General features: G+C 39.4%; 53 protein-coding genes, 10 tRNA genes and 1 pseudogene (1 of these 64 running past the window's edge). 9 read left to right on the plus strand and 55 right to left on the minus strand.

The features are described 5' to 3' along the window. Positions 1-102 precede the first annotated feature (102 nt). From LQ50_RS16120 to LQ50_RS16170, 11 genes are all read right to left on the minus strand, one after another. Positions 103-179, minus strand: a tRNA-Ile gene (locus tag LQ50_RS16120). 44 nt (positions 180-223) lie between these two features. Next, positions 224-297 (minus strand) — tRNA-Gly (locus LQ50_RS16125). Positions 298-304: 7 nt separating this feature from the next. Beyond that, a tRNA-Pro gene (locus LQ50_RS16130) sits at positions 305-381 on the minus strand. A 25-nt stretch (positions 382-406) separates the two neighbouring features. Then, positions 407-493 (minus strand) — tRNA-Leu (locus LQ50_RS16135). 28 nt (positions 494-521) lie between these two features. After that, positions 522-603: transfer RNA gene (locus LQ50_RS16140), tRNA-Leu, on the minus strand. Positions 604-612: 9 nt separating this feature from the next. Further along, positions 613-689 (minus strand) — tRNA-Asp (locus tag LQ50_RS16145). A gap of 4 nt (positions 690-693) precedes the next feature. Continuing rightward, positions 694-769: transfer RNA gene (locus tag LQ50_RS16150), tRNA-Val, on the minus strand. Positions 770-800: 31 nt separating this feature from the next. Continuing rightward, a tRNA-Glu gene (locus LQ50_RS16155) sits at positions 801-875 on the minus strand. 13 nt (positions 876-888) lie between these two features. Next, positions 889-979 (minus strand) — tRNA-Ser (locus LQ50_RS16160). Position 980: 1 nt separating this feature from the next. Continuing rightward, positions 981-1,055 (minus strand) — tRNA-Asn (locus LQ50_RS16165). A gap of 117 nt (positions 1,056-1,172) precedes the next feature. Continuing rightward, complete coding sequence (locus LQ50_RS16170; protein ID WP_034631403.1) at positions 1,173-1,628, minus strand: SprT family protein; 456 nt, start codon at positions 1,626-1,628, stop codon at positions 1,173-1,175. A gap of 105 nt (positions 1,629-1,733) precedes the next feature. On the opposite strand from LQ50_RS16170, the gene cmpA reads away from it, so the two are divergent. Next, positions 1,734-1,850: a cortex morphogenetic protein CmpA gene (gene cmpA / locus LQ50_RS25230; RefSeq protein WP_152608240.1), complete on the plus strand. Its 117-nt coding sequence runs from the start codon at positions 1,734-1,736 to the stop codon at positions 1,848-1,850. 67 nt (positions 1,851-1,917) lie between these two features. Here cmpA and LQ50_RS16175 read toward each other — a convergent pair whose 3' ends face one another. The 13 genes from LQ50_RS16175 to LQ50_RS16235 form a co-directional block, all read right to left on the minus strand. Beyond that, a complete protein-coding gene (locus tag LQ50_RS16175; RefSeq protein WP_034631292.1) occupies positions 1,918-4,101 on the minus strand; it encodes a Tex family protein in 2,184 nt (727 codons plus the stop codon). 378 nt (positions 4,102-4,479) lie between these two features. Further along, positions 4,480-5,079, minus strand: coding sequence for a SpoIIE family protein phosphatase (locus tag LQ50_RS16180; protein ID WP_034631295.1), 600 nt, complete (start codon positions 5,077-5,079; stop codon positions 4,480-4,482). Continuing rightward, a complete protein-coding gene (gene sigB / locus LQ50_RS16185; protein ID WP_034631297.1) occupies positions 5,079-5,864 on the minus strand; it encodes an RNA polymerase sigma factor SigB in 786 nt (261 codons plus the stop codon). The genes LQ50_RS16180 and sigB overlap by 1 nt, the downstream gene beginning before the upstream one ends. Beyond that, the gene (gene rsbW / locus LQ50_RS16190; RefSeq protein ID WP_034631300.1) at positions 5,827-6,312 is read right to left on the minus strand and encodes an anti-sigma B factor RsbW; all 486 of its coding nucleotides are present in this window, start codon (positions 6,310-6,312) and stop codon (positions 5,827-5,829) included. The genes sigB and rsbW overlap by 38 nt, the downstream gene beginning before the upstream one ends. Then, positions 6,309-6,632 carry an STAS domain-containing protein gene (locus LQ50_RS16195; protein ID WP_034631302.1) on the minus strand — a complete coding sequence of 108 codons (324 nt, stop codon included), beginning with the start codon at positions 6,630-6,632 and terminating at the stop codon, positions 6,309-6,311. The genes rsbW and LQ50_RS16195 overlap by 4 nt, the downstream gene beginning before the upstream one ends. 59 nt (positions 6,633-6,691) lie before the next feature. Continuing rightward, complete coding sequence (locus LQ50_RS16200) at positions 6,692-7,705, minus strand: PP2C family protein-serine/threonine phosphatase (protein WP_034631303.1); 1,014 nt, start codon at positions 7,703-7,705, stop codon at positions 6,692-6,694. 47 nt (positions 7,706-7,752) lie between these two features. Then, a complete protein-coding gene (locus LQ50_RS16205; protein WP_034631305.1) occupies positions 7,753-8,166 on the minus strand; it encodes an anti-sigma regulatory factor in 414 nt (137 codons plus the stop codon). Positions 8,167-8,168: 2 nt separating this feature from the next. After that, positions 8,169-8,525 carry an STAS domain-containing protein gene (locus tag LQ50_RS16210; RefSeq protein WP_034631307.1) on the minus strand — a complete coding sequence of 119 codons (357 nt, stop codon included), beginning with the start codon at positions 8,523-8,525 and terminating at the stop codon, positions 8,169-8,171. Positions 8,526-8,541: 16 nt separating this feature from the next. Then, complete coding sequence (gene rsbRA / locus LQ50_RS16215; RefSeq protein ID WP_034631310.1) at positions 8,542-9,360, minus strand: RsbT co-antagonist protein RsbRA; 819 nt, start codon at positions 9,358-9,360, stop codon at positions 8,542-8,544. Between the two features lie 166 nt (positions 9,361-9,526). Next, the gene (locus tag LQ50_RS16220; protein ID WP_034631315.1) at positions 9,527-9,877 is read right to left on the minus strand and encodes a type II toxin-antitoxin system PemK/MazF family toxin; all 351 of its coding nucleotides are present in this window, start codon (positions 9,875-9,877) and stop codon (positions 9,527-9,529) included. 3 nt (positions 9,878-9,880) lie between these two features. Continuing rightward, complete coding sequence (locus tag LQ50_RS16225; protein WP_034631317.1) at positions 9,881-10,165, minus strand: CopG family ribbon-helix-helix protein; 285 nt, start codon at positions 10,163-10,165, stop codon at positions 9,881-9,883. 168 nt (positions 10,166-10,333) lie between these two features. Further along, positions 10,334-11,467: an alanine racemase gene (alr, locus tag LQ50_RS16230; RefSeq protein WP_034631319.1), complete on the minus strand. Its 1,134-nt coding sequence runs from the start codon at positions 11,465-11,467 to the stop codon at positions 10,334-10,336. 128 nt (positions 11,468-11,595) lie between these two features. Then, the gene (locus tag LQ50_RS16235) at positions 11,596-12,606 is read right to left on the minus strand and encodes a LolA family protein (RefSeq protein WP_034631322.1); all 1,011 of its coding nucleotides are present in this window, start codon (positions 12,604-12,606) and stop codon (positions 11,596-11,598) included. A 38-nt stretch (positions 12,607-12,644) separates the two neighbouring features. Between LQ50_RS16235 and LQ50_RS26305 the strand changes: the two genes are divergently transcribed. Next, positions 12,645-12,767, plus strand: a complete 123-nt coding sequence (locus LQ50_RS26305) for a hypothetical protein (RefSeq protein ID WP_272913731.1) — start codon at positions 12,645-12,647, stop codon at positions 12,765-12,767. Between the two features lie 59 nt (positions 12,768-12,826). Here the strand turns inward: LQ50_RS26305 and acpS are convergent, their stop codons facing one another. Next, a complete protein-coding gene (gene acpS, locus LQ50_RS16240; protein WP_034631324.1) occupies positions 12,827-13,189 on the minus strand; it encodes a holo-ACP synthase in 363 nt (120 codons plus the stop codon). A gap of 141 nt (positions 13,190-13,330) precedes the next feature. On the opposite strand from acpS, the gene LQ50_RS16245 reads away from it, so the two are divergent. Beyond that, a complete protein-coding gene (locus LQ50_RS16245; RefSeq protein ID WP_034631326.1) occupies positions 13,331-14,080 on the plus strand; it encodes a rhomboid family intramembrane serine protease in 750 nt (249 codons plus the stop codon). Between the two features lie 67 nt (positions 14,081-14,147). Here the strand turns inward: LQ50_RS16245 and LQ50_RS16250 are convergent, their stop codons facing one another. The 6 genes from LQ50_RS16250 to LQ50_RS16275 form a co-directional block, all read right to left on the minus strand. Continuing rightward, positions 14,148-15,038, minus strand: a complete 891-nt coding sequence (locus tag LQ50_RS16250) for a metal ABC transporter substrate-binding protein (protein WP_034631328.1) — start codon at positions 15,036-15,038, stop codon at positions 14,148-14,150. A gap of 196 nt (positions 15,039-15,234) precedes the next feature. Then, entirely contained in the window at positions 15,235-15,846 is a 612-nt protein-coding gene (locus tag LQ50_RS16255) for a hypothetical protein (protein WP_152608242.1), read from the minus strand. Positions 15,847-15,855: 9 nt separating this feature from the next. Then, on the minus strand, positions 15,856-16,179 hold the full coding sequence (locus tag LQ50_RS16260) for a DUF2325 domain-containing protein (protein WP_034631333.1): 324 nt from the start codon (positions 16,177-16,179) through the stop codon (positions 15,856-15,858). A gap of 546 nt (positions 16,180-16,725) precedes the next feature. Further along, positions 16,726-18,411 carry an ABC transporter permease gene (locus LQ50_RS16265; protein WP_034631336.1) on the minus strand — a complete coding sequence of 562 codons (1,686 nt, stop codon included), beginning with the start codon at positions 18,409-18,411 and terminating at the stop codon, positions 16,726-16,728. Between the two features lie 31 nt (positions 18,412-18,442). Further along, a complete protein-coding gene (locus LQ50_RS16270; RefSeq protein WP_034631340.1) occupies positions 18,443-19,561 on the minus strand; it encodes an extracellular solute-binding protein in 1,119 nt (372 codons plus the stop codon). A gap of 189 nt (positions 19,562-19,750) precedes the next feature. Further along, the gene (locus LQ50_RS16275; protein WP_034631343.1) at positions 19,751-20,809 is read right to left on the minus strand and encodes an ABC transporter ATP-binding protein; all 1,059 of its coding nucleotides are present in this window, start codon (positions 20,807-20,809) and stop codon (positions 19,751-19,753) included. Positions 20,810-21,061: 252 nt separating this feature from the next. Here LQ50_RS16275 and mgtE point away from each other — a divergent pair, with 252 nt between their 5' ends. After that, on the plus strand, positions 21,062-22,426 hold the full coding sequence (gene mgtE, locus LQ50_RS16280) for a magnesium transporter (RefSeq protein WP_034631346.1): 1,365 nt from the start codon (positions 21,062-21,064) through the stop codon (positions 22,424-22,426). 277 nt (positions 22,427-22,703) lie between these two features. Here mgtE and LQ50_RS16285 read toward each other — a convergent pair whose 3' ends face one another. Both LQ50_RS16285 and LQ50_RS16290 read right to left on the minus strand, forming a co-directional pair. Continuing rightward, complete coding sequence (locus LQ50_RS16285; RefSeq protein WP_034631348.1) at positions 22,704-22,844, minus strand: BH0509 family protein; 141 nt, start codon at positions 22,842-22,844, stop codon at positions 22,704-22,706. Between the two features lie 173 nt (positions 22,845-23,017). Further along, positions 23,018-23,434: a universal stress protein gene (locus LQ50_RS16290; RefSeq protein ID WP_034631351.1), complete on the minus strand. Its 417-nt coding sequence runs from the start codon at positions 23,432-23,434 to the stop codon at positions 23,018-23,020. Positions 23,435-23,599: 165 nt separating this feature from the next. Between LQ50_RS16290 and LQ50_RS16295 the strand changes: the two genes are divergently transcribed. Continuing rightward, the gene (locus LQ50_RS16295; RefSeq protein WP_034631354.1) at positions 23,600-23,908 is read left to right on the plus strand and encodes a winged helix-turn-helix transcriptional regulator; all 309 of its coding nucleotides are present in this window, start codon (positions 23,600-23,602) and stop codon (positions 23,906-23,908) included. Positions 23,909-24,016: 108 nt separating this feature from the next. Here LQ50_RS16295 and LQ50_RS16300 read toward each other — a convergent pair whose 3' ends face one another. From LQ50_RS16300 to LQ50_RS16325, 6 genes are all read right to left on the minus strand, one after another. Beyond that, a complete protein-coding gene (locus LQ50_RS16300) occupies positions 24,017-24,505 on the minus strand; it encodes an RDD family protein (RefSeq protein WP_034631355.1) in 489 nt (162 codons plus the stop codon). A gap of 164 nt (positions 24,506-24,669) precedes the next feature. Continuing rightward, a complete protein-coding gene (locus LQ50_RS16305) occupies positions 24,670-26,082 on the minus strand; it encodes an alanine/glycine:cation symporter family protein (RefSeq protein WP_237563732.1) in 1,413 nt (470 codons plus the stop codon). 303 nt (positions 26,083-26,385) lie between these two features. Then, a complete protein-coding gene (locus LQ50_RS16310; protein ID WP_084138881.1) occupies positions 26,386-26,955 on the minus strand; it encodes a GNAT family N-acetyltransferase in 570 nt (189 codons plus the stop codon). A gap of 154 nt (positions 26,956-27,109) precedes the next feature. Next, positions 27,110-27,721, minus strand: a complete 612-nt coding sequence (locus tag LQ50_RS16315) for a YitT family protein (RefSeq protein ID WP_034631359.1) — start codon at positions 27,719-27,721, stop codon at positions 27,110-27,112. Positions 27,722-28,042: 321 nt separating this feature from the next. Continuing rightward, positions 28,043-28,801, minus strand: coding sequence for a 5-oxoprolinase subunit PxpA (locus LQ50_RS16320; protein ID WP_034631360.1), 759 nt, complete (start codon positions 28,799-28,801; stop codon positions 28,043-28,045). A 12-nt stretch (positions 28,802-28,813) separates the two neighbouring features. Beyond that, the gene (locus tag LQ50_RS16325; protein ID WP_034631406.1) at positions 28,814-30,001 is read right to left on the minus strand and encodes an NRAMP family divalent metal transporter; all 1,188 of its coding nucleotides are present in this window, start codon (positions 29,999-30,001) and stop codon (positions 28,814-28,816) included. A gap of 153 nt (positions 30,002-30,154) precedes the next feature. Between LQ50_RS16325 and LQ50_RS16330 the strand changes: the two genes are divergently transcribed. Beyond that, positions 30,155-30,919 (plus strand): IclR family transcriptional regulator, encoded by a 765-nt coding sequence (locus LQ50_RS16330; RefSeq protein WP_034631362.1) that lies wholly within the window; start codon positions 30,155-30,157, stop codon positions 30,917-30,919. On the opposite strand, the gene LQ50_RS16335 is transcribed toward LQ50_RS16330, so the two are convergent. The 10 genes from LQ50_RS16335 to cobA form a co-directional block, all read right to left on the minus strand. Continuing rightward, a complete protein-coding gene (locus tag LQ50_RS16335; RefSeq protein WP_034631363.1) occupies positions 30,912-31,907 on the minus strand; it encodes a 5-oxoprolinase subunit C family protein in 996 nt (331 codons plus the stop codon). The genes LQ50_RS16330 and LQ50_RS16335 overlap by 8 nt on opposite strands. Further along, complete coding sequence (gene pxpB / locus LQ50_RS16340; RefSeq protein WP_034631365.1) at positions 31,907-32,641, minus strand: 5-oxoprolinase subunit PxpB; 735 nt, start codon at positions 32,639-32,641, stop codon at positions 31,907-31,909. The genes LQ50_RS16335 and pxpB overlap by 1 nt, the downstream gene beginning before the upstream one ends. 362 nt (positions 32,642-33,003) lie before the next feature. Next, complete coding sequence (locus LQ50_RS16345) at positions 33,004-33,813, minus strand: uroporphyrinogen-III synthase (RefSeq protein WP_034631409.1); 810 nt, start codon at positions 33,811-33,813, stop codon at positions 33,004-33,006. 108 nt (positions 33,814-33,921) lie between these two features. Continuing rightward, entirely contained in the window at positions 33,922-35,082 is a 1,161-nt protein-coding gene (locus LQ50_RS16350; protein ID WP_034631367.1) for a mannitol-1-phosphate 5-dehydrogenase, read from the minus strand. Between the two features lies 1 nt (position 35,083). After that, the gene (locus LQ50_RS16355; protein WP_034631368.1) at positions 35,084-35,521 is read right to left on the minus strand and encodes a PTS mannitol transporter subunit IIA; all 438 of its coding nucleotides are present in this window, start codon (positions 35,519-35,521) and stop codon (positions 35,084-35,086) included. 15 nt (positions 35,522-35,536) lie between these two features. After that, positions 35,537-37,651 carry a BglG family transcription antiterminator gene (locus LQ50_RS16360; RefSeq protein WP_237563733.1) on the minus strand — a complete coding sequence of 705 codons (2,115 nt, stop codon included), beginning with the start codon at positions 37,649-37,651 and terminating at the stop codon, positions 35,537-35,539. A 169-nt stretch (positions 37,652-37,820) separates the two neighbouring features. After that, complete coding sequence (locus LQ50_RS16365; protein ID WP_034631370.1) at positions 37,821-39,263, minus strand: PTS mannitol transporter subunit IIBC; 1,443 nt, start codon at positions 39,261-39,263, stop codon at positions 37,821-37,823. Between the two features lie 464 nt (positions 39,264-39,727). Further along, positions 39,728-40,054 carry a nitrite reductase small subunit NirD gene (gene nirD / locus LQ50_RS16370; protein ID WP_034631374.1) on the minus strand — a complete coding sequence of 109 codons (327 nt, stop codon included), beginning with the start codon at positions 40,052-40,054 and terminating at the stop codon, positions 39,728-39,730. A gap of 17 nt (positions 40,055-40,071) precedes the next feature. Next, positions 40,072-42,498, minus strand: a complete 2,427-nt coding sequence (gene nirB / locus LQ50_RS16375) for a nitrite reductase large subunit NirB (protein WP_034631377.1) — start codon at positions 42,496-42,498, stop codon at positions 40,072-40,074. 34 nt (positions 42,499-42,532) lie between these two features. After that, positions 42,533-44,005 carry a uroporphyrinogen-III C-methyltransferase gene (gene cobA, locus LQ50_RS16380; RefSeq protein ID WP_034631380.1) on the minus strand — a complete coding sequence of 491 codons (1,473 nt, stop codon included), beginning with the start codon at positions 44,003-44,005 and terminating at the stop codon, positions 42,533-42,535. Positions 44,006-44,411: 406 nt separating this feature from the next. Here cobA and LQ50_RS16385 point away from each other — a divergent pair, with 406 nt between their 5' ends. Next, positions 44,412-45,920, plus strand: coding sequence for an MFS transporter (locus LQ50_RS16385; RefSeq protein WP_034631383.1), 1,509 nt, complete (start codon positions 44,412-44,414; stop codon positions 45,918-45,920). Between the two features lie 154 nt (positions 45,921-46,074). Here the strand turns inward: LQ50_RS16385 and nasC are convergent. From nasC to xylB, 3 genes and pseudogenes are all read right to left on the minus strand, one after another. Beyond that, positions 46,075-48,217, minus strand: a pseudogene (gene nasC / locus LQ50_RS16390) (assimilatory nitrate reductase catalytic subunit NasC). A 48-nt stretch (positions 48,218-48,265) separates the two neighbouring features. Next, positions 48,266-50,620, minus strand: coding sequence for a nitrite reductase large subunit NirB (nirB, locus tag LQ50_RS16395; RefSeq protein ID WP_034631384.1), 2,355 nt, complete (start codon positions 50,618-50,620; stop codon positions 48,266-48,268). A 763-nt stretch (positions 50,621-51,383) separates the two neighbouring features. Continuing rightward, the gene (xylB, locus tag LQ50_RS16400) at positions 51,384-52,883 is read right to left on the minus strand and encodes a xylulokinase (RefSeq protein WP_034631386.1); all 1,500 of its coding nucleotides are present in this window, start codon (positions 52,881-52,883) and stop codon (positions 51,384-51,386) included. 129 nt (positions 52,884-53,012) lie between these two features. Here xylB and LQ50_RS16405 point away from each other — a divergent pair, with 129 nt between their 5' ends. Beyond that, positions 53,013-53,621 carry a YesL family protein gene (locus LQ50_RS16405; protein ID WP_034631387.1) on the plus strand — a complete coding sequence of 203 codons (609 nt, stop codon included), beginning with the start codon at positions 53,013-53,015 and terminating at the stop codon, positions 53,619-53,621. A 41-nt stretch (positions 53,622-53,662) separates the two neighbouring features. Here the strand turns inward: LQ50_RS16405 and LQ50_RS16410 are convergent, their stop codons facing one another. The 3 genes from LQ50_RS16410 to LQ50_RS16420 all read right to left on the minus strand — a co-directional run bounded on the left by LQ50_RS16410 (position 53,663) and on the right by LQ50_RS16420 (position 56,813). Then, on the minus strand, positions 53,663-54,484 hold the full coding sequence (locus tag LQ50_RS16410) for a carbohydrate ABC transporter permease (protein ID WP_034631388.1): 822 nt from the start codon (positions 54,482-54,484) through the stop codon (positions 53,663-53,665). A 15-nt stretch (positions 54,485-54,499) separates the two neighbouring features. After that, positions 54,500-55,378 carry a carbohydrate ABC transporter permease gene (locus LQ50_RS16415; RefSeq protein WP_034631389.1) on the minus strand — a complete coding sequence of 293 codons (879 nt, stop codon included), beginning with the start codon at positions 55,376-55,378 and terminating at the stop codon, positions 54,500-54,502. 112 nt (positions 55,379-55,490) lie between these two features. Next, on the minus strand, positions 55,491-56,813 hold the full coding sequence (locus LQ50_RS16420; RefSeq protein ID WP_034631391.1) for an extracellular solute-binding protein: 1,323 nt from the start codon (positions 56,811-56,813) through the stop codon (positions 55,491-55,493). A gap of 240 nt (positions 56,814-57,053) precedes the next feature. Between LQ50_RS16420 and LQ50_RS16425 the strand changes: the two genes are divergently transcribed. Beyond that, on the plus strand, positions 57,054-57,671 hold the 5' portion of the coding sequence (locus LQ50_RS16425; RefSeq protein ID WP_034631394.1) for an ROK family protein. 570 nt of this gene lie beyond the right edge of the window; the window shows 618 of its 1,188 coding nt (coding positions 1-618); it begins with the start codon at positions 57,054-57,056; its stop codon lies off the right edge, out of view.

A 57,671-nucleotide genomic window follows, 5' to 3' on the forward strand; every position in this document is an offset into this window, starting at 1 on the left:
GTTTCGCTTGGCTTTTGTTCAGTTTTCAAAGAACTCTTTTGCCGCTCGTTAGCGACCTAACCTATATTACTAGGTGTACATTCTAAAGTCAAGAACTTTTTTTGGTGGGCCTGAGTGGACTCGAACCACCGACCTCACGCTTATCAGGCGTGCGCTCTAACCAGCTGAGCTACAGGCCCTAAAAAAGGCATAAAAAAAGCACTTAAGCATTTTTTATTTAAATTGGAGCGGGTGATGAGAATCGAACTCACGACATCAGCTTGGAAGGCTGAGGTTTTACCACTAAACTACACCCGCAAAACAATGGTCGGGAAGACAGGATTTGAACCTGCGACCCCCTGGTCCCAAACCAGGTGCTCTACCAAGCTGAGCCACTTCCCGTTAACTGCTAGTTTCATATATTCATTGGTGCGGTTGAGAGGACTCGAACCTCCACGGGGTCAACCCCCACTAGGCCCTCAACCTAGCGCGTCTGCCATTCCGCCACAACCGCGTTCACACCAGATGTATTTAATTAAAAGTGCGGGTGAAGGGAGTCGAACCCCCACGTCATAAGACACTAGATCCTAAGTCTAGCGCGTCTGCCAATTCCGCCACACCCGCAAAGGTAAATGGCGGTCCGGACGGGACTCGAACCCGCGACCTCCTGCGTGACAGGCAGGCATTCTAACCAACTGAACTACCGGACCAATATGGTGGAGGATGACGGGATCGAACCGCCGACCCCCTGCTTGTAAGGCAGGTGCTCTCCCAGCTGAGCTAATCCTCCATTTTATAACACAAACTCTCGAACTTAATTATGGTGACCCGTACGGGATTCGAACCCGTGTTACCGCCGTGAAAGGGCGGTGTCTTAACCGCTTGACCAACGGGCCAACAAATATATAGTGGCGGAGAAGGAGGGATTTGAACCCTCGCGCCGCGTAAACGACCTACACCCTTAGCAGGGGCGCCCCTTCAGCCACTTGGGTACTTCTCCGTGGCTCCACAGGTAGGACTCGAACCTACGACCGATCGGTTAACAGCCGATAGCTCTACCACTGAGCTACTGTGGAATATCGTTGTCGACTTTAGATATTTTAATACAATATCTTTTTAATGTCAACTTTGTTTTTCATCGCCTCGTTCAGCGACTTCTATAATATAGCACAGGACTAGAATAATTTGCAATACTATATTTTATATTTTTTTAGTTTTCCCTTACACTTCCCGCATACATATTTTCGGATATCAAGTTTTCTCTTTCTCTTATAAACAAGACTACAACTTTCACATTGATAATGATGAATAGCATTCGATGTTCTGATGGTTCCTGGTACTACATCACAAAACCTTGGCGCCCCGACTTTTTCCATTAACCATTTAAAGTCTTGATCACGATGCTGATAACCTCTTCCTTGTAAATGCAGATGGTAATGACATAATTCATGCTTAATAATCCCAATAAGCGCCTCTTCTCCAAAATGAACAAGCTGCTTTGGGTTAATTTCAATGTTATGACTTCTTAATAGATATCTCCCACCTGTCGTCCTTAATCGATTATTAAACAACGCCCTATGCTTAAACGGCCATCCAAAATCCTCTACAGAAATACGTTCAACCAGTTTCTGTAACTCTTCATCTGTCATAACTATTTGTCTTTTATTCATAAATCTTCACCAATCCCTCAACTTTGACAAACCCTCCTTCATATAATAATCCAAACAGAGTAAGTTGTTAAGGAGTTGGTTCTTATGCCCGAATGGCTAAGACAACGATTAAAACGTGCATACCTAGAAAAAGACCGTTATCAAATTAAAGTGCTCAACCAATGTTGGTTCTATTACAAAGAGAAAGAAGCTGAATTTTAATTCATATTTTTTAGCCAAGAAAAAGGTGACACAAGACAAAATCATTCATCATGTGTCACCTCTTTTATTATGATACGTGCTGCACTTCCGGTTGCTTCATCGTTAATGATACTCTTCCTTTTTGAACATCAACTTGTTCTACCCAAACAGTGACAATCTCCCCAACCGCAACCACCTCTAATGGATGCTTAATAAAACGATTGGTCATCTTAGAGATATGAACAAGCCCATCCTGTTTCACTCCGATATCTACAAATGCACCAAAGTCCACTACATTACGCACTGTACCTTGTAATTCCATACCAGCTTGTAAGTCCTCCATCTTCAAGACATCTTGCTTCAATAATGGCTTGGCTACTTCATCACGAGGATCTCTTGACGGCCTGATCAAGCTATCAACAATATCTTTTAACGTCGGAACCCCAACTTCAAGTTCCGATGCTAATCCGTCTAAATCGATCGCTTGCAATTGCTCTTTAACCTTTTCTGTTCCGATCTCGTCTGCTATTGCCTCAATATGTTTCAATAATTTTTCTGCCTCTTTATAGCTTTCTGGGTGAATGGCCGTAGAATCTAAAGGCTGATCGCCATCTTGTATCCTCAAGAAACCAATCGCTTGTTCATACGTCTTCGCTCCAAGGCGCGGGATTTTCTTCAATTGTTTCCGATTTGTAAATCGACCTTCTTCATCTCTTCGCTTCACAATATTTGTCGCAACCGCTTTTGACAATCCGGCGACATACTGCAACAACGAAACCGATGCTGTATTCACATTTACACCTACTTGGTTAACAACCGTCTCAACCACAAATGTTAACGATTCGTTCAGACGCTTTTGTGATACATCGTGCTGATATTGACCAACACCTACTGATTTCGGGTCAATTTTCACTAGTTCTGCTAACGGATCTTGAAGCCTGCGGGCAATCGACGCCGCACTTCTCTCTTCTACTTGAAGGTCCGGAAACTCTTCTCTACCTAATTCAGACGCTGAATACACACTAGCCCCAGCTTCATTTACGATTAAGTAATAAACAGGCTTCGTTAATTCCTTCATAACATCAGCTATAAATTGTTCTGTCTCACGAGACGCCGTCCCATTTCCAATCGCAATCATTTCAACATCATATGTTTCAATAAATCTTTTCACAACTTCCATCGCTTTCACTGTTTCGTTGCGAGGGGGAGTTGGATAGATAACAGAAATGTCGAGTACTTTCCCCGTTGCATCAACAACCGCTAACTTACATCCAGTCCGGTAAGCAGGATCGACACCTAACACAGTTTTATCCTTCATCGGTGGCTGGAGCAATAAATGGCGCAAGTTCTCTGCAAAAATATGAATGGCCTGTTCCTCCGCTTTTTCCGTTAACTCATTGCGAATATCCCTTTCTATTGATGGCTCAATTAAGCGTTTATAGCCGTCCTCAATTGCTTCTCCCACTACAGTAGCCGTAGGAGAGTTAGGGTATCTAATCCATTTGCGCTTCGTTTCATTGATAATTCGATCAGCCGGGAATACTAATGAAACACGTAGAATCCCTTCTTTTTCTCCACGGTTCATCGCTAAAACACGGTGAGGAACAATGGATTTAATGGCTTCCTCGTACTCATAATACATTTCAAATACTTGCTTTTCATCGGCTTCTTTATCTTTCAGTGCCGTTTTCATTTTCCCTTCTTTAAATCCGACCAACCGAATCGCTTTACGAATTTCTGCGTCATCAGATACCGACTCAGCAATGATATCCTTCGCTCCCGAAATTACATCTTCCACAGACGTTAAATCGTGTTCATCCGATAAATACGTAGCTGCCTCTTCTTCTACTGAACCCGTTTTCGGCAGCGATTGTAACCAAAGCGCAAATGGCTCAAGCCCTTTTTCCTTTGCTACGGTCGCTCTCGTTCTCCGCTTTTGTTTATAAGGACGATATAGATCTTCTACTTCTTGCAACTTTTTCGACGCTTGAATTTTAACTCTTAATTCGTCTGTTAACTTCCCTTGTTCATCAATTAAGCGGATTACTTCTTCTTGGCGGTTCGCTAATTGGTTCGCATACTCCCACTTTTCTACAATCGTTCTTATTTGAACTTCATCTAGCCCACCAGTCATTTCTTTTCGGTATCGCGCGATAAAAGGGACCGTATTGCCCTCTTCAACTAATTTAATTAATTGTTCTATGTATGATGATTTTACATTTAGTTCTTTAGCCATTATTTGAATTGTTTCATTCTGCTTCGTCTCATTCATTCGAACACCTCATCAAAATAGAATATGTTAATTTATGATAGCATAAGTTTGTTCCATCCTTCTAGGAACATACCTAAAGCCGACTTAATGCTCAAGTTTTTGGCCTAAACCCAAATAAAGAGAGACCCCTTACCAACGAGGCCACTGAAAAAGTCTTTTTAGAAGATTCGAGGAAGCAGCAATGGCTCCACACGTTGCGCACCCGCTACGAGAAACCCACTCATAGCAGGCTTAAAACAAAGCAACGGTTCCGCTCATTGCTTAAAGGCCACTGAAAAAGGTACGATTTTTACCTTTTTCAGTGGCCTTTTACCAACCTGCCGCCATTTCTTTCTATGATTCTTACATAGTGGACGGATTGATATTGAATCTCTCTTTTTAATGAAGTTTTCCTATAAGCATCGTCACATCATCCGAAGCAAAATAATCACTTGAAAAGTACGTATCTGTTATAGCATCAAAAGAAGGAAGTTTCATCAGTTTCTCTTTGGTCGGTTTTTTTTTCACACCATCAGAATAAAGCAAAAAAGAACTACCACTTACATACGGAAAGCTACTCATTCGTAGTTGTTGTTTTTTCCCAGAAAGATAGCCTCTGCTTGGAATCGGCTGAATCATCCTTCCATCTGGCATGTACATGATAAAACCGACATTTCCAAAGTTACAATATCGAACTTCTCCCTTAGAATAGTCAATCTTAATCACCGTTAAAACAGCACCCCGCTTATTACTTAGTGCACCGTTACACAATTCTACCATTTGATCTACAGACTTATGATGGTGAGCTTCGATTACTCCTAAGGCCGCTGTAGCCGATTTTCTAGCCCCTTCCCCACTACCTAAGCCATCAATAACCGCACACACGGCGTAGTCTGTTTGGTGGATGACTGTATGCATATCACCACTACATGCATTTCCTTGTTTTGCTTGTTCAAATGCTGCTACTTCAACCTTTTCATCTCGATAAATCGTCACCATTACAAAATCTCCGAAGGTTCAATTTGAATAGATCCACGTAATTTTTCAAGCGCTCTTCTTTGCAAACGAGAAACATGCATTTGCGACATGCCAAGCTTATCCCCTGTTTCTTTTTGACTTAAATTTTCAAAATACGTGCATATTAAGATTTGCTTTTCTCTTTCTTCGAGTACATGAAATGCCTTTTCAATGACTAATTTTTGGTCAGCTTCTTCATAACCAGAATCGATATTTCCAACTAAATCCAGCAACGTAACCTCGCCACCCTCTTGATCAGCCTCTAAAGAGCGATCAACAGATAACGCTTGGTAACTCTTGCTCATCTCCATCGTTTCTAACACTTCTTCTTCTGTGACACCTAAGTAATCAGCTAACTCTTGCACTAATGGCGACCTTTGTAGTTCAGCCGTAAGTGTTTCCACTGCATTTCTTATTTTTGGCCCTAATTCTTTAATCCTTCTAGGAACATGAACACTCCATGTTTTATCACGAATAAACCGTTTGATTTCTCCTACGATTGTCGGAATCGCAAACGATTCGAAGCTTTTACCAACTTGTAAGTCATATCTTTTTAGCGCGGCTAGCAATCCAACCATCCCAACTTGAAACATGTCTTCCTCATATTCGCGTCCTTTTGAAAATTTACGTGACAGCGAACGGACAAGAGCTTCATAATGTCGCACTAGTTTTAACTGAGATTCTTCATCTTCAAACTGTTGATAATGCTCGATCCACTCATAGACCTGTTCATTGTTCTGGTTGTGTCTGCTGGATTTCACTGACATCCTGTTCCACCTCATCTCCATGAAGGAACTTTGTCATAACAAGCACGATACCTGATTCATCGTTGATTTCTACTTTGTCCATGAGCGTACTAATCAAAAACAACCCAAGTCCACCTTCTTTTAAATCTCCAACTGGACGACTAGCGTCTACTGGACCTAGGTGATCTTTCACTTTGGCTACATCAAAACTCTGCCCACTATCTGCAACAATAATCTCCATGCGATTCTCATACAACAAATAAGAGACATTCATCATACCGCTTTCTTCATAAGCGTGGTTAACAACGTTGGTACATGCTTCTGCAACCGCAATCTTCATATCTTCTATATCGTCATAGGTAAAGCCAGCTCGATTAGCAATTCCAGAAACAGTCAAACGGATGACTCCTACATATTCCGGCTTGGCAGGTACGCTCATAAGGATGTGGTCTGCCTCATGTTGTTTCATTTTGAACCCTCCTCTTCTTCAATAGCCATTACTTCATCCAAGCCTGTAATGGTAAACAAGCGTTGCACCCTGGCAGACATTCCGACAAGAGTTAATTTTGCATTGTTGGCATCCGAGGCTTTTAGCGCCCCTATAAAAACCCCTAGGCCTGTACTATCAATATATTGGACGTCTGATAGATCCACCTTCACGTTCGTTCCCTTTTCCGCTAAAGGAATCAGTGCTTCGCGCAACTTCGGAGCGGTATATGCATCAATTTCTCCTGCTACATATAAAACGATGATATCAGCTTTATTTTCCGAACGAATAGATAAATTCATAATTAAATCCCCTTCCCATAAAAATATGTTATAGAGTGTATACCACGAATTCATAATCCTTAAACGTCTCTTCGTATAATCATCAATGTAAAATCATCTTTCAACTGAAAATCTTGCATTTTTGCCAATTCGTAATACACACTCTCGACTACTTCCTGAGCAGATAAATGCATATAGTTACGAATTAAGCCAATGATCTCTTCTCGGTCAATAAAGCGTTCACCAATGCGACTCTCAGTCACTCCATCAGATAGGAAGACGATAAAATCTCCAACTTCAACCTTCCTGCTATACTCTCTAAACTTAGCTTCTTTTGACACACCGAGAGCAATCCCTTTGGCAAAAAGTTCTTCAAATTGATCACTCTTTGCAAAATAAAAAAATCCAGGTTCATGCCCAGCACCAGCATAATGAAATTCATGCGTACGAGGATCATAAGACCCATACATCATCGTAATAAACATATTATCATCTATATTTTGCTCAACAACACGATTCAAGTTTTCTAAAAGCGCAGCGGGTTGTAGACGTTGCTCAGGTAAACTGTCCATCGCATACTTGATCATAGACATACAAAGCGCAGCCGGGACACCTTTTCCAATAATATCGGCAATCGCCACCCCAACACATTGATGATCATCCATTATATAGTGATAATAGTCTCCACTCATCTGTGCGGCCGGAACACTAACAACTCCAATATCAAGTGAACCTACACTCGGTATCTCCTTTGGCAGCAATGTTTGCTGCATATTTGCCGCAACTTCTATTTCAGATTCTAGTTCTCGCTGCCGATCCCGTAAACTTTGGTGTTCACGATAAGCCATCCCATACCCCATCATCACTTCAAGCAACAAATCAAGAGAATCAACCACTTCATCTGCTAACGTCGGGAACAATTCCTCTAGCACTTCGCGATGAACACTAATTAACTCTTCTGGAGAGACTTGATGCTCAAGAAGCACCTTGCTAAATTGTTGAGCTTCGTATAACCCTTGCTCACTCTTTTGATGTAAAAACATTTTCAGTATACGTTTATACGTTTCCTCTAGATTTTGAATAGTCTCTTTCACAAAAGCCCCCCCTATTAAGCATCAGAAAAGTCCCCCAAAAAAATCATTTACCTTAACCACTTGACCGCTTTGATCACTGTACCTTCCCCAGCTTCAGAATCAATCGTAAATTCATCCATTAATCGTTTCACCCCTGGTAAACCCGCACCCATTCCTCCAGATGTCGTAAATCCATCAACCATTACTTGCCTAATATCAGGAATCCCTGGCCCTTGATCTCGAGCGATAATTCTCATCCCTTTTTTCAAACCTACTTTTGAAGGTATCTCCACAACCTCTAAGCAAATTTCTCCACGTTTAGCATAAAGGTAGATATTACGAGAAAGCTCCGAAATAGCCGTCGTTATTCGAGCTTGGTCTACACTACCGAAGCCAATCTCCTTTGATAGGGAACGCCCCGCTTGTCTAGCCGCTACAATTCCCCACTCGTTTTTCACTTCAACACAGGACTGGGTTTTCATCCTCACCCCTCCAATTCTTGCTGCAACTTCGTTAAACCTTGTTCTAAATCCAGTGCAGTTTGAACATCATCAAGCTTAATGCCCATGTCGATAAGTGTAATCGCAACAGCAGGCTGTATTCCTGTTAACACAACTTTCGCTCCCATCAAACTAGACATATCTACAACATCTCCAAGCACTTTTGCAATAAATGAATCAATCATGTCAACTGACGTTAAATCAATCACCACTCCAAGCGAACCTTCTGCATGGATTTTATTAAGAAGGTCCTCTTGAAATTGCAACGCCGTTTGGTCATCAAGTTCTACTTGGATACTAATTAACAAATACTGATGCAACTTCAAAATAGGAATTCTCATTCTTATTTCCCCCAACTTACAAATCAATCATTTTTTTATTCGTCAATTCCAACGCAGTCTCAATTCCCTTTTTCAATGTACTCTTCGTTGGAAATTTACTTAAATCGATCCCTAAATTAACAATTGTCTGCGCAATTTCCGGCCTAATCCCAACTAAAATACACGTTGCTCCAACTAATCTCACAGCTTCAGAAGCCTGTATGATATGGTGGGCAACCATTGTATCCACAACCGGTACACCGGTGATATCAATTAAGACTACTTGACTACGGTGTTCAATGACCCCCTCTAATAAATTTTCCATAATCAGTTTTGCCCGCGCTGTGTCTATGGTCCCGATGAGAGGCATTACCGTTACTGAATCTAGTACAGGAATTAATGGGGCAGATAGCTCTAATAAGGAGAGTTTCTGCATTTCAATAATATCTTCCCAGTTCCCTGTGTAATCATGGACAAGTTGATTGACAATTCCGTCAATCCATTCTTCAAGATCACTAAACGTCGCTAACAAAGCTTGTACATCTGATTCATTCTCAGAAAGGAAAGCTAGCAGAACTCGGCGAAAAGCTTGGAGGCCTTGTGTAAAGTAAGATAGCGGCCAGCCTGCTTGAATATATTTTTCGGCGAAAGAACTAAGATGTCCCTTAGCCTCCTCTTGATCTGTCGTTACCTGACTGATGATGAAGCGCATGAATTCTTGATTCATATTTTCATAGACATCATCGGTTATCGTCGTTAAGTAATTATTTGACCTGACGAGTTCCAATTCTTTTTCCCAGTGCTCTAACACTGCATCTCTTTTATTATTCAGCAAAGAAATAATATATGGTTGCATATCGTAGCCTCCTGTAACATCCTTATCCTTTTATTATTCCATGAGAAAAAACGAGTTGCAAAGATAATTGTTTAGAAATCATTACATATTTGTTCATATTTCGTTCAACTTAAATACAAGGCCCACCTAAACAAAAAAAACCTCGTACGTATACGAGGCCTTCCTTTTAAAAATCAATAAGTCCTAAACTAATGAACAATGCATCGTTCACACGATTCATCATATCATCATCTAGATGTGTAATCTTATCCGTTAATCTTTGCTTGTCAATCGTTCGTACTTGCTCTAATAAAATGACGGAATCTCGATCAAAACCATAACGCTTGGCGTTGATTTCAACATGGGTCGGTAATTTAGCCTTCTGAATTTGCGCTGTAATAGCTGCAACAATTACGGTCGGGCTGAAACGGTTGCCAATATCATTTTGTATGACGAGTACAGGACGAACTCCTCCTTGTTCTGAACCAACAACAGGTGAAAGATCCGCAAAGTATACGTCGCCTCGTTTTACAATCAAAGGCTACACCCCACTCACTAAGCGATCGAGGGTATTCTCTGCTTCCTCCTCGGCAAGAAAAGATTCTGATGCAATATTTAGGTTGATTTTCGCCATTTCCATGTAACCTTGTTGCATCGTCTCACGAATTTGACGCTTCTTACGTTCGCGAAGATACATCTTTGTAGCTTGTGAAATAAATTCACTACGATTGACGTTCTCTTTTTTGATCACACCGTCCACCTCGTTCAACAAATGTTGTGGCAAATTGATTACAATGCGCTTTGTGTTTTGCTCTGACACAAACATCCACCCCCAGCATCCACCATTAACCTTTTATATTAAACATAAAAAAACAGATACTTCTCTAATTTATCTCTAACATTAATCATAGCACTTGCTAGATCAAATTGCAAAGACCCTGTAGTCTTTCTTTTTTGTTTTTAAATCCAACTTTGCTTATCATTCAATGGAACACTATTTGACATATACCCTTGGAACTCGTGGTCCAATAACGCAAGGGATTTCATAGTTAATCGTTCCAAGCCTAGCGGCAACTTCATCCATTGTTATTTTATCATTTCCATCTTGCCCAATCAATGTTACAATCGTTCCCGTTTCCACTTTTTTTGATAACTTGACCATACATTGGTCCATACAAATGCGACCAACAAAGGGAACTCTTTCTCCATTAACTAATACTTCCCCACCTGCTGTACTATGATACCTTAACCAACCATCGGCATACCCTATAGGAATCGTTCCAATCCATTCATGATTTTTAGTTGTATAGGTCGCTCCGTAACTAATCGACTCCCCGGGCGGTAATTCTTTCACCTGCACTAGGCGGCTTTTTAACGCGAAAGCAGGCTTTAGCTTAATAGGAAGCTCATCTGTTATCTCTGGAGAAGGAGTCAAGCCATACATCGAAATCCCTAATCGAACTAAGGTGAACATTTTATCTGGGAACCGCATACTCGCTGCACTGTTGCCACTATGAATAAGTGGTACATAAATGCCCAATTCTTCTGCCCACTCGAGCATTTTCTTAAAACGCTCATGTTGTTCATTTACATAAGTGTCATCTAATTCATCAGCCGTTGCAAAATGAGTATAAATCCCGACTAATTCAAACTGTTTATGCTCTGACAACAATTGTAAAAGCGGGGCTACTTCTTCTTTTGTTCGAAGGCCGACCCTTCCCATACCTGTATCAAACTTTATATGTATTTGGACACGTTCACCCTCTGAAAGAAAGGACAATGCACGTTGTATCCATTCCATTTGAAATACGGTAACCATAACATTAAGCCTTGCTGCTACATGAACATCCTCTGGTCTAATTCGGCCTAATACTAGAATCGGAGCTTCTATTCCAGCCTCTCTAAGGACAACGGCTTCATCTAATAAAGCTACAGCTAAATAAGTAGCTCCTGACTGTAAGGCTGTCTTGGCCACCTCAACTGCTCCATGACCATACCCATTTGCCTTCACAACAGCCATCACTTGAACGCCCTTTTCCCTATAAAGCTCCTTAACCGAAGATACATTATGAGCGATCGCACTTAGGTCAATCTCTGCCCAAGTATCTCGATAATACGTATGACTCATCCTTCTCCTCCTACCTCTACTGTAAACTCTCTAATATTCGTTTCATTTTACCACAAAGCAAATAGCAAAAGAAAAGGGGCTACCCCAAAAAGGTCTGCTATTGACCTTATGGGATAACCCCTTGAACATTATTTCTCTTCGGTTCCATACACAGAACTTGCAATCGACATCATTTCTTCCTGACTTAAGTTTTCAGATGCGAGGAAGAAATCGACCCCATTGTAAGACCACTGCAATGACTCACTTGTCATAACCCCAATTGTAAATCCAAGATCGACTGGCTCACCTTGACTTACATTCATTGGTGTTGAAGCAGGAACGACTTGGCTTTGCTCTTGAATCAACGTAAATGGCTGCTCACCACTATATTGAAGAACAACGCGCTCACCGTTTTCTGATTCAATATTTTGAGAAGCATTGAAACTAGTGCCGTCCGGTGTATACATTGGATAATAAACCGTCATTGGCTCTAATGGCTCTGCCATCGCTGGTTCCTCCGTCATTTGAGCACCTGTCATATTGCGCTCCATGTCGAAGTCACCTTCATTGAAGCTAGCATTCCATTCAAAGCTTGTGAAATCAAGTTGAACAAGAACTTCAAGATCTGCGTTCATAATTTTCACCTGAGCAGGTGATAGATCTTTTTTATTTAACTTAATTTCTTGAGTATTTAAATTCTTATTTTGATAGTTAGTATTCGTTTGAAACACATAGTAATCCTCATCAGCTTGGAAAGAACGCTCTGGATCCATCAAAATATCTTGAATAAGGGATTCATATAGATACACTTGACTGCTGTTTGTCGGCCAATCGCTTTGAAAACGGAAACTTTTGTTTAAAGCGGGTGTCAACACGAAAACCCCATCATCGTTACGGAGAATAATTTGACTTTGGTCTCTATTTTGATTTTCTAAAGCTACGCGATAATAGCTTTTTGATTGATGCCAAACCTCCACCTCATACGTTTGTTGATCTTGCCCTGTTTCCAATGTCATCGTTGAATTAGCTTTGTACCCAGTCATTTCCTCTAGCTTCTCGTCTAAATCTGTCATAATGTCTTCTTGTGTTTTTTCGCCGCAACCTACGAGTATCATAGATAGTAGTAACCCTAGTGTAGCGAACCAGATTGCTTTTTTCATGCTTTCACCCCTTTGTCTCATTTGAAAGAAGAGAGCGAATGCATTCAAGAGACGGCTTACTTCATGGTGTGCGCCCTGTTTCGTTGCTCCTAAATACGACTGGTATACTTAGCGAGCTAGCAGAAAACGAGGAACTTCGTGTGGACATTGACCTAACTTGAATGTTTACCTCTTCTATTCGCACTACAACTATATGAGACAACCTTGAGCAATATGCAGACTAGCTTGACAAGCTTTCAATAATTACCTCAGCAACAGCATAATTTCTACTATGTGAAATAGAAAGGTGAGTATGACCCAAAAGCCCTGGCACAACTAAGTTCGGCTTACCACTATCCTCTTTAATAATTTCGATATCGTGCCAACTATAATTTTTTGAAATTCCTGTTCCAGTTGCTTTTACAAAAGCCTCTTTCGCTGCAAATCTCCCTGCTAAAAATTCAATTTTTCGTTTTTTCGAGTATGTTTCAAATGTCTTTCTTTCGTTAACCGTTAAAACCCTCTCCACAAAACGCGGTTGACGGTTCATGACTTCTTCAATTCTCTCTAACTCCACAATATCAATTCCTATTCCAATGATCATAATTAACCCCATCCTTATTTAAGCATTTCCGTTGTCCACTTTACATAGGCTAGCAATATGTTCGTTTAGCCACTAAACCCTTTCATTTAAGCTATTTTTGCTATTTCTGTTATAATAGCAAATATCAAAGGAGGACGTATGATGTTTATCCGGAACGAAAGCTTCTATTCTTTTAGACGACAATATCCCATTATTACCATTCTTGTAGCCATTCACCTGATTTTATTTGTTTGGATGAACTTTCTACCTTTTGGAAACTACATCCGTGCCTTAGGGATTGGTTATAACCTTGCTGTTGCAAATGGTGAATACTGGCGACTGATCACTCCAATTTTCATGCATATTGGAGCCGGTCATGTTCTTTTTAATTCTTTTTCGCTCGTTATCTTCGGACCTGCCCTTGAAAGAATGCTAGGAAAATTTAAATTTATCCTTGTCTATCTCATAACGGGTATTATAGCCAATATAGCCACGTTTTACCTTGGAGGTCTGGCTTACCCACCGCATCTAGGCGCTTCTGGTGCTATATTCGGCTTACTTGGGATGTATGTATATTTAGTCATTAATCGTAAAGACTTAATTGATCGAATGAACTCACAACTCGTTATGACCATTATCATTATTGGTTTAGTAATGACATTTGTAAATCCTAATATTAATATACTTGCTCATTTGTTTGGTCTTATTGCTGGAGCAGCTCTTGCCCCGCTCTTTCTCATTGGTGCAAAGCCTTATTATGCGGAGCAACGGGTCTTCGTTGATCATGGTGAGCCTGTATTCGACCCAAACAGGTGGCAGAAAAAAAGACGAAACAACAAACGCCTCAAACAAGCATTTTGGATCGGCCTTGGTATCCTTGTCCTTTTCGGATTGCTTAGTCGAGTGTTATAAACTATCTATAAACTTTTGGGGTGTTTCCAAGGTCTACTTCTAACCTTTGGTCACACCCCTAATTTCTTTATCTCTTTAACCCTTCAACAAATGTATTTACATTATGTTCGATCATTTTAATATAGCTCTCTGCTCCGCTTCCTTCTAGTCCAACCGCATCTGTATACACTTCTCCTGCAATGTCTACCCCCGCGTCTCGCGCTACCGTTTCCATATAGCGAGAATCAACAGTCGTTTCTACAAATACCGCTGGAAGGTTACGTTCCTTTACGATTTCAACAAGAGTAGCAATTTGACCCGGTGTTCCTTCTTCATGAGAATTTAATTCCCAAATTCCATATGTCTCAAAGCCATACTGCTCACCGAAATATTGAAAAGCGTTTTCGCTGACTGCGATCACACGTTCATCGACTCCTTCTACCTCTGTTTGAATCCAGGTATGGAGTTCCTCTAGCTCCTCGATATAGGCTAAAGCATTGGCTTTGTATTCATCGGCTCCTTCTGGGTCGCGTTCTATTAAATCATCTCGAATATTCTCTACATATTTAATCGCATTGGTTACATCTAACCAAGCATGTGGATCTTCTCCTTCCTCACCAGCTATAGGCAAAGGACTCACTCCAGCTGAAACAGGAACAATTGGAACATCACCTGTATTTTGAACAAGACGCTCCAACCACTCTTCTAATCCCAATCCATTTACATAAAAGACATCCGCATCACTTACCTTCTGAAAATCACTCGGGACTGCTTCATACTCATGCGGTTCTTCACCAATTGGTACTAAGTATTCAACATCAGCACGGTCTCCAGCCACTTGCTCTGCTAAATCACCCAAAATCGAAAAACTCGTTACAACCTGTAATTTGTCATTTGCTTGTTCTTCAGAGCCCCCACAAGCAGCTAACAGCACCGTCATCATGATGGTTCCAAAAAATAAAATCCATGTCTTTTTCACGTTGGTTCCTCCCCTATACATTTGGTTCCTTACCAAAGATATGCACAAGGGCAACTTATTGTTCCTAAACGGGCTAATTTCTTCAGCGTTATTTGATTATTTCTATATAAAAAAAGAAGTTACCGAGTTACCGAAAAAGTTATTTCTCTTTTTCAGTGCTTCAAATAACTTCTCTACTCCCTTTTAACAACCTAAATCATGTTGTTGTTAAAAAATGCTGTTGTTCCTCTTCTAAGTTTGAGAAATGCACGTATCTTTTCGCATTGAGTAAATCAATGACTTCAATTTGATGGGGCAAAGAACCATTTTTCTCATAATAATAGCGCTTGGCGACATCGTAATAAGTTTGCAATAATGGCTCATCTACCTCTAGCAACAATTTTTCTAACACAATGGCTTCATGTCGATCCTTTCCCTTTAAGGTTGTAACAATGCCTGAAGCACCATCCTCCAAAAAACCATGGTTCGAATCAAACGATTGTTTATTCATGCTTAAGAAGCTGAGTAAATGATCAATCACAATGGCCGATATCGAGAGAAATTGTTGAACCGAGTAGAAGAGATTCCGATCTATCTTAGTCCAATGCTTGCTAATTAGTTGTAGCGTGTCTACATTTGATCTCATTAATAAAGGTGTTTCAACATAGGCTCTAACAATGTTATTAACGGTACTTTGCACCACCTGTTTCCAATTAAAGTCAACAGCTACTCTACGAAATTCATGGTCGTAATATTCATAAGGGCAATTTAGGAAAGCTTCATTTAACTGATTGTTCTCAAACAAATATGTCTCAATACTCATAGTCATTTACGAGAATCAATTGCTTCGAAACTGGCATGAGCTCTCATTTCCACAGCCATAGTCACACTTTCCAATCGCCTGATAAATAGAGCACCATGAACGTTTCGCATAACAGATCGGAATATCTTGTTCTGTCGCCTTCTTTTTTAGAACACCAGTTAAATTGTGGTTAATGAAATCTGTTAACACAAGAACCAAATCAACATGCGACGGGATCTCTCTTTTAACCATTTGTACTTTCCGACCACTTACATGAATAATTTCACTAAATCCTATCTCTTCTAGTTTCTTTGGAATCGACCCTAACCGATCCGCTCCTACGATTAACAAAGATGACATCACACACACCCCTTATAATGAGAATTGTTATCATTATAATAATTGAAATTGATTCTCATTGTCAATATTTTTTGGTAAAAAGATGCAGTTAAATTAAACAAGGCTAGCTCACAAAACGAAAGAACCTACCTTCTAAAGTTCAAATTAAGGGAGGGCGCTACTCAATGAGAGCAGTAGGGTTTTAAAGGGGGATGTATGTAGACAAAGTGGATCCTGATTACGCTAAAGCGGGAAAAAACGGTGCTAACAAGGGGGAATAGGATCCTAGTTCCGCTAAAGTCACAAAACCTAGGAACTTTAAGGTCAAAACAGGAAAATAACAGAACCAGGTTCCGAAACCACACTCAAAGTAAGACTTTTAAAGAGAATAGCGGAATGAGGATCCGCTAGAACAGTAAAGCATAGCTATTGCCTAAAGTCAGCAGTTTAATTTTAAAAAACGCTCTGAGTTTTCCACTCAGAGCGTGTTTCTCTTGTTAATTATTATGTGTTTAACTTTAATTTTGCAGCTAAAACCAACCCATTACTCCTAGAGTTGCCGTTTAATTAATACTTTTTCAACAAATATCGTAAAGGGAGAATCGAAACAAGAATTATCAATAATGCAGCAGGTGCCGCCAGATGATAGATCGCTTCCGTTGCCTCAAAGTATACTCGCACAGCTAATGTATCAAACCCAGGTGGCCTGAGCATTAGAGTTGCCGGAAGTTCTTTAATGGAACTTACAAATACGAGGGCACCTCCCGCTAAAACCCCAGGCATGATCGATGGGAGAATCACTTTAAACATCACTTTCCACGGAGGATAACCTAAACTACGGGCCGCCTCATCAATTCTTGGAGAAACAAGGCTTAATGAAGCCTCGCCAGCCTGCATCGCTTGTGGTAAGAAGCGAACTACAAAAGCAAGTGCAATCATGTAAAATGTATTGTACAAAGCCGGAATGTGATTATTAAAAATAAAGATCATCCCTAGCCCGACAATGACACCTGGAAGTGCATACCCCGCATAACTTAATTTATCAATCCCACTTGATATAAAAGATGGATAGCGTGATTTCAAATAAATAATTGGCATGGCAAGCAGCATACATAAAATGGCGGCAAACCCAGACACTTTAATGCTATTCCACGCAAAACCAAAGAAACGTTCATCTAAGGCGCCCATGCCAATTCCAATCATAGACCAATACACAAGAACAGCAACCGGCAGGACTATGGACAAAACAAAAACTACTCCAACATAAAAGACTGCAAGTGATTTCCACTTACCTAGAGAAAGGATATCAGGTTCTCTATATGTGTTTGTTGTTTGATAATATTTGTTCTTCTTTCGCGTTCTTGCTTCAATCCATAGAATAACAACCGTAAGTAGAATTAATACTAGACTTAATACCGAAGCTGAAGCCGTATCAAAACTAGCTCGTTGAAAGTAGATCGCCGCTGTAAACGTTACGTAACGAAGCATCGCAATCGCTCCGAAATCCGAGAGCACATACAAGGAAATTAAAATAGCTCCTGCACCGATTGCAGGGCGTAAAAAAGGTAAATTCACTTTCCAGAATATTCTCGCTGTACTCATTCCTTGTGAACGGGCTACTTCTTCAAAATTTCGATTCATTTTACGTAAAGAAGCACTAGCTATTAAAAAGACATATGGATACGTAAACATCGTTAAAACGAAGAACACGCCCCAAAAGGAATAGATATTCAATGGGTAATCGCCAAACGTATTCACTAACCAAGGAGTATCCCTCCAGATGTTTCTCGCCCACCCACTTGGACCAAATACTATAATATAGGTGACCGCCCCCACATATGGCGGAATCACAAGAGGCAAAGCAAGCACCCACTGCCACATTTTCCTACCGGGTAAATCGGTACGTATGACAATCCACGCTAAGGACACTCCAATAGCAATCGCACAAACAGTAACAGCGGCCGTCAATGAAAATGTATTCCATAATAACTGCGGAATTCTTCCATCCAATAAACGCATCCACCGGTCCACTCCTGCAAAAAGCGAGCGCCAAATGACATAAATAATCGGCACCGACATAATCAGCGCTACGACAAGACCAAACAGTAATAGGATTGGTCCTGGTGGATTTCCTTGCCAAATGTTAAACCATATTTTCCGAAAGAAACGGAGAAGGGTTGGGGTATATTTAGCCCCAACCTTAGCACTAGAATCATTATTCAATTGTTTATCCTGTTCACGATTGTTATCCATGCTGTCCTCTCCCAAAAGAATAGCGCTTTTTTTATTTAAGCTCCAAATCCAATCCTGAATCTTCAATAAGAGCCTTTGTATCTTCAAAATAATTTCCTAATTCCTTTAAAGGCATATCTTGAATCTTTAACTCACTAAAGCTAATCGCAGCCTCATAAGGTGGATCTAATTCTGGGTTAATTGGTAGTTCTAGTGACTCACCTACAAAAGCAAGCTGATTTTCTGTCTGTAATACCCACTCAATAAAAGCTTTTGCATTTTCTTCATTTGGACCACCACTCACTAGACCTACACCAGCAGCGTTTGCAATGGCACCCATTTGATCTTCCCCTTGATCAGCGTAAATAAAACCTACATTGTTATCCGTTGGCTCTTCAAGTTGTTGGTGATAATAATAGTTGTTTACTAGGCCAAATGCATGCTCCCCTGCACCTACTGCACGACGAATATCACCATGACCTTCAAAGATACCTTGAGCATTTTCTTTAATCGCTTCAATCCATTCAGCTGTTTTTTCATCGCCCCACTCATAACGTAGCGCGGATACGTTTCCAATCATCCCACCGTTACCACCACGAGTGATGGCATATCCATTTTCAACATCTGCCCATTTTGCATCAAATAAATCTTCCATGCTTTTTGGCATTTCTTCTTCTGTGATCATATCTTTATTATAAATGAAACCACGCGCTCTGGCAGATAATGCAATCCAAGCATTATCATCAGCACGATATTGCTCATCAATTGATTCAACACCTTCAGGATCAAATCCTTGAAGTAAACCTTGTTGATTTAAGAACTCCAAAGCTCCAAGGTCATTTGAAATGAATACATCTGCTTGAACATTTCCTGCTTCCTCTTGTAATTGAAGAGGATCCGCCCCATGTAATGCTAATACTTCAATCCCAGTTTCTTCAGAAAACTTATCTAGTAAAGGCTGCACAAAGTTTTCATTACGTGCAGAGTATACTACAAGTTGTCCATCTAGTTCCACTGCTTCTTCTGTTTCATCTGCTGGCTGCTCTTCTGCTTCTTCAGTATCACTTCCTGCTGGTTCTTCTGAAGCATCATCCGTTCCACCGCAAGCTGCCACAACAAAAAGTGACAGAGCTAGAATACCAAACAAGAACATCTTTAAAGCTTTGCTCATCTTTTCTCCCCCTGAATATATGTATTTTTCGGTTAGCATGTATTAATTCTAACCCACATTTCGTAGTATAATGATAATGATAATCATTGTCAACTATGTTTTGGAAATAAACTCTTTAAAAAAGCCTTGAACGGAGTGCCTTTCTCCGCTCAAGGCGAGTATCAAACAGATTTAGTTAATCAGCCCTTACTACGCTTCAACTAATGCTACTAATTCTGCCTTAATATCAAAAGAGATAACTGAGCCAATCTCGATATCTTGTTCAATTGGTGCATAAATAACCATTGGCTGAGGTGCATCATGTTGTTCACCTAAACGAACTTCAACCTCTTGGTACTCACCGCTATACGTAACACGCTCTACCATCCCTGAAAAATGCCCATCTTCTGCTAATCGACAGCCTTCAGGACGAATGGATACACGTACATCCTCTAATAGTTTCTCACTTTGTGTCGGAAGGGACACACGACCGATATACGTATCGACATGTTTTAAATCTGCACATAGGGTCCCTTCTAATAGATTCGTTTTCCCTACGAATTGAGCAACGAAACAATTTTTCGGACAACGATACATTTCACGAGGTGAGGCAACCTGCTGAATGACCCCTTGATTCATAACAACGACACGATCTGACACTGCAAACGCGTCCTTTTGGTCATGAGTAACGATAATAGCTGTCGTATTGGCCTTGCGTAAAATGACCGTCACGTCATAACGCATACGCTCACGTAAACCGGCATCTAAATTGCTAAATGGTTCATCCATTAGAACAACATGCGGCCTTGGAGCAAGTGCCCTAGCTAGCGCTACACGTTGTTGCTGTCCACCGGATAACTCATTTGGATAACGCTTGCCATACTCAGCTAATCCAACCAATTCAAGAACCTCTAGCGCTCTATCTTTCTTTGCGCGACCGCTCCATTTACTTAACCCAAACGTAACATTTTTCTCTATAGTTAAGTGAGGAAATAATGCATAGTCTTGAAACACCATACCAATGCCTCTTTTTTCAGGAGGAAGATACGTTTTTTCACTATATACCTCTTTATTATCAATAATTATTGCACCATTTGTTGGTTGCTCAAAGCCAGCAATCATTCGAAGTGTGGTTGTCTTCCCACATCCACTTGGACCTAGGAGTGTAATGATCTCGCCTTTTTCAATGTCTAAATCAATCGTATTAACAGCTGGTGTTTCCGTTTTCTTATACAACTTTGTCAGTTGTTTTAATTGAATAAAGCTCATGTGTACCCTCCCACCATCGTCCAACCTGAGAATGAATATCATTTATAATTAAGTGTAGCACAGATTTTTTGAAAGCGTCAACGGTTATTCCCACTATATTAGTATGAACAAGGTGGTTGTTAAAAGTTTAAAAATCGTAAAAATTGTAAATCAGGAAAGAATGAATGAAAAGTGAACTTTTTTTCAGGAAGGAGTTGTACTTGCTTCTACTTTTTTTGTAAAGTTAATTAGTATACTTAGTGAGGTGAAATGATGATTGCAAATATGACAGAAGATCAATTGTTAGTACTCGTAATTAAATATATGAAAGAAGCAAAGCGAAACGCACTACAGGAACTGCTTGATGAGTTGCATCCGTATGATTTTGCCCAACTTTATAAAGGGTTACCTGAAAAGCACCATCATAAGTTTCTTACCTTTTTAACACCCTCTCAAATTGCTGCATTAATTCAAGAACTCGAGTACGAGATGCAAATTGAGATTTTACATAAACTTGGTATTGAACGTTCCTCTAAAGTAATGGATTACATGGATAATGATGATCTAGCTGACCTTTTAAATGAACTATCTGTGGATAAAATTCAAGAGTTTCTAGATATCATGAAAAATGAGGATTCAAAGACCATTCAATCATTAATGAGCTATCCAGCTGATACGGCCGGCGGGATTATGACCAACCAGTTCGTTTGGATACATGCGGATCAAACCGTAAGACAAGCTGTTGATAAACTGAAAGAATATGCTAGCTTTTCAGAGAACATTTATTATCTTTATGTGATTAATGATGAAGACAAACTTGTTGGCGTTGTCTCCTATCGTGATTTATTAATTGCTGATATTAACGAAATTATTGAAGATTTAATGTTTACTCGTGTCGTATCCGTTCATGTTAACGATGACCAAGAAGAAGTCGCCCAAATGATTGAACGGTACGATTTCATTGCTGTACCTGTTGTCGACGATCACAATGTTTTGAAAGGCATTATTACTGTCGATGACGCCATTGATGTTGTCATCCAGGAGGCTAATGAAGACATTGAAAAATTATCCGCAACCGGGAAGGCGATCGACTTTAATACGAAAGCAGTAACCGCTTCGGTTCGCCGCTTGCCTTGGTTAGTTTTATTATTATTTATTGGGCTTGTTTCCGGAAGTATTATTAGTGGTTTCGAGGAGACACTTGAACAAGTGGTAGCCTTAATCTTTTTTATGCCGATGATTGCTGGTATGACCGGTAATACAGGTACACAGTCTTTAGCTGTTGTCGTTCGAGGTATCATTACAAATGACACAGACAGAAAGACCGTGATTAAATTAATCTTCCGAGAATTACGTGTTGGTATCATTATTGGTTTGACATGTGGAGTACTTATTTTCTTAATTGCATACTTCTGGATAGGTAGTTTAACTTTAGGCTTTGTAGTAGGAACGTCACTTTTAATAACATTAATTGTTGGAACATTAGCAGGAACGATCATTCCATTAACGTTAAATCGTTTTGGAGTCGACCCAGCTGTTGCTTCTGGCCCGCTTATTACAACATTAAATGATATCTTTTCGTTAATCATTTATTTCGGTATAGCGACAGCATTTTTAACACAATTATCAGGGTTATAGCTTTGCCATGTAAAAAGAGGGGTGCCCAAAGGTCAAAACCGACCTACGGGCACCCCTTTTTCATCATTATCTTGTTAACATATCGCCAATTACCCAATAACCAAGTCCATATAGTACAACAATAATTGAAATCAGTAGAAACAGTTTCTTATTGGACATCTTCATAACCCGACCACCTTTTAGCCACTCTTGCTAGTTAGTATACTACATTTTGATCAAGTTAAGCTCGAGGTGATCATGAACAAAAAATGAAAGATTAAGACTGAAATTATATTACTTACATTTTTTCATGAAGAATATAGGCTCTTGTATATAAATGTTCAACATCCTCATCTGTCATCATCATTAATTTCCCTTCCGATAACCCTTGAACCTTTGTTAAAAATTGGATCATATTTTCCCGTTCCTGTCTACTCATTTCAATCGCCTCCTGTAGTAATACAATTTTATTTTTCTTATTTGTATTATATAACAGAGGAGAAAAAAACGTCAACGAAAATTTCAGAAAAAAAGCCCAATTATTTTAGGAGTCACAAAAAAGGGTGCCCCTAAGGTTTTCAAACCTAATTTGGGCATTCCCTCTACTTGTTTCTACTTAATAATCAACACTGCACACGCTGCCCTCTTTACGACTTTATGACTCACACTACCAAGGATCATTTGTTGGAACTGATTCAGTCCTCTGCTCCCAATGACAATTAAGTCTGCATCCACCTCCATTGAGAAGGAGATTATTTTCGCAGCTGGATCCCCACGCAGAATCTTTACTTCATACGGAATGCCTTCCTTCTTAGCATTTGATTCGACCTGTGTAAATTTCTTTACACGATTACTTGCAATTCCTAAGGAGTTCCATGTTTGTAATACATCCGCTTTTGAAGTGGTCCCATCGACAACATAGACAACATACGTATAAGCACCACTCATCTTAGCCAAACCAATTGCTTTTTCCGCTGCTCTAATCGATTGTTCAGACCCATCTAATGCTACAATCATTTTAGTAAACATGAACCCCCTCCTCCATATAACTCTTTTATTTATCCATACACAAAAATAGGTTGCTTCATTACTACAACCGTAAGAAGCAACCCATTTATCATACCGAGATTCTATTTACTATATTTCATTTCTACCACTTTGTTGTGGTAAACTAATCGTATCGAGGTGATTAATATGGATTACAGCCAAATGTGTCCTAAATACGAGCACGCCATCGAATTATTAGGAAAAAGATGGACTGGGCTTATCATTCGAGTTCTATTAGATGGACCAAAACGTTTTAAAGATATAAAAGCACAAATACCTGATATGAGTGATCGGATCTTGACGGAACGAATGAAAGAGTTAGAGCAGCAAGCAATTGTCGCAAGGAGTGTCTTTCCAGAGAAACCTGTTCGAATTGAATACTCCCTAACAGAAAAAGGACTTGCACTTGAACCAGTCATTGAATCCATACAATCTTGGAGCGAGAATTGGACTTAGAAAAGGATGTCGCAAAAAGGCCACAGAAAAAAGTACGATTTTCCCCTTTTTCTGTGGCCTCGTTGAACAGTCAATTTCACCGTTTCGATATCCTTTCATCTAGGCGTTTCACTTTACTAAATACGTTTTTGTCCATCTATCATATAACGTTCGCCTATTTCGGCCAAATGACATAAGAAAAAACGGAAACAATACATACTTTAACATCTCACGTCCAAAAAATTGCATACCGCTTGGTTTTTCAGCTTCCTCATTATACACATAAAGATCAACCATCTTCATTCCAATCGTTCGTTTTCCTCTGAAAGCATAAAGAACATGAATAGATAAGAAAACAAGGAAGATTACTATCCAATTAATCACATACAAATGAAATTCATTTTCCCACATATACTGACGAATAAATAAAATATTGTCTGAAGGCGCCTCTGATTGTACAACCATCCAGAATGTTGTCATTGCACTAATTAAAATAAGAATAAGAGATAAGAAAATAAAGTCAAAAAAACCAGCAACTAAACGTATCCACCCACCTGCTCGTTGTTCTTCATTTAGTAGACGGTTAACCCACTGATTCTCCTTCTGTTCAGCGTTCATGCATTCCTCTCCTCTAAAATTAATCGAGACCCAAATCAATTTTACCATGTTTTATTCAAAATTTGTAATATTTTAACAATTATTCTCCTATTGGTTGTTGAATGAGACAATCGTAACAAAAAGATAGCTCACCACTTTAATAGCAGTGAGCTATCTTTTTCTAGTTATCCAACCATTTTGTCAGATTTACCTTCATCGTCCCATGCTTCCGTATTTTTAATCCCTAGTTTCTTAGGATTGAAAGTTGGGTCAATCCCTTGTGCTCGCTGTTCTTCATAGTCTTTAAGAACTTTGAAAGCAATCTTTCCTAACAATAGAATACCTATGACGTTAATCACCGTCATTAGAGCCATAAACAAATCTGCTAGATCCCATACAAGTCCAAGACTTGCTACTGAACCGAATAGAACAAAGCCCATCGTCGCCAAACGGTATACGTTAACAGCTGTCTTGCTGTTCTTGATAAATTCAATATTCGTCTCACCATAATAGTAACTACCAATGATGGAACTGAATGCAAACATAAAGATTGCAGCAGCGATAAAGTAACTAGCCCACCCACCAATTTGTAGACTAAGCGAGTTTTGAAGTAATTGAATTCCTTCAGCTTCACTTAAATGATAATCTGTATTTAATAATATGATAAACGCTGTTGCAGAACAAACAACAAGTGTATCAACATAGACTCCTAACGTTTGAACAAAACCTTGTTTAGCCGGATGTGACACATTTGCAGTTGCCGCTGCGTTGGGAGCACTACCCATACCTGCTTCGTTTGAGAAAAGACCTCGACGAACCCCCATCATAATAGCAGCACCAATACCGCCACCAAGCGCTTGTTCAAAACCAAAGGCACTTCGAACAATTAACCCTAATACTGCTGGGATTTCAGTTACATTCATGACTACCACAACAAGAGCAATAATGATATATAACACAGCCATAATCGGTACAATCACGCTAGAGAAGTTCGCAATCCGGTGTACCCCACCAAAAATAATTGCCCCAGCTAATACCGTCATAACAGCACCCATCACCCATGGACTGATCCCAAAAGCATTATCAAACGCTCCAGCAATTGTGTTACTTTGAACAGAGTTAAAAATAAGACCAAAAGTAATAGCAATTAATATAGCAAACACAATTCCTAGCCAGCGTTGTCCCAACCCTTTTTCAATGTAGTAAGCTGGTCCTCCCCGGTACGATTCTTTATCTTTAATCTTATATACTTGAGCTAAAGTACTCTCGATAAAGCTAGTGGCACCACCAAGTAATGCTACAATCCACATCCAAAAAACAGCCCCTGGTCCCCCTAATGCAATGGCCACTGTAACCCCTGCTAAGTTACCCGTCCCTATACGAGTTGCTGCACCAATCGCAAATGATTTAAAAGGACTAATGCTCTTCATTCCCTCAACTTCAGTTGACTTTTGAGTAACGACACGGAACATCTCACCTATACTTCTAAACTGCATAAAACGAATTTTAAATGTGAAATACAAACCTGCACCTAACAACCCACCAATAACAACATACGTCCACAAAAAGTTATTAAGAAAATCAATAATTGCTTGCAATGGTTGGACACCTCTCTTTATTAGAATTATCTAAATTATTTTTCTAATATACACTAGGCCCAATACCTTGTAAATAATAACTGTCAGAAAATTTAACAAACTTATTATTCCAGCTATGCCTTTTTGTATCCAATTTCAAAAATCTTACGTATTTTAGGCATATTTTGTGACTTCTCCAGATAAAACAACAAAAAAACAGTTAAAGATCTGTAAATTTATTAAATAAAAAAAGAGGAGTCAGCTCCCCTTGAAGAATTATCCATTATTCAAATATAAAGTAATATTAGGCTACAAAAGCTTTAGTTATACATTCCTCCAACTATAGAAATGAAAATCAAACGTTTCGTCCTCTAGTTTCGCTCCACCCACTTCAACTTCATCCAACACAAACCCATTCTTCTCTAAAATTTTTTTCGATCCATAATTGTGACTTGTAGTCTTCGCACTAATATTCAATTGATTGTACTTAGCCTTTAATTTCCTCATCAGCATCTCAACACTTTTAGAAGCAATCCCGCTTCTTAGGTACTTTTGACCGATGCGGTATCCAATGTCAGCTGAGAAATACGGATTCTCTTTGACGTTGAAGAGATTGATTCGACCGAGTATTGTTTTATCTTTTGATAAAATTAGGTAGTATTGTCCCTCTCCCCTATCTTGCTCACCCAGTAATTCACTTAAAAAAGTCAAAAATGTATCCTTTTTATAATATTGATCGCCTCGTCCAGGTACCATCTTCTCAAAGAATATTCTATTTTCCACCTCAAATTCTAGTAATTGCTCGGCATACTCTAATGATAAACGCTGCAAAAATACATCCATACCTTTTGCCACCACTTTCTCACAAATAAAATCAATTGTATAAATCATCATACTTTGCAACACGCTTAGTATGATGACTATTTTGAATCAAGATAGAGTATATACTAACTATTTATTCCCTCTCCTTCTCCCATTTCCTTTTCATTTCACTTATAACGAACAAAAAACCTTAGCCGATTTTCTGCTAAGGTTTTTTTGTTTACTTTTAAGATACGCTTGGCTGCGCGCTTCTGATTTCAGGTGCTTTCGTTGTGTTTTTAGCTGCAATACGTCCTTTAAAGTAACTGATAATATAGGAAATCATAATAATTGATAAGATGGAATAGAACCCTCTTAACAACCCAATAGAGAATAGACCTATGAAAATAACAATAAAATCAAAGACAAATGTAGTCAAACCAGGATTTAAATTGAATCGCTTTTGAAGATACAATGTTAAAATATTGGCTCCACCTAATGAAGATCCATTTAAAAACAAGATGGACAAACCAAAACCAGCAATGATTCCTCCTAAAATAGCACCTACCCAAGGCGACATTGAAAAGCTAGGTACAACTTGAATGATTTCGGTTAACACAGACAATGTTGTAACGGCAAACATCGTTGATAATGTAAATTTCCAACCCATCTTAAAAACAGCTAAAACATAAAAAGGGATATTGATCAAAAAGAACATGAGTGAAAACGGTATGTTCAGTGCATAAGTCAAACTTAACGCTAAGCCCGCCGTACCACCTGTTGTCACTTGAGAATTTTGCAAGATGAACACACCAATACTAACCACAAGGCAACCGAGGATGATATTTACTATTTTCATATTTGCGTCCCCTTTCACAATTTTAATTATGTAACTATTACTTTTTTGCACAAATAATATTTTCAGTAAATAATATATCGATCTCTAGTAATTAATTATAAGAGCATCCCAAGCCCCGACGCAAACACACACATAACCGCGATTAACCTTTAAAGCGTTTATGAACTAAAGCGTTTTCTGCTTCATTATCTATTCCGAAAGAGTAAATATCATTATATAAACATAACAAAAAGGAGAGTTTAACAAGGTTTTCATAAACCTAGTTAAACTCTCTCGAAGAAATCATCGCACTTTCTAAAGCCTGTTATATACTTATCTTAATTATAAAATTGAACTAGCCAAAATCCCTTCTGCTTTCAAGGTTCTTCTAAGCTCTTGAATAAACTCAAGCGCTTTTTCACTATCACCATGAACACAGATCGTATCTGCTTCAATAGGTACGATGGTACCGTCTACGGCTTTAACGGTACCGGTTTTAATCATCATTAGAACCTGCTCGATTGCCAGACGGACGTCATGGATGAGAGCATGCTCATGTGCGCGCGGTGTTAACGTTCCATTTGCCTGATACGTTCGATCAGCAAATACTTCATTTGCCACTGTTAGCCCAACATTGACTCCTGCTTTCGTTAACTCGCTACGGGATAAACCGAATAGGACAAGATTTGGATCAACATCATACACAGCCTTAGCAATCGCAAAAGCAACAGTCTGGTCTGTAGCCGCTGCATTAAACAAAGCCCCGTGCGGCTTCACATGCTGCATTCTTACCCCTTCAATATCACAAAAACCTTTTAATGCACTAATTTGATAAACAACAAAATGATAGATATCCTCTGGATTTGTCTCAATTAATCTTCTTCCAAATCCTAATAAATCAGGAAACCCTGGGTGAGCACCAATTTTCACCCCTTTTGCTGCAGCCATTTTTACGGTTTTCGCCATAACATTATGGTCACCCGCATGAAAACCACACGCAACATTAGCTGAAGTCACAAAGTTTAGAACCTCTTCATCTTGGCCAATTTTATACGCACCAAAGCTCTCTCCTAAATCGCAATTCAAGTCTACACTCTTCATCTCAATTCCCCCTTAAAAAAGTTGTGGAATCATTTCCGTTAGCGTCCGAACACCTAGATAAGCCGTTAATACAACGACAATCGCACCAAAAATCGTCATCCAGACTGGATGCTTGTAGTCACCTACAATGCTTACCCGATGAGCCGCTAACAAGATACACCCTAATGTAAGTGGCAGTATTAACCCATTAAAAGCTCCCGCTAATAAGAGCAGTGCAACCGGGCGTCCAATGAGCGCAAAGACCGTTGTAGAAAAGACGATAAACCCAACCGTCCAATAGTTTTTATATCGTTCAATACTTGGATGAAAGGTCGTTAAAAACGATACCGACGTATAGGCTGCGCCAATGACAGATGTGATTCCAGCAAACCATAAAACCAGACCAAAAATTCGATAACCAATCTCCCCTGCGGCAATTTGAAAAACAGACGCTGTTGGATTATCTGGGTTTAAAGCATACCCTGCAGATACAACACCTAGAATCGCTAAAAATAATATAACCCTCATGATGGAAGCTACAACAATTCCCGAAATCGCTGTATTGGTAACATAACGTAAATTTTCTCGCCCTGTTATTCCCGCATCTAACAGTCTGTGTCCACCAGCAAAGGTAATATAACCACCTACTGTCCCACCGACAATTGTAATAATCGCTAAGAAATCTACTTCGATTGGAGTAAATGTTCTAATAACTGCTTCTGTGTAAGGTGGAGCACTGACAAACATAACATAGGCGGTTAACAAAATCATTAAGGCACCTAGATAACGAACGATTTTATCCATGGCCATATTGGCCTCTTTTAATAAGAAGATAAAAATACAAATCACACCAGTCAGCACGGCACCAACTGTCGTATCAAGTCCTAATAGAGCATTAACTCCAAGGCCTCCTCCGGCTACATTTCCAATATTAAAGGCTAATCCACCTAGGACAATAAAAAAGGCTACGACAAATCCTAGCCCAGGCAGAACTGCATTAGCTATTTCTTGACCGCGCATTTTTGATACGGCAATAATTCTCCATATATTAATCTGTGCGCCAATATCTAAAAGGACAGACGCCAAAATGACAAAACCAAAGCTTGCTAATAACTGTTCTGTAAAAACGGCCGTTTGTGTTAAAAAACCAGGACCAATAGCTGAAGTCGCCATTAAAAAAGCTGCTCCGGTCATGGCACTTAATCTTTCTTTCCGTGTCATTTGTTCATTTTGTAATGATCTTTGATTATTCATTCTATTCTTCCTCGCTGTAATATACTATGTCCATCCATTTATAGACATGGATTATCTAGTTTTGTAAAATAAATGATAGCGCTAGCCTGCTTTGCTTAATACATGGATGAGGTGTTACCCTTGCAAAACAAAAATAAAACCGTTGTTAAATCATTAACTGTTTTAAATCTTTTCCGGACACACTCAAGACTAACTTTGCATGAAATCGTTCATCTGTCAGGAATTCCAAAGACATCGGCTCACCGGATGGTTGGCTCTTTAACAGATATGGGCTTACTTACTAAAGATAGCGATGGTTACTATTCCCTCGGCTTGCTTTTTCTTGAGTTTGGTCACCTTGTCTCCCAACGAATAGATCTTCGGAAGGTTGCTAAGCCTCATATGGAAGCCCTTAGAGATGAAGTAAACGAAGCCGTTAATTTGACATTAAAAGACGGAGACGAAGCCGTTTATATCGAAAAATTGGATACAGATCATCCAGTTAGATTGTTTACTCAAGTCGGACGGCGATCCCCTCTGTATACCGGTGCTTGCTCGAGAATTATTCTGGCCTACATGGATGAAGTAGAACAAGATACATATATTAGGAACACAGAACTTAAACGCTTGGCGGAAAAGACGATTGAAGATCAATCAGAGCTTAAAAATGTCCTAAAACAATCTCGTATAAATGGGTTTGCTATAAGTTACTCAGAACTTGAAAATAACACCGTCTCCATTGCAGCTCCCATCTTCAACATAAGCGGTCAAATCATAGGCGGCCTGAGCGTCGCAGGACCAGAACTTCGATTTTCAACGGACCGTACAGCTGACATGATTCAAAAGGTAAAACAAACCGCTCATACGATATCTACAGAGCTTGGTTTCACTGACCAACCTAAGTAGGGATAGACTTTAATAATATAGCTGCTTTTAACCCCTTTAGGTCCCTTTCTCGTTTATGAAAAAGGCGTTCGGCTTCATAGATCGAAACAGGCTTAAAGCTTATTCTTTCTCCTGGCTTTAGTTGAGCAATGATAGGGATGTCGACATCAATCACCTGACCGATCTTTGGATACCCTCCGATTGTTTGTCTATCTGCAAGGAGAATAATCGGGTTGCCATCTGGGGGAACCTGGATTGTCCCAAAGGTGACTGCCTCTGATATGATTTCCAGTTGGTCTTCTACTTGTAAAGTCTGACCAGAAAGTCTATACCCCATCCGGTCAGATTGCGGAGTTACTTGAAATGTACAATGAAAAAGATCCTCCTGGCTCACTTTTGTAAATTGTTGAAAATGTGGACCTGGAATGATTCTTACAACCGGTTTAGAATTTTGAATAGCTGAAGATCGCACCCCCCAATTAGTCGTTTGAAATGCTTCAGCCTTATGGTTATTCGCTTCAAAAAAGGAGAACGGCTTGTTTCTTTGCTGAAAGAAAATCACATCTCCTGTCTCTAGTGCTCTTCCATAAAAACCGCCCACACCTGCCCGAAGGTAAGTACTCTTACTTCCCATTACGTTTGGAACATCCAACCCTGATGCCACAGCCAAATAACTTCGACAGCCAGATTTCGCCGGTCCAAATGTAAGGACACTCCCTGCCTTTACATAGATTGGACGGTTTAACGGAACTTGCTTTTGGTTGATCGTTGGGGACAGGTCTCCTCCCGTAATAGCAAATAAAGCATCAATTTCAAATTTGAAAGAAGGTCCCGCTAATGTGATTTCAATTGTGGCTTCCCCTTCTTCATTGCCAACTAAAAGATTAGCTAACCTTAAGGAATAGGGATCCATCGCACCACTTTGTATGACTCCATGTTTTTGATAGCCCGTTCTACCAAGATCCTGAATCGTTGTCAAAAGACCTGGTTTCATTACCATAAGAGCCATTATGATCCCTCCTTATAATCGTTATACTCCTCGATCGTTATTGGTTTAAACCTTACAATATCCCCCGATTCAAGTAAACTCGGTGGTGTTTTGTCTTTTAAAAATAAATCTAATGGAGTCCTACCAATGATTTGCCATCCACCTGGAGTAGAAAGTGAATAGACACCTGTTTGTTTTCCGGCTATGCCAACAGACCCTTGTGCGATTTCCATTCGCGGCTTCTCTCTTCTTGGTGTTTCAATCTCCAAAGACATGCCTCCTAAGTAAGGAAACCCTGGCGCAAAGCCAACCATATAAACCAAGTATTCTCCACTTGAATGAATCCTTACTACTTGCTCAGCAGAAAGGTTGTTATATTGTGCTACATAGTCAAGGTCCGGCCCAAAATCCCCACCATAACAAACGGGAATCTCAACAATTCGGGCCACCCCTTCTTCAAGCTTTTCTATAAGCGGGATGGCTTCTTCAAGGTATGTGCAGACAAAATCCGATGCTGAGGTCTCTTTCATGTTTTGATAAATGAGAATAGGATCATAAAACACCGTCACACTTGTAAATGCCGGAACGACCTCGACTAAACCAACAAATGAATGGTCCTCTAAGTACTTAGTTAAAGCTTTGACTTTTTCATGTATATCAACAGAAATCTCATTACCAAAAGAAACCACAACGGCTGTTTCACTTACCCGCGTTATCGTTCTTTCTTTCTCATTCTGGTTCGTTAATTGTACCAACGTCTCCCCTCCTGTTCCGATATTCGGAACATACATTCCGAAAAATAGTCTGTTTTAATAATTATAATTATCAGACTTTAAAAAAGCAATTTAAAAAACACGTAGCTATTTTAAATAATTCCTATCTTTTTTATACAACGAACAAAAAGCAAAAGAGAAGAAGATCTCTTTTGCTTTGGTTGTTTTCGTAAATATTGTTACTATGAAATAGTTTTGCTCGTAGTGAAATGGAGCGGAAGCCACTCGACTCCTGCGGGATGCAGAGGTAGAGGCGAGTGGCTGGAGCGCAATGGAACGAACATGTGAAGTCACACCCATAAAAACAACAAAATATGCGAAAATAGCCTTTACTTTTTGCTGTATTAAATTCTTTCAAAGTAATGGGTCATTTCAACAATCATTGCCCCCATTCTTTCGAGTTCAGGAGCAACCACTCTAGTAACCCCCTCTTCATTCAACGCCTCCGCTGTCACCTTTCCAACAGCAACGGCTAACACGTTCGTTCTAAATGCATCTAGCACTTGGTCTTTATATCCTTTTTCTTTTACATATTTAAAGAAGGAGCGTACTTGAATCGCTGCTGTGAAGCAAACGGCATCAACGTCAGAGCGAAATAATTCCTCACAAAGCAATTCAACCGTATCAAAATTTGGATCAACATGCTGATAAGGAAGTACCTTCATTACATCTGCTCCAGACTCCTCTAAATAATCAATTAGCGCAGGCGCATTTTCACCATGAAGTTGGACAAGGACACGTTTGTCCTTAAAGTCAATTCCCTCTAGAGATTGAATTAATCCTTTGATTGTCCCATCATCATCCTTCACATCAGGTGTCACTCCCATTTTCTTCAGGGCGGCAAATGTTTTATAACCCCTTGAAGCGATGCTGGATTTATTAACCACTCTCATAAAGGATTCCTTCAAATTTAATTCTTCAGCGAGCTCCAAAAGGGTGTTGGTCCCAATACCGGTCGTAAAAATGATCCAATCAAAATGTTCTTGAACAATTTGTTGTAAGTCTTCTTTCACTTGCTTGTCCGCTTTAAATACGGTCCCCTGAAGAGATCGTATTAACGGTTTTCCGTTTTGCTTTTCAATCAGTGTACTCATCTCATCTGTTTTTCTTGAAGCAGCTAGTACGATCTTTCTTCCATTTAACCCAGTCTTCATCATTTCACTTCTTTCTCCCTGATAGGACTATTTCTCCTACAGTAATTATAAGCCTTTCACCGACCTAAAAAAAAGTTCAAACCTCATTCGGCTTGAACTTTTTTGAATTTATTGTTTATTTTTTAATTCATGATATTGTTGAACAATTAACGTAAATAAACGACTATCCTTCTCTAGCTTGGTTACCTCTGTTACAGTAGCCTCTATCCCTTTTTCTTGAATAAGATTTTGGATCTGCACGGCCTCATCATCTGTTTTCACATCATAATTCAATGCTGCTGCAATGGCTTTCGCTAAATAAATCGGCTCACTGCCCACCAATTCAACAAATTGCTTAGCTGGTCCTACTAAACGATCATTGGGTCCAAGCTTGCGTAAAGGGCCCCTTCCGACTCTAGTAACATCGTCAGCTAAATTCTCATTTAAAAAGCGAGTAATAATCTTTTTAATATAGCTATTGTGTTCTGAGATATCAAACGAATGCTTCTTTGAAAGCAATAGGCCTGTTTCTTGTAACGTCTTTTCAAGTAAATCTTTAATCTGCTCATTTGCTAATGCTTGATCAATCGTTTGAATTCCCGCTTGATAGCCTAAATATGCCGCAACAGCATGACCTGTATTGACCGTGAAAAGCTTTCTTTCAATATATGGGTTCAATTCTTCTACATAAGTGATGCCCTCAATTTGTGGAATATCTCCAACCATCTTTGATTGTTCTACAACCCATTCAAAGTATGGCTCGACCATTACGAGCAGTTTATCTTCATTGACTTGGTTTGGAACGATTCGGTCAACCGCTGCATCAGGAAAGGCAAAATATTGATTAAACACTTCTTTTTCCTCATCAGACAAACTCTTATAAACACTTTCCTTTAATAACGTACTACCACCAATTAAATTTTCACATGCGATGATATTTAATGGCGTTTTGTTATTAAGCTCTAATCGCAATCGCAAACCTTCTTGAATGCTTTTAGCAATGATAGGCAAGATATTTGGCCCTACTGCTGTCGTTACAATATCAGCCTCAGCAATCGCCTTTTTAACTAGATCCGCATCTTGCATGCTATTTATTGCTGAAACATTTTTAATCGTTACGGTTTCCTTTGATTGATCAGCAAGCACCACTTGGTACTCTTTGCGCTCATTAATTAAATCAACGATTTCTTCATTTACATCAACAAAGATCGTTTCATACCCTGAATCATATAACAAAGACCCGATAAACCCACGACCAATGTTCCCCGCTCCAAAATGTACAGCAATCATATTAGTTCACCTCTTCAAAAATTTCGAGGATTTCCTCCGTTGATGTTGCCGATACAATCTTTTCTACATTTTCTTCTTCTGAACAGACAATGGCAATTTGCGATAAGATGTCTAAATGCTCATCCCCTTTACCGGCAATTCCAATTAACAGCTTCACTTCATTTCCTTCACCAAACTGAACACCATTTGGTACTTGAATAATAGCAATTCCCGATTCTTTCACCGATGCTTTTCCTTCTTCTGTTCCATGTGGGATTGCAACGAAATTCCCCATATATGTGGATGTTAACTCTTCTCTCTCTAACATCCTGTCAATGTAAGAAGGTTCAACATAACCACGGTCTACTAATAATTGGCCCGTCATTTTGATGGCACCCTCTTTTGTATCAGCCTCTTTGTTTAATAAGATGTTCTCTTTAGCTAAAACTGGTAATGACATAATGAAACACTCCTTTTAATGATTCGTTTTTTCTATAAAAAACTTTTCTAATTTCGTTGCTAAATAGGACGAAATTTTATTTTCATCTTTTGATTCAAACCGCAAGATACTTAATTCATTTTCAATAATGATGGCACTTATTTGACTTAATACTTCTAATGCCGATGTTGGTAGCTGCTTTGGTGAGAGCATCAACAATACGGTTTCAACGTCCATTTCAGATTGATCCATCGCACTAATTGGTTGTGAGGTGCTCATTGAATGGACAGTAAAAGATGGTTTCAAAACAGCGTCACTTCTAGCATGGTACAAGGCTAACCTTGTGTTTGGAATCCCTAGCCCGCCAATTTCTTCGCGCCGGACTAAGTCCTCTAATAAAGAACTCACATCTGAAACGACTCCTACTTCCATTAAGTCTGTACATGCCTTTTCTAGTAGCTCAGGTATAGCGATTTCATCTTTGTAAATGGAAACGGTTAACCCTTGCAATAATGAAATGATCGAATCAGAGTATCCCTTTAGCATTTGCATTCGTTCTAACGTATGTTCCTTTTTCGTAAACGAATGATATTCTAACTCTTTACTTAATAAAGGGTTGCCTACTTTTTTTGTTTCATGAATAAAGGTTTTAATTTTCTCTACTTCATCCATTGTTAAGATCGGATTCACTAAAATATAATCTCGATCTAACTCTGGAAGTCGAATGGTCGATAGAATAAGATCATAATCGGTATTATTCATTTGATTCAATTCAAACATCGAGACATTTTTACACTCTATAATTTCAGGGATTTCTTTTCGAAGCCTTGTTGCTAACATTTTTGATGTCCCAATTCCGCTTGAACAAACAATTAACGCTCTTAGCGGCTTATCATCGTTCTTACCTAAAATGACTGAACCAAAATGAAGAACTAAGTAACCTATCTCTTCTTCTGGCACTTCTAATTCAGTTAAGACTACTTTCACTCCACCTTTTACAATTTCAAATAACTCAGCATAGTCGCTTTTTATTTTTTCTAGAAGAGGATTTGTAATTCCCATATTTTGCTTAATGCGGTAAATGGCTGGGCTTAAATGCGCCACTAACCCTTGCAAGAGTTCGTAATTATTCGCTAACGGTATACCCGTTTTTTTCTCAACAAAGTGAATAAGGCTTTTAGCTTTTAGAGCAATTTGAAAGCCCGTATCTTCAATCACATATTCCTTATCGTGTCTTAACTTAGCGCCACGAAGATGCATCGTTATATAACCAACTTCTGCTTTAGGAATCGCAGTCTGGAATACACTTTCTAGCTTAGTGATAATCTTCTCTGCTATCTTGAATTCAGGTGTGATTTGCAATTGTTCTAGATAGCTTTGATCGATTGAAATGTTCTCACCTTGTAAAATTCGTTCCATCGCTAACGCTAAGTGTACGACTAAACCCATATAGGCGCTGTCAGCTATTGAGTAAGGTAGCTCTTTATTAATTTCCTCAATTGCCTTTTCAACAATAAGCAAGTTTCTTTTTTCAACTAGCCCTAATAACCTCTCAGAAATAAGCTCCGTTTGTTGGGTGGACTTCTTTTGAATGTTTTCTCTAATCAACGACAATAAATCAAATTCATCTACATTTTCTGAGATCATTTTGCTCATTGCTTTGCGTTTAGATGTTTCATCACCAGCTATTTCCACACCATATCCCCTTTTTCTAATAAGGGATAGATTCGCATACTTTTGCAGCTGCTCTTCTACTTTGTTGAGATCATTACTAACTGTAGCAATGGTGACATTTAATTCACTGGCTAAAGAAAGCAATTTAACCGGCTCAATCGATTCTAGTAATGTACATAGAATAATCGTTTGCCTTTCTTCCGGCGTATATTCATTGTGCGTAATATTAAAAAGAAACAACTTCACATTCTCAATCTGTTCGTCTTTGCCAACAATTTGAACACCGACTCCAGATTTTTTTAATAATCGTAAGTCATATTCTTTTAATATGTCTTCAACGCCTTTTAAATCGCGGTGAACTGTGCGGACACTGACATCAATTTTCTCAGCAAGCCCTTTTACTGTTATTTCTTGATTCGATGAAAGCAAGTGTTCAAGAATCTGTCTTTCTCTGGCAGTGATGTAAATGATATTCACCCCGCTTCAATTGATAGTTGATGACAAAATTAAATTAATATAACTATATTTTTATCTTAACTGAGTTATTTTATTGATTCAATCAAACATAATGTCAATTTCGTCAGCACTATTGTTGCCATAATTTAAAAAGATTAAGGGTGGCATCATTGCCACCCTCACTAAATGGTTATTTTAATTTTTCAACTAGCTCATCATATTTTGGACTGTTTAAGAAGTTTTCTACTGAAATATGAACAGCTGTTGGTAATTTCGCTTTTGCGCGATCCGTTAAATCTTTATGTGAAATAACAATATCTGCGTCACTAGGAATGTTGTTAATAGCCGTGTTTGTTACATCGATTGAAAGACCAGCTTTTTTCACTTTATTTCTTAAGATCGACGCTCCCATTGCACTAGAGCCCATTCCAGCATCACAAGCAAATATGATCTTATTTACATTTTCTTTGACCACTTCATTGTTAGCCGTTGCTTGAACTTCTTCTGCTTCTTCTTTATTTACCAATACAGAAGCTCTGCTTTCTTTTCCTTTTAATGCAGAAGTTTGTGCTGTTGCTTTTGCTAAGTCTTCTTCACCTGTTGCCTTAGAACTCTTAAGAATAACTGAAGCGATAATAAACGATACAGCAGTAGCTGCAAGAACACCAGCAATAACAGCGAAGTATCCACCTCTAGGTGTCATAGCTAATACCGCAATAATACTACCTGGTGATGGAGCAGCAACAAGTCCACCATTAAACAACAATAGTGTAAATACGCCTGTAGCACCACCTGCAATAGCTGCGATAATTAATGCAGGCTTCATTAAAATGTACGGGAAGTAAATTTCGTGAATCCCACCAAAGAAATGAATGATCGTTGCACCAGGCGCTGATTGTTTTGCCATTCCTTTACCAAAAAACATAAATGCAAGTAAAATACCAAGACCTGGTCCAGGATTCGCTTCTAACAGGAATAAGATCGACATTCCTTCACGTGCAGCTTGCTCAATTCCAATAGGTCCTAATATTCCATGGTTAATTGCGTTATTTAAGAATAAAACTTTTGCCGGTTCGATTAAAATACTCGCAAGTGGCAACAAGTTATTTGATACTAGGAAATTCACTCCAGATGCTAACGTTTGATTTAATGTATAAACGATTGGCCCAACACCAATATAGGCGATTATTGTTAAAGCTCCACCAATAATACCCGCAGAGAAGTTATTAACTAACATTTCAAAGCCAGATTTCACTTTGTTCTCAAAATACTTATCAACTTGCTTAATCAACCAACCACCAAGGGGTCCCATAACCATTGCCCCTAAGAACATTGGGATGTCTGCACCAACGATAACCCCCATTGTTGCAGTAGCACCAACTACCCCACCTCGTAGGTCATACACCATTCGACCACCGGTAAAACCAATTAATAGAGGGAGCAAGTAAGTGATCATCGGACCAACTAGCTCAGCTAAACTCTCATTTGGCAACCAGCCAGTCGGGATAAATAATGCGGTAATAAGTCCCCAAGCGATAAATGCTCCAATATTCGGCATGATCATGCCACTTAAAAAACTACCAAAGCGTTGAATTTTCACTTTGACATTTGAATTAGTTTTTTGCGAATCCATTTTTCTATCCCCTTTCGGAAAGCTGTTTTTGCTTTGCTTTTTCCTGTACCTTTATAATAAAGCGGTTACAGCAAAGAATCCATCTATAGTAATAGTCCTTTTGTCAATTGAATTGTTGCCAAAATTAAAGTTACCTATGCAATTGTCCTATTTTTGTCAAAGACTATTTAAGTAAAGGTTGTTGCTCTTAAGATGATTTTTACTCTGGAGCGGAAGTCACTCGACTCCTGCGGGATATAGAGGGAGGCCACTGAAAAAGTGCTCGTTTATTTCGGACTGGAAAAGTAGCTTCGACCTCGCTCCGCTGAAGTTTAATTTTCATCAAACATTTAACTGTCCTATCAAAAATCACCAAAAGAAACATCCTTGTCTAAAGTGTAACGAGCCTTTTTCCAAAATAATATACAAAAAGAGGAGACGAACTCTGTTGTTCGTCTCCTCTTTGCTATGCGCTTAAGATCTCCCTATACCATCACTACATAAATAGCTTCATCTATTACTTCAACATCATATGTCTTCACACAGCCTATATCAGGCGCCTGAACGATTCCGTCTTTCATACTGATCTTCCAATCATGAAGAGGACAAAAGACATGCTCTCCACTAACAATCCCTTCAGATAGTGGGCCGCCTTTGTGTGGACAGCTATTTTGCATCGCACGAATCGTTCCATCTTTTTGTTTAAACAACGCCAGTTCTTCGCCAGTTACATTTACTCTTTGACCGATTCCTACAGATAAATCTGAAACATTTGCTACAAAAACTTTGTTTGCACTGTCAACTTTACTCATATGAACTCCCCCTCCGATTAAGAAAGCACTTCAACTTGCTTCTTTTTAAATTCTTGTTGCAACTCTTCTTTCTCGACAATTTCCTTCCATGGGTCTTTACCAGTGGAAAGAGCTACATCCATTCTTTCAATAAGAGCTTGACGTCCTTCTTCGTCTTCAAGAACGACTTTCTTCATATGATCTAAGCCCACGCGCTCCACAAAGTGGGATGTTCTCTCTAAATACCTTGCATTCTCTCTGTAATATTGCATAAACGCACTAATCGTATCAATAATCTCTTCTTTTGTTTTCACTTTACAGAATAAGTCTCCACCACGCAGGTCGACCCCGCCGTTTCCGCCGACATACAGCTCCCAGCCGCCATCTACTCCAACGACACCAAAGTCTTTAATGCCAGACTCAGCACAGTTACGTGGACAAGCTGATACGGCCATTTTGACTTTATGTGGTGTGTTGATGTACTCAAACTTTTTCTCTAATTCAACCCCTAAGCCAATGGAGTCTTGTGTACCAAAGCGACAGAACTGCTCTCCGACACATGTTTTGACCGTACGAAGTGCTTTGGCATAAGCTGAACCGGATCTCATGCCAAGATCGCTCCATACTTTCGGTAAGTCCTCTTTCTCGACACCAAATAAGTCAATTCGTTGTCCTCCGGTTACTTTCAAAAGAGGGACATTGTATTTATCTGCCACATCAGCAATTTTACGAAGCTGATCGGCATTGGTTACCCCGCCATACATTCTTGGTACAACGGTGAATGTACCATTATGGTTAATGTTGGCATGGACACGCTCGTTAATGAAGCGCGATGTTGGATCGTCTGCGTTCTTAATTGGGTCAACCATTTTCAAGTAGTAATTAATTGCCGGACGACATTTCGAACAGCCTTCATCTGATTCCCAACCTAAAACATTCATCACTTCACGCGGGTGTGAAAGACCAAGCTCTCGGATTTCAGCGACCACTTGCTCATGCGTATATTCCGTACAACCACACATTGGTTCTGGAGCGTTACCTACGTCCTCACCTGTTGTTAATGTTAACAAGTCGGCGATAAGCGGCTTACATCCACCACACGAGCGGCCGGCTGTCGTACATTGCTTCACTTGCTCAACCGTTGTTAAGCCTTGGTCAGTAATAGCTGAACAAATCTCGCCTTTTGAAATCCCATTACAGTCACACACATTATCCCCATCTGCCATTGCGACAACTGGACTGACTGGCGCTTCGCCGCTTTCAGACGGAAGGAGAGCCACCTTACTCATTCCTGAAATGTCATCCTCATTACGCATCATAGAAAGGAGCCTGGTCGAGTCCGATGTATCCCCGAATAACACCGCACCAATAACTTTGTTATCTCTTACAACCACTTTCTTATAAATCCCTTCGAACTCATCATGAACACGAATTGCTTTAGTGTCTTCTGCATCCTGGAACTGTCCTGCTGAGAATACATTCACGCCAGACACTTTTAATTGCGTATATACAAGTGAGCCTTCGTAGCCATGCTCAAGCAACTGATTTTCTGAACAAATATGAGCCGCCAGTACTTTTCCTTGCTCATAAAGTGGGGCAACGAGTCCGTATGCAATCCCTCTATGCTGCGCACATTCGCCAACCGCGTATACATTTGGCACACTTGTTTGCATGAAATCATCCACCACAATCGCTCTCTCTGTTGTTAAACCTGCTTCTTGAGCTAATCCAACGTTCGGCTTAATTCCTACAGCCATGACAACTAAGTCGGTTTTAAATCTCGTGCCATCTGTAAAAGAAATGCTTTCTACACGCTTTTTCCCTTCAATTTCTTTTGTGTTCTTTTGTAAATGAAATGTCATACCTTGCGCTTCAAGCTCTTCTTTTAACATTTTCCCTGCTTGATCATCCAATTGGCGCTCCATTAAATAATCAGCAATATGAATGACATCTACTTCCATATCTAAGTTTAAGAGACCACGAGCGGCCTCGAGCCCGAGTAATCCACCACCTATAACCGTCGCTCGTTTGTATTTTTTTGACGTATCAATCATCGTTTCACAGTCTTTAATGTTACGGAAGGCGATGACCCCTTCTTTATCAGCACCAGGCAATGGAAGCATAAACGGGTTGGACCCTGTTGCAAAAATCAATTTATCATAAGGGCGCTCTACCCCATTTTCACTTACAACGACTTGCTTATTTGTATCTACGTTGATTACCGGGTCACCTGTAAGAAGTTCAATTTGGTTCTCTTCATACCAGCTATATTCGTTCAAGACAATATCATCGACTGTCGTATCGCCTTGAAGAACGGAAGACAGCAAGATTCGGTTATAGTTTGGATGCGGTTCTTCCCCAAAAACAGTAATGTCAAAACGGTCGCTGTCATTTTTTAAGATTTCCTCAATCGTTCGAATTCCGGCCATTCCGTTTCCAATTAGCACTAGCTTCTCTCTCACAATTAACCTCTCCTTTTCCTAGTTCCATTTATTTCTATTAGCCCTCTAGAGCCAATTCCGCCTCTTCCGTCCTTCTAATCGCCTGTGGTACATTCTCGTTGTCTATGAGCAAATCGATTCGTATATTCGATGTTTTCAATATTTCACTTGTATCGATCCCTTTACAGATGATTTTCACATTCTCGTATACACTCTCTATTGATATCCCCGCTACATCTAGAAATTTCAACCATATCAAAGCATCAGCAGGCGATAGTATAAGAAGTGTATTTACATGACGTTCTTCTAGTAACCTTTTGAACGCTGCTAAATCCTTGTGCAACAGCTTCTTTTCCCTCACTTTGATCGCTTTCGTAAGTGGAGAAAGCGTTGATTTTGCCATTTCAATTTCAACTTCGTCCCCTATTAACACTGGAGATATAGCTGATTGGTCTATGATCTGAGATTGAATTCCGATAGTTTGCAACGTCTTTTTCACTGCCTCATCTATTGAATAAAAAGGTAATGGGATGTCACGGACATCCAAACCATTTTCAACAAGCCCTCTTAAAAAGGCAAAAACACTCTTCGGGGAAAGAAAGACCAATTCTGTGTCATGTTCCACTTTCATAAGTTCGTTTACAGTCTTCCTATTAAAATGATCCTGGTCACCTAACAGTTCATGTTCATACACATCTGCTCCGTCTTTCTTGAGTGATGCTACCATCTCACTGTTTTGATTACTGCTAGTTGGAATGAGGATACCTTTCCCAGATAAAGGTCTGTTGTCAAACCAAGCTAGTTTTGAACGCAATCTCACCACATCTCCAACAACGATTATCGCCGGATTCGTCACATTTGCCTGCTGAACTTTGTTTGTAATGGTAGCTAACGTACCTTCTACCGTTCTTTGTTTGCTGTATGTCCCCCATTGAACCACTAATACCGCTGTATCTTTTGGTTTTCCGTGGCTCATCAATTGTTCTGATATCGTTTTGAGGTGTTTGATCCCCATATAGAAAACAATCGCTTCAACTCCTTGGGATATCGACTCCCAATCAACAGTTGGCGTTCCATCCTTCTTACTTCCATGTCCTGTTACGATGGCAAATGAATTCGAATGTTTTCGGTGAGTAATCGGGACGCCAGCATACATCGTCGCTGCTATTCCGGCTGTAATTCCTGGGATCACTTCATAGTTGATTTGATGCTCTGCTAACAGTTCAGCCTCTTCACCTACTCTCCCGAATACAGCTGGGTCCCCACCTTTTAAACGAACAACGGTTTTTCCTTTTCTCGCATGAATGAGAATCTCTCTTTGAATATCCTCTTGTCTCAGCGTATGTTTGCAAGGTTGCTTGCCACAGTAAATTAACTTCGCATCATCTTTTACATCCGTTAACAAAAAAGGATTGATTAATCGATCAAAAATGACTACGTCAGCCTGCTGTAAGGCCTGTTTCCCTTTTACAGTAATTAAATCTACGTCTCCCGGACCAGCCCCTACAAAGTAGACCATTCCACTATTCATTAATCACGCCCCCTTTGCTACCGTAAAGAATTATTTGAATTATATGTATTATCCTAAACCAACATCTCAGATGCATGTTATATTCTGTTAGTTAATCTTACATAGTTTTTGAGCACACGATATTTTATTAAAAGGATGACTTCCTAATAGAAGAAACTCGACACAGCCTTTCATTCGCTCACTACTTGATTATAGATAAAACAATATCTGAATTTTTCGTTTATTATATTTGCCATACATATATGATCAAAACCCCCACGCACCAATGCGTTAAGCGTTATCAGTAAATAAATCCCACTAGAAAACCTTGTAACATTTCCTATCGAATAATCAGACAATAACGATGGACTAATGTAAAAATAAAAAATGTATTTGAAATACGTATTTCTAGGGAGGGTTCTTTTCGATGACAGTTTCAGAGATTTTCAAATTTAAAAATGAACGGATTAAAGTTCTGCATTTCACTTGGTTTGCCTTTTTCATCTCCTTTTTCACCTGGTACAACATGGCTCCACTTGCAACTACGATGCTCGAAGCAATGGATTGGCTTACTCCGCAACACATTGCGGCACTTGGGATTTGTAATGTTGCTCTAACGATACCTGCACGGGTCGTGATAGGCTCCTTACTAGACAAATATGGACCTAGAGTGGTTTATTCCGGTCTACTTATCATGATGTCGATCCCCGCATTGGTCTTTGCCTTTGGTGATAGCTGGGTTCAGTTAATGATTGCACGCCTTGTTCTTGGTAGTATCGGTGCTAGTTTTGTTGTCGGTATTCGCATGGTTGCTGAGTGGTTTCCTCCAAAGAGCATCGGTTTTGCTGAAGGCATTTATGGAGGATGGGGAAATTTTGGGTCTGCTGCAGCCGCTATGCTTCTTCCTTGGTTCGGTCTGACCTTGCTTGGCGGAGATAATGGGTGGAGATATGCTTTAGCATTTACTGGAATTATCTGTTTTGTCTACGGGATCATCTATTACATTTGTGTCAGAGACACCCCAGAAGGAAAAGTTCTAATGAAACCAAAGCGTTCCGGTGCATTGGAAGTCAGTACGTGGGGAGATTTAGTTCAACTGATTATTTGGACGATTCCTCTTGGGGGAGCGCTAGCCATTAGTGCATGGCGACTTGCTGATTTAGGTTTTGTTTCACAAAGTGCCTTGCATATCATTTGGGTCGTGCTTGGTGTTGTATTAATCTATCAAATTTATATGATCCTAAAAGTAAATGTTCCTATTCTTAAAAAAGGAGTTCCAGAGGATGACAAATACAAATTTAAAAACGTCGGCGCTTTAAATAGTACGTATTTTGCCAACTTTGGCGCAGAGCTTGCAATCATCTCCATGCTGCCAATGTTCTTTCAATTAACCTTCTCATTGTCAGCATCACAAGCCGGACTTATTGCTGCATCCTTTGCCTTTGTTAACCTGATTGCCCGCCCGCTAGGAGGCGTCCTTTCAGACAGGATGGGGAGCCGCCGTAACGTTATGCTTATTTATATGGCTGGTATTACCATTGGCCTTGTTGGGATGGGCTTTATGGACTCGAGCTGGCCTCTTGTTGCAGCTGTGGCCATTACGGTTCTTACCTCTATGTTTATCCAAGGCGCTGAAGGTGCGACGTTTGCGGTTATTCCCATGATTAAGAAGCGCGTAACAGGACAAATTGCAGGAATGTCAGGTGCTTATGGAAATGTCGGTGCGACGGTTTATTTGACTCTTTACACGTTTGTGACACCACAACAATTTTTCTTTATCCTTTCAGGAGGTGCGTTAGTTAGTTTTCTAATTTGCTTCTTCACTTTAGAAGAACCTGAAAACTCTTTTGGCGAAGAATACTATATGTCTTCAGATGAGTTAAAAGAAGTAGAAGCTGCAACTGAAGATAAGCCATTTCATAAAAAAGCTCTATAATCCATACATCGAAAGAAACCACTCCCTTTTTACACATGTCCCGGTTGCCAAACCGCTTCGCTCATTGGCAATCGGGCTTTTTGTGTTTACGAAACACAAGAAGTCTGCTTGAGCATCATTACTCAAGCAGACTTCAGCCTAGCAGCGCTTTACATTATGAATTAGCGGCTGGACTTATCTTTACTGCACTCACCTTAAAGCCAGGCATTCTACAAGTAGGATCAAGCTTCTTAGAGACTAAACGATTCACATTTTGGGAGTCTGCCCAATGGAATGGGACAAACACGGTATCTTTCCGAATCGTCTGCGACCACTTACTTCTAACCACAATGCTTCCACGTTTTGATTCTATCTTCACTAACGTATTATCTTTAATTTGAAATTTTTCTGCAGTGGATGGATGAATTTCCATATACGACTCAAACTCACGAGCTGCAAGGGTGGAGCTCTTTCTTGTTTGTACACCTGTTAAATAATGAGACATCACTCTCCCTGTCGTTAAATAAAGAGGAAAGTCTTCACAAGGTTTTTCTTTAGGAATGTCAGGCTCATTTTGTACGACAACCATTTTCGCCTTCCCATCGGCGTGTGCAAACTCTCGCTCAAATAATCGTTTCGTTCCAGGATGATCTTGATCCGGGCAAGGCCACAAGATTCCTTTTTCCACACGCAAGCGATCATACGTAATCCCAGAATAGTCCGCAATTCCACCACGTGTTGCTATTCGTAACTCATTAAAGATGTCTTCCGGGGAAGAAAAGGAAAAGTATTCTCCTTTTCCAAGAGCCTTTGCGACATCACAAATAATTTGCCAATCGTGCTTCGCCTCTCCTCGGATTGGGAAACTCGCTTCTCTTAACGTAACCCGACCTTCTACATTCGTCATCGTACCAGGTGTTTCTAAATAAGAGGTCGCTGGTAAAATTAAATCTGCTAATCTGGCAGATTCAGAAATAAACATGTCAACTGCAACAAAAAAGTCTAGCTTTTCAAGGGCTTTTTTGACAAACTCTGCACTTGGGTTAGAGACGACGGGATTTGAGCACATTAAGAACATTCCTTTAATTTCTCCCTCATCAATCTTTTGAATCATTTCAAAAGCAGAAACGCCTTTTCTTGGCAAATCCGTCTCGTGTATTCCCCAAACATCTGCAATATACTTCCGATGTTTGGGGTTTTCAATCGAACGGTAACCTGGCAATTGGTCAGCCTTCTGCCCATGCTCTCTTGCTCCTTGGCCATTTCCTTGCCCTGTTACCGCTCCGTATCCTGAATACTCTTTTCCCATCTTCCCAGTGGCTAATAGAATATTTAAAAAAATTCCGTACGGATGTTGATCCATCCGTTTGTTGCTCAATTCCTCTTGCTGTGAAGATCATACCGGACTCTTCTTTTCCAAAGACGATTGCTGCTTTTTTTATCTGTTCAATAGGTACCCCGGTCTGTTCAGAGATCTCTTCTAAATGTAATGAAGCAATATACTCCCTTACTTCATCAAAACCATTCACTCGCTCAGCGATAAATTTCTCATCCACTAACCCTTCATCAAAAATCACTTTTAATAACCCATTTGCCAAAGCGGCATCCATTCCCGGTTTCACTTTCAAGTGTAAATCAGCCATCTTTGTCGTCGATGTTTCACGAGGGTCAATCGCAATAATGAACGAGCCGTTTTCCTTTGCTTTTTCGAAATAAGGCATGATGGTCGGCTGACATTCTGCAATATTCGTTCCAGCTAAGATTAGGCATCTTGAATGAGGGATCTCTTGGATCGTATTGGTGAAACCGCGATCCATTCCAAATGTCTGCGCGGCAGCCGAAGCTGCTGCCGACATACAGAGGCGGCCATTATAATCAATGTATTTCGTTCCTAAAGCAACCCTAGCAAATTTCCCTAACAAGTATGCCTCCTCATTGGTTATAGTCGCACTTCCATAGACGGATAACGCATTGTTGCCATATTCTCTTTGAATCTTTGTAAACTTTTCTCGAATCACTTTTATCGCTTCATCCCATGAGATTGGTACAAATTCACCATCGACCTTTAACAATGGGTGCTTAATTCGATCTTTGTGTACAGCATGCTGATGTGCGTTTAACCCTTTAATGCATAAACGGCCTTCAGAAGTTGGGTTAACTTTCCCTACTGTCTTATAGGTTTTTCTTGTAACCGTTGATTGCTCGATGAGCTGCATTTTACACTGCATGCTACAAAAAGGGCATTGCGTATCGTAGACCTTCTCTGTTTCTACTTGCTGTTGTTTTTTCCTGAAATACCTTAATAACATTTCTGTCACGATGTCTCATCCTTTGCTAATTATTTTGTCGCTTCTGGACATGACGTATTATTTATTTGTAAGTACGACTTTTTTGTTATGGTATGAATCGTTTTCTAACGCATCGATTAATTGCCATCTAAGGTCTTGATCAAATAGCACTTCCCTTATATGCAGTAAGTTAATACGGTCAATCCATTCCCACGAGCGTTCCGCGTATTTAGCTGTTTCCCTGTAGTACTGGATAAAACCAATCATAATTTCATAGACTTCCTGTTCAGTTTCCGCTACACATAACAATTGACCTGTGCGAGCATTTCGTCCACTGCTCCCACCTACGTATACTTCCCACCCCCGGTCAAATCGGATGACACCAATATCTTTTGTCGTTGAACCAGCTCCGTTATGCATACAAGCAGAAATCCCGATTTTGATCCGATACGGTGTTGTTAAGTAGTCTGTTTTCTTCTCTACTTTTACAGCTAGATTAAGGGCACTATGTTTGTCACACTTACAAACGGTCTCACCAATACAGGTTTTAATATTTTGGACGGTATTCCCATACGTACTGCTTAAAGGAAGGTCTAAATCTCTCCAAATGGATTCTAAATCTTCTTTTTTCACACCTGTGAGGTGCAATCGTTGCTCACTCGTAATCGCCACATTAGGAATTTGATACTTCTTGAGGACGTCAGCTATTTTCTGTAACTCTTCTGCATTTGTAAGCCCGCCATACATTTGTGGCGTAAGAGAATACGTACCATCAACTTGACGAGTCGCATTCATTCGCTCATTGATAAATAAAGACTCTTGTTTTATTTCGTATTCTGGATAAATCATTCCTAAATAATATTGCAAAGCAGGACGGCATATCGGACACCCATCCTCTGTTTTCCAGTCAAGTTCACGCATGATTTCGTCAACAGAACTAAGGCTACTCATTTGCATCTCGGTAACAATCTCTTCATCAGTAAGCGTCGTACACTCACACAACGTTTCTTTCTCTATAAATTCATCAAAGTCTTCACTTTGCATATACGCTAATAAATCGGTTACTAACGGCTTACAGCCACCACAAGCACTCGAGGCCTTTGTACACTTTTTCACTTCGTCAACTGTTGTTAATCCTTGTGATTGACACGCTTCAATAATCGTACCTTTTGTCACACCATTACAATTACAAATGAGATCTGTTTGTTCCATCGCTGCTACTTGCGAGTCCTGATTTGACGACTGCAACAATAGCATTTTCTCCTCATCTGTGATAACTTTTTGCTTGCTAATCATATCTAGTAGCTTATTGCCTGCTTTGGTTTCTCCAAACATAACAGAGCCAATGACCTTCTCTTCTTTTAAGACGATTTTTTTGTAAATTCCAGCCAGCTCATCGTATTGAGTGATCGTTTTGCTCGTCTCATCTGCATGAAATTGTCCAACAGAGAAAACATCCACACCTGAGATTTTTAATTGAGTGGATAAAGTTGATCCGAGATACCCAGTCCCTTCCATTCCACAAATATGTTTTGCTAGAATTCTTCCTTGCTCATAGAGTGGCTTCACAAGTCCATAGACCATCCCTCTATGTTCGACACACTCCCCAACAGCATATATATCAGGACTACTTGTTTGTAAATAGTCATTAACGGCAATAGCGCGATTCACCTCTAGGCCGCTGTCTTTTGCCATTTGTACATTGGGCCTTACCCCAACAGCCATCACAACTGCATCAGCAGGCGCAACCGAGCCATCTTTAAAACGCAAACCCTCTACTCTCTTGTCCCCAATGATTTCTTCTGTTGCCTTTTCTAAAAGAAATTTCATCCCTTGATTCTCAAGTTCTTGTTGAAGCATTTTGGCAGCCGTTTTGTCTAATTGTCTCTCCATTAAATGGGACGCAATGTGAACAACATCTACTTCCATCCCTAAATTAAGCAACCCTCTAGCAGCCTCTAAACCTAATAAGCCGCCTCCAATTACAATGGCTTTCTTATGATGCTTCGCTATATTAATAATCTTCTGACAATCTTCTATAGTCCGAAAACTGACTACCCCTTCTTTATCTGCTCCTGGAATCGGCAAAACAAAAGGATTCGACCCCGTTGCAAAAATGAGTTTGTCATATGAGACTTCTCTATCCTGATCTGTTTGAATGACCTTTTTTTGAGGATCGACTTTCACAACCGTTTCTCCTGTATATAGTTCAATTCCATTTGACTCATACCAAGCACGATTATGAAGCGTGATATCCTCTACCTTTGTGTCACCTTGTAGAACCGTTGATAACATGATTCGGTTGTAATTATAATGTGGTTCACTTCCAAACACCGTTATATCAAACAAGTGAGGATTGTTCTTTAAGATTTCCTCAATGCAATTGATGCCTGCCATACCGTTTCCAATTAAGATTAACTTTTGCTTTTTCATCTTAGAAACCCTCCACAATTAATAATCATAACTGTTCAAAGTAGAACATCCTCCAATGTTAAGCTTTCATAAAGATACATATTATTTACATCTTCAAAATTTCTACATCAGTAAAATTTTATCTAATTATCAGTAATAATACTTTAACTATGTAAGATGTGCTGACATAGAAATGTATAGATGGACAGGACAGCATGATAAAGAAGTACAAAAATATAAAATAAACATTAGTTTTATCAACCAAAATAGCAATGCATAGAAAAAAAGCTCTGTGTGCAAAGAAAGGCTACTGAAAAAGGTACGGTTTTCACCTTTTTCAGTGGCCTCGTGCAAAGACTCAGAGCTTTTTTACTGTTTGACGGATCCTCATTCCGTTATTCCATTCAAATCACTAGTATTGAGTATGTTTTCGGATCCTCATTCCGTTATTTATCTAAAATGGCTGATCATCCCCTTGTTTTTGGGATTTAACGGAACCAGAATCCACTTTGTCTAACCAATTCACCACATGCGCATACTCTGGACAATTTAATAGATCCTTACCTTCATCTTCGTATTTATATTTTATATCACATTTTGGGCAACTAGACCGTTAGTCATAAGCTCTACTCTTTTGTTTCATTTCAGCCACATTAACATACTTTCACTCTCTCTAAGACGAGGTACATTTTAGAAGTAAAAAACCCATTGTGGTATCCTCCCACAATGGGTTTTTTAACGAAATTTCAGAAAATCTTTGCCTTTTACTTACGTACAAACTCCATTATTTCCTGAATTTCACCAAGTTTTTGTTTAATTCTTTTGTCTGTGTATATACGTTTTGATAAAGCTCAAACAGTTCTTTGTACTGCTCTACATTCTCTGCTATTGGCGTAAATTCTTTGTCGACCTTTAAGAATGTATCCGCACATTCTTGTAATGAGTCAAACCATCCACATCCGAACGCAGCAAGCATAGCCGCTCCCATACCTGGCCCTTGTTCGCTTGATAGCTTTACGATTTTCGCATCAAAAATATCGGCTTGCATTTGCAACCATGTTTCATTTTTGGCGCCGCCACCTATAGAAACGACCGTATCTATTGTTTTGCCGTGTTCACGGAAAATCTTCACCGAATCATTTAAAGAGAACGTGATTCCTTCCAATACTGCCCGAACGAAATCTTTACGCTCATGCGAGCTATCCATTCCGATAAAACTTCCACGTATCGTTGAATCAACATGTGGTGTTCTTTCACCCACTAAATAAGGAGTGAATAATAATCCATTTGCTCCAGGAGGAACGGTGTCTAACTCTGCTAATAATTCTGTAAAACTTTCATTCTTAGCAAACACCTCTTTAAACCAGCTAAGACTAAAACCCGCAGCAAGTGTTACACCCATTGTATAAAAGCTGTCGGGGGCACCATGGTTAAAATAATGGACTGTACCTTGGAAGTCTTTATCATCACTTGACTCATAAGAAAGCACCACACCTGATGTCCCAATACTAGCCAGTGTTTTTCCCTCTTCAAGAATGCCTGATCCGATCGCTCCACAAGCATTATCGGCTCCACCTGCAAACACACGCGTTTTAGCAGTCAATCCCATATTCTCAGCAACGTCAGGAAGAACCGTGCCCACTTCCTCATGTGATCCAACTAATGGAGGGCAAAAAGTAGCCGGCAGTTCAAAGATTTCACAAATATCTGTGCTCCATTCCTTTTTTGAAACATCCAGTAATAACGTACCAGCTGCATCTGAATAGTCCATATGAAGCTTCCCTGTCAGCTTCAAACGAACGTAATCCTTTGGCAACACAAACGTCGTTGCTTTTTCAAACAGAGCAGGCTCATTCTTTTTCACCCATAATATTTTCGGCAGGGTAAATCCTTCTAATGCAGGATTTTTCGTTAACTGAAGAAGTCTTTCCTCCCCAACTTGTTCATAAATCTCCTGGCACTCTTTCGTCGTCCGAGTATCATTCCACAAGATCGCATTACGCAAAGGTTCTTGGTTTTCGTCTAAAAGTACAAGCCCGTGCATCTGTCCTGAAAAACTAATCCCTTCGATGTCTGTTCGATCTCCGCTAAAATTACTTAACAGATCAGCGATTCCTGATACCGTTTGATTTACCCAATCTTCTGGCTTTTGTTCACTATATCCCGTCTTTTCTTGAATTAACGGATAGTCTTTTGAAACTTCTTTCGTTACTTCTCCGTTTTGATCTACAAGTAGAATTTTAACTGCACTTGTCCCTAAATCTACCCCGATTACATATTTCATGACTTCTCCTCACCTTCCTGAAAATCCTTAGTTCGTTTGTTAGACAAACAAAGTTCGAAAGTTTTATGGTAATTAAAGAATTTTCCCTTATAATAATAAATGACTTTTCATTTAATAGGAGGTACTACTATGAGTCGAGCATTATACAGCATCTTAGAATGGATCACACGTTTTGCGTACATAAATCTTTTATGGATTTTCTTTACTTTAGCCGGCGGAATCATTCTCGGATTATTCCCTGCTACCATTGCTATGTTTTCTCTAATAAGACAATGGTTAAAAGGTCGTTCAGATCTGCCTGTCTTTCACTCCTTTTGGCAATATTACAAGAGTGAGTTTGCCAAAAGCAACCGTTTAGGGATACTGTTATATCTCATTTCCTTTATTTTCATATTCAATATTTTCTTTCTTCAAGCAAACATTGGTGAATTGCTTACATGGACAGCCGCACCACTTTTAGCAGGCTTACTACTCTTTATTTTAATCCTATTTTATTTGTTTCCTGCTTATGTCCATTTTGATTTGAAGGTATTGCAAATTATTAAAAACGCTTTTCTAACTATGTTAGTTAGTCCCTTGCATACCTTCTTCATCCTTGTCAGCCTAGGAGCCTTTTACGTTATCGTAACGGTTATCCCCCCATTAGGCATTGTTTTTGGTGCTAGTTTTTATAGCTTCATTACCTTATGGGCTGCTCTTAATGCCTTCGGACGGATTCAACAAAAGCACGATGTTTAAAGAATCACCTGTCTTTTTTAGAGAAGGCGGGTGATTCTTTTTTACCCTTTTACGGCACTAGATGAAATACCTTCAACGATTTTGTTACTGAAGAATAAGAAAGCAATCAGAATTGGTAACACACTAATGACAAGAGTGGCTCCAATTGCGCCCCAATCGGTCATATATTGTCCAACAAAGTTTTGAATCCCTACTGTCAATGTTTTGTAATTATCCGAACTAATAAATGTATTAACAAACACAAACTCATTCCAGTTGTAGATCATGTTAATAATTGCCGTAGTCGCAAGAACTGGAGCAGAAAGCGGCAAAATAATTCTAAAGAACATTCTATGAAGACTTGCTCCATCAATAATAGCTGCTTCTTCAATCTCTTTCGGAATGGAATAATAAAAACCAAGCAAAATCATCATTGTAATAGGCAAATTGTAAGCCGTATACGTCAGAACAATCGAAATCGGATTATTGATTAGGTTCACATTTAAAAACATATTAAAAAGTGGAATTAATGAAGAATGGATTGGAATCATTAACCCTACCATAAATAAACCTAAAACGAGTTTGCTTAGTTTCCACTTCATTCTAGTAATAACAAAGACCGCCATACTTGCAAATAATAATGTAAATAAAATTGAAACGCCTGTAATCCAAATACTGTTCCAAAAGTAATTGCCTATTCCACCTTCCCATACAGCTAGGTAGTTTTCCCATCTAATTTCCTGTGGAAGTGCAAAAGGTGAACCAGCAAAAATTTCACGATTGCTCTTTAAAGAGAAAAGGAACAACCAAACAATAGGGAAAATTTGAAAAACGGCAACAATACCTAAACAAAGATATAGAAAAAAGTATCCTATACGCCCCATTACATAAACCTCCCTTTAATATTGAATCTCTTCTTTATCAGCTGTTAGCTTACGGACAACGACTGTAACGACCAATGTAATAATTAACAACATGAATCCAACAGCACTTCCGTAACCAAAGTTGTAGTTTCCAAATGCAAGTTTATACATATACGAGGCCATTACCTCACTTGCTCCATTTGGCCCACCGCCGGTCATAACGTAAATTAAATCAAAATACTTTAGTGAACCAACAATAGCAAGAACGACTGTTACTTTTACAACACCCATTATTAAAGGCAATTTTATGCGAGTTGCAATTTGAAACGGCGTTGCTCCGTCAATTTTTGCTGCCTCTACCATTGATTCTGGAATTCCCTTAAGAGCTGCATAGTAAATAAGAATATAAAAACCAGCATATTGCCACAAAATTGGGATGAAAATCGAATAAAGAACAATATTAGGATCTGCAAGCCATAATGGCGGGTTTTGAACCCCTAATGACGCAAGAATTGTGTTCAGCATTCCATTTGATGGATTATAAATTTTAATCCAAAGTTGCGCGATCGCTACTGATGAAAGTAGCATTGGAATTAAATAAATCTTCCTTAAAATGTCTGCACCTTTAATTTTTGATGCTAATATCATTGAAACTGCTAAATATATAACAAGACTTAAAGTTGAAAATACTGCTAACAAAAAGGAGTGACCAGCACTTTGCCAGAACTTCCCGTCTTGAATGACGTTAATATAATTTTCTAAACCAATGAACTGCATTGCACCAATTCCATCCCACTTCATCAACCCATAATACCCGGTTAAAATTAAAGGAATGAAAATTAAAATACTTACTAACAACAATGCAGGGAGAAGATATAAAGATATAAACCACTTATTGGACATGACTCTGTTCATACCAATTAACCCCCTATCTAGAGAATGGAAAAGGACATTCCAAAAGGAATCGTCCTTTTCATAACATACTTGATGATTTCTTCGTATTTTATTATGAAGAGCTTACAAAATCTTATTCAGCTGAAAGAGCTTCTTCATGTTGTTTCGCAAACTCTTCAGGTGTAATTTGGCCACCGAATAACGATTGAATTAAATCTAGGTGTGTTTGCGCTACAGATGCCGTCATTTGCACATCAGCATAAAGAGTTAAGTTTGTTGCATCATTTAGATCTTGTAATACTTCTACATACATATCTGGAAGGTCTAGGCTTTCACCATCAACGATTGTTGCTGGAATAACACCTGCTTCAGATACTGCACGTGAACCCCATTGTTCAACAAAGTAACTTGCAAATTGTTTTGCTTCTTCTTGTACATCTGAATCCTCAGCGACAAATAATCCAACTCCAGGTCCACCTACGAAACTATTCACGTCACCTTCTCCATCGACCGTTGGGAACTTGAAGTAGCCAACATTATCTCTGAATTCCTGTGGTACGTCTTCATTTGTCGTGTAATTTGGTAAATCCCAAGTTGCAATCATATACATAGCTGATTGTTCGTTCATAAACATACTTTTTGCTTCTTCATCCGCAAGACCATTGAATCCGTTTACAAATGCATTGCTATCAACCATTTCTTGAACTTTAGCTGCCGCTTCCACTAATGCCGGGTCTTCAAATGTTCCTGATCTGTTAATTGCGTTAGTCAGTACATCTGTTCCACCGATTCGATCAGCAAAGTACATGTACCACATTGACCCAGTCCAGCGGTCTCCGTTGCCTAATGCGATTGGTTGTACATTGTTTTCATTTAATGTTGCAATCACTTGCTCGAACTCTTCGTATGTTGTTGGAGCTTCAAGATTGTACTCATCAAAAATGGCTTTATTATAGTAAACATAAACTGTATTTAACTCTAAAGGTAGTCCATATGTTTGGCCATCCTTTTCATATGCTTCAAGAGTTCCAGCTACGAATTCATCTCGCAGTCCATCCTCTAACATATCATCTAATGGAGTAAATTTATTTCCTTCTACGAATGGATCTAGGTAACCTGCTGCCCACGTCATCCCTACATCAGGAAGTTCATTAGCTGCAGATAATACTGTAATTTGATCTTTGTATTGCTCATTACTTAGAACTTGAAGATCAATAGAGATGTTTTCGTTTTCTGCTTCAAAGTCTGCAATGATTTCATTAACAATTCGGTGATGTTCCGCTGAGCTACCTTGTGGCCATAGATGCATAAATTCAACTGTAGCTGCATCTCCTGCTGTTGCGCCTCCCGTAGCATTTTCTTCTGCCGCGTCGTCAGTTCCACCTGAACAACCAGTAGCAATTAATGTTCCCGCCATTAAAGCAAATAACGTTGTAACCGCTTTCCCTTTAAACATTACGTAACCCCCTTGGTTATTTGTAAGAGTTAGCCTATTTGCTAACTTAAACTTAGATTATCACGAAAAACATCGTTTGTCTAGTGGATAAACTAAGTGTAAAATAAAAAAATTCATGTTATAATGAATAAAAGGAAGCAGTTATTTTCTTCTTTTTTTCAACGATCTTCCATTAACTATTAAATAATTGTGTTCTTTGCTTTGTTATTCTATGAAAAATAAAAGAAAGCGTGGAGAATTATGAATATGACCCAAACGTTCAATCAGCACGTCGTCAAGAAAAGGAATAAATCCTTGGTCCTTCATGCTATTAAAGAGTTCTTCCCTGTATCTAGAGCCGAACTTGCAAATAAAACCGGCCTTAATAAAGGAACAGTCTCATCTTTAGTTAATGAGTTACTGGAAGAAAACTTAATTCTTGAATCCGGTCCAGGAGTGTCAAGCGGTGGGAGAAGACCTGTCATGTTGCTATTTAACCAGTCAGCTGGCTACACCATCGGCATTGATATCGGCGTTAACTATGTTCTAGCTGTACTTACAGATTTACAGGGTGTGATCTGTAACGAGAAACGGATCAAAGTGCATAACCCTACTTTTTCACAAACAACAGAAATACTCTTTGAAGTCATTGATGAACTAATTGCTACAGTACCTGCTAGTCCATATGGCGTGGTTGGAATCGGAATTGGTGTTCCTGGTACAGTTAGTACATCTGAAACGATTTTACTTGCTCCTAACTTAAAATGGAAAAATGTTGACTTAAAAAGTGTTATTGAAGAAAAATATAAAATTCCAGTAAAAGTGAAAAACGAAGCAAATGCCGGTGCTTATGGTGAAAAGAAATTTGGAGCTGGCCAA

The sequence above is a fragment of the Halalkalibacter okhensis genome (genome assembly GCF_000787375.1).
Taxonomy (GTDB): domain Bacteria; phylum Bacillota; class Bacilli; order Bacillales; family Bacillaceae_D; genus Halalkalibacter; species Halalkalibacter okhensis.

What these genes read in the sequence shown, in the direction of transcription:
- LQ50_RS16170 (WP_034631403.1), bottom strand. Translation starts at nt 1,628, where the DNA reads ATGACAGATGAAGAGTTACAGAAACTGGTTGAACGTATTTCTGTAGAG.
- cmpA (WP_152608240.1), top strand. Translation starts at nt 1,734, where the DNA reads ATGCCCGAATGGCTAAGACAACGATTAAAACGTGCATACCTAGAAAAA.
- LQ50_RS16175 (WP_034631292.1), bottom strand. Translation starts at nt 4,101, where the DNA reads ATGAATGAGACGAAGCAGAATGAAACAATTCAAATAATGGCTAAAGAA.
- LQ50_RS16180 (WP_034631295.1), bottom strand. Translation starts at nt 5,079, where the DNA reads ATGGTGACGATTTATCGAGATGAAAAGGTTGAAGTAGCAGCATTTGAA.
- sigB (WP_034631297.1), bottom strand. Translation starts at nt 5,864, where the DNA reads ATGTCAGTGAAATCCAGCAGACACAACCAGAACAATGAACAGGTCTAT.
- rsbW (WP_034631300.1), bottom strand. Translation starts at nt 6,312, where the DNA reads ATGAAACAACATGAGGCAGACCACATCCTTATGAGCGTACCTGCCAAG.
- LQ50_RS16195 (WP_034631302.1), bottom strand. Translation starts at nt 6,632, where the DNA reads ATGAATTTATCTATTCGTTCGGAAAATAAAGCTGATATCATCGTTTTA.
- LQ50_RS16205 (WP_034631305.1), bottom strand. Translation starts at nt 8,166, where the DNA reads ATGAAAACCCAGTCCTGTGTTGAAGTGAAAAACGAGTGGGGAATTGTA.
- LQ50_RS16210 (WP_034631307.1), bottom strand. Translation starts at nt 8,525, where the DNA reads ATGAGAATTCCTATTTTGAAGTTGCATCAGTATTTGTTAATTAGTATC.
- rsbRA (WP_034631310.1), bottom strand. Translation starts at nt 9,360, where the DNA reads ATGCAACCATATATTATTTCTTTGCTGAATAATAAAAGAGATGCAGTG.
- LQ50_RS16225 (WP_034631317.1), bottom strand. Translation starts at nt 10,165, where the DNA reads ATGTTTGTGTCAGAGCAAAACACAAAGCGCATTGTAATCAATTTGCCA.
- alr (WP_034631319.1), bottom strand. Translation starts at nt 11,467, where the DNA reads ATGAGTCATACGTATTATCGAGATACTTGGGCAGAGATTGACCTAAGT.
- LQ50_RS16235 (WP_034631322.1), bottom strand. Translation starts at nt 12,606, where the DNA reads ATGAAAAAAGCAATCTGGTTCGCTACACTAGGGTTACTACTATCTATG.
- LQ50_RS26305 (WP_272913731.1), top strand. Translation starts at nt 12,645, where the DNA reads ATGCATTCAAGAGACGGCTTACTTCATGGTGTGCGCCCTGTTTCGTTG.
- acpS (WP_034631324.1), bottom strand. Translation starts at nt 13,189, where the DNA reads ATGATCATTGGAATAGGAATTGATATTGTGGAGTTAGAGAGAATTGAA.
- LQ50_RS16245 (WP_034631326.1), top strand. Translation starts at nt 13,331, where the DNA reads ATGTTTATCCGGAACGAAAGCTTCTATTCTTTTAGACGACAATATCCC.
- LQ50_RS16255 (WP_152608242.1), bottom strand. Translation starts at nt 15,846, where the DNA reads ATGACTATGAGTATTGAGACATATTTGTTTGAGAACAATCAGTTAAAT.
- LQ50_RS16260 (WP_034631333.1), bottom strand. Translation starts at nt 16,179, where the DNA reads ATGTCATCTTTGTTAATCGTAGGAGCGGATCGGTTAGGGTCGATTCCA.
- LQ50_RS16265 (WP_034631336.1), bottom strand. Translation starts at nt 18,411, where the DNA reads ATGGATAACAATCGTGAACAGGATAAACAATTGAATAATGATTCTAGT.
- LQ50_RS16270 (WP_034631340.1), bottom strand. Translation starts at nt 19,561, where the DNA reads ATGAGCAAAGCTTTAAAGATGTTCTTGTTTGGTATTCTAGCTCTGTCA.
- LQ50_RS16275 (WP_034631343.1), bottom strand. Translation starts at nt 20,809, where the DNA reads ATGAGCTTTATTCAATTAAAACAACTGACAAAGTTGTATAAGAAAACG.
- mgtE (WP_034631346.1), top strand. Translation starts at nt 21,062, where the DNA reads ATGATTGCAAATATGACAGAAGATCAATTGTTAGTACTCGTAATTAAA.
- LQ50_RS16285 (WP_034631348.1), bottom strand. Translation starts at nt 22,844, where the DNA reads ATGAGTAGACAGGAACGGGAAAATATGATCCAATTTTTAACAAAGGTT.
- LQ50_RS16290 (WP_034631351.1), bottom strand. Translation starts at nt 23,434, where the DNA reads ATGTTTACTAAAATGATTGTAGCATTAGATGGGTCTGAACAATCGATT.
- LQ50_RS16295 (WP_034631354.1), top strand. Translation starts at nt 23,600, where the DNA reads ATGGATTACAGCCAAATGTGTCCTAAATACGAGCACGCCATCGAATTA.
- LQ50_RS16300 (WP_034631355.1), bottom strand. Translation starts at nt 24,505, where the DNA reads ATGAACGCTGAACAGAAGGAGAATCAGTGGGTTAACCGTCTACTAAAT.
- LQ50_RS16310 (WP_084138881.1), bottom strand. Translation starts at nt 26,955, where the DNA reads ATGATGATTTATACAATTGATTTTATTTGTGAGAAAGTGGTGGCAAAA.
- LQ50_RS16315 (WP_034631359.1), bottom strand. Translation starts at nt 27,721, where the DNA reads ATGAAAATAGTAAATATCATCCTCGGTTGCCTTGTGGTTAGTATTGGT.
- LQ50_RS16320 (WP_034631360.1), bottom strand. Translation starts at nt 28,801, where the DNA reads ATGAAGAGTGTAGACTTGAATTGCGATTTAGGAGAGAGCTTTGGTGCG.
- LQ50_RS16325 (WP_034631406.1), bottom strand. Translation starts at nt 30,001, where the DNA reads ATGACACGGAAAGAAAGATTAAGTGCCATGACCGGAGCAGCTTTTTTA.
- LQ50_RS16335 (WP_034631363.1), bottom strand. Translation starts at nt 31,907, where the DNA reads ATGGCTCTTATGGTAATGAAACCAGGTCTTTTGACAACGATTCAGGAT.
- LQ50_RS16345 (WP_034631409.1), bottom strand. Translation starts at nt 33,813, where the DNA reads ATGAAGACTGGGTTAAATGGAAGAAAGATCGTACTAGCTGCTTCAAGA.
- LQ50_RS16350 (WP_034631367.1), bottom strand. Translation starts at nt 35,082, where the DNA reads ATGATTGCTGTACATTTTGGAGCGGGGAACATTGGTCGTGGGTTTATC.
- LQ50_RS16355 (WP_034631368.1), bottom strand. Translation starts at nt 35,521, where the DNA reads ATGTCATTACCAGTTTTAGCTAAAGAGAACATCTTATTAAACAAAGAG.
- LQ50_RS16365 (WP_034631370.1), bottom strand. Translation starts at nt 39,263, where the DNA reads ATGGATTCGCAAAAAACTAATTCAAATGTCAAAGTGAAAATTCAACGC.
- nirD (WP_034631374.1), bottom strand. Translation starts at nt 40,054, where the DNA reads ATGAGTAAAGTTGACAGTGCAAACAAAGTTTTTGTAGCAAATGTTTCA.
- cobA (WP_034631380.1), bottom strand. Translation starts at nt 44,005, where the DNA reads ATGAATAGTGGAATGGTCTACTTTGTAGGGGCTGGTCCGGGAGACGTA.
- LQ50_RS16385 (WP_034631383.1), top strand. Translation starts at nt 44,412, where the DNA reads ATGACAGTTTCAGAGATTTTCAAATTTAAAAATGAACGGATTAAAGTT.
- nirB (WP_034631384.1), bottom strand. Translation starts at nt 50,620, where the DNA reads ATGAAAAAGCAAAAGTTAATCTTAATTGGAAACGGTATGGCAGGCATC.
- xylB (WP_034631386.1), bottom strand. Translation starts at nt 52,883, where the DNA reads ATGAAATATGTAATCGGGGTAGATTTAGGGACAAGTGCAGTTAAAATT.
- LQ50_RS16405 (WP_034631387.1), top strand. Translation starts at nt 53,013, where the DNA reads ATGAGTCGAGCATTATACAGCATCTTAGAATGGATCACACGTTTTGCG.
- LQ50_RS16410 (WP_034631388.1), bottom strand. Translation starts at nt 54,484, where the DNA reads ATGGGGCGTATAGGATACTTTTTTCTATATCTTTGTTTAGGTATTGTT.
- LQ50_RS16415 (WP_034631389.1), bottom strand. Translation starts at nt 55,378, where the DNA reads ATGAACAGAGTCATGTCCAATAAGTGGTTTATATCTTTATATCTTCTC.
- LQ50_RS16420 (WP_034631391.1), bottom strand. Translation starts at nt 56,813, where the DNA reads ATGTTTAAAGGGAAAGCGGTTACAACGTTATTTGCTTTAATGGCGGGA.